This window comes from Intrasporangium oryzae NRRL B-24470 (assembly GCF_000576595.1).
GTDB classification, from domain to species: Bacteria; Actinomycetota; Actinomycetes; order Actinomycetales; family Dermatophilaceae; genus Intrasporangium_C; species Intrasporangium_C oryzae.
In genome coordinates this window covers 1-56,661 of record NZ_AWSA01000021.1, presented here as the reverse complement: position 1 = coordinate 56,661, position 56,661 = coordinate 1, and the positions used below count along the sequence as shown (strand labels likewise).

The window sequence follows — 56,661 nt, the reverse complement described above, 5'->3', positions numbered from 1 at the left end:
ACACCGTATGCCGTGTGCCCGGCGTGGAGCGTGCACCGGGCGTGGGTCCGGATCGGCCGATTTCCGTCGGTGGCGATCCCTCTGGCAGACTTGACCCTTGCGTCCGCCATCCGACGGCCCCTGCCACAGGGGGAGTCGGGTCGCCACCTCGGAGGTCTCGAGCCTCCACCGGCGATCCACGCGGCCCGGGCTGGCGCACCGAGGACAGACAAACGGGTGACCTGTGGCGCCCAGGAAAGCGAAGCATCATGCACACGTTCGACGAGATCAACGCCGCATCGCTGCGCTCGGACATCCCCGAGTTCCGCGCCGGTGACACCCTCAAGGTCCACGTCAAGGTCGTCGAGGGCAACCGCTCCCGCGTCCAGGTCTTCCAGGGCGTCGTCATCCGTCGCCACGGCGGTGGCGTCGGCGAAACCTTCACCGTCCGCAAGATCTCCTTCGGTGTCGGCGTCGAGCGCACCTTCCCGCTCCACACGCCGATCATCGACAAGATCGAGGTCGTCACCCGCGGTGACGTCCGCCGCGCCAAGCTCTACTACCTGCGCGGCCTGCGCGGCAAGGCCGCCAAGATCCGCGAGAAGCGCGACAGCATCCCGGCGAAGGCCGAGAGCGCGAAGAACTGACGCACGCGCGTCTCACGCGACCAGCCGAGGGCGCGGTGGATCCCGACCGGTGCGGCTCACCATGACGGTTGAGCCGGCACAGGAGCCGGGCCCCACCGCGCCCTCGTCCGTACCCGAGGCCACCCGGACCCGGTCCGCGCGCAGCCTCCGGTGGCTCGTCGCCCCCGCCGTCGTCCTCCTCGCCGTCCTGCTCGTCCGGGCCTTCCTGGTGACGCCGTTCGGGATCCCGAGCGGCTCGATGGAGGACACCCTCCAGGTCGGTGACCGCGTCCTCGTGAGCCGCCTGACCGGGCCGGACGAGCTGCGCCGCGGCGATGTCGTCGTGTTCGACGCGAGCCGGGCCTGGGGTGTCGGAGAGCCGGCCAGTGGTCCCTTCCAGGCCCTCGTCGGTGCGGCCCAGTCGCTCGTCGGGCAGGGACCCGACACCGACTACGTCAAGCGGGTCATCGGCCTGCCCGGGGACCACGTCCGCTGCTGCACCACGAACGGCCGCCTCGAGATCAACGGGGTCGCCGTCGACGAGCCGTACCTCAAGGCCGGCGACGCCCCGAGCCTCACCACCTTCGACGTGACCCTGCCGCCCGACCGGTTCTGGGTCATGGGCGACCACCGGAGCGCCTCCGCGGACTCGCGCGCCCACCTCGGCGGGCCGGGTGGCGGCGCCGTGCCGGGGGACGACATGATCGGCAAGGTTTGGGTGCGATACTGGCCGCTCGATCGGCTCGGATCGCTCCCAACAGGACCGCTGTCCTCCGTCCCACGAAACGGTGAGTGAATGTCGCAGAACCCCGGACGCCCCGACGACCTGACGCCGGGCCGCCCTTCCGACGACATCGACCTGTCGGAACAGGGCGGTGTCTACGTGGCGGGGGACCGCGACGGCGGCGACCTCAACGACGCCGAGTGGGAAGAAGAGGACGAGCGCCCGCGCGGGCCGCTCCAGACGATCCTTGCCGGCCTTCGCGAGCTCGTCATCGTCATCGTGCTGGCCATGGCCCTGTCCTTCGTCGTCAAGACCTGGCTGTTCCAGGCGTTCTACATCCCCTCCGGGTCGATGGAGGACACGCTCGTGCGCGACGACCGGGTCATCGTCAGCAAGCTGACGCCCGGTCCGTTCGACCTGCGCCGCGGTGACGTCATCGTCTTCGAGGACCCCGGCGTGCCGACGCCCTGGCTGAGCGGGTCCACCACGGGGGCCCGCTCGACGCTCGGCGGTCCCTTCCACGACGCGCTCGTCTACGTCGGGCTGCTCCCCGAGGACGCCGACAACCACCTCATCAAGCGCGTCATCGGCCTGCCCGGGGACCACGTCCAGGCCGACGGCTCGACCGGCAAGATCAAGGTCAACGGCGTCGCGATCACCGAGCCCTACATCAAGCCCGGCGACGCGCCGAGCGAGGGCAAGGCCTTCGACATCGTCGTCCCGGCCGGCCGCGTCTGGGTCATGGGCGACCACCGCTCCGACTCGGCCGACAGCCGCTACCACGACGACGGCACGGGCCGGACCGGCTCGGTCCCCATCGACAAGATCGTCGGGCGCGCGCTCTTCGTCGTCTGGCCCATCGAGCACGTGACCTGGCTCGGGGTCCCCGCGCGGACGTTCGAGCAGGTTCCGGCGCCGGCGAAGACCCCGTCGGTCTCGCCGTCGTCCATCCCGACCGTGCCCACCACCCACACGACGGCGGCCACGAAGGCCGCTGCAGGCTAGGACTGACGAGTCGTGTCGACCACCCCGCCCTCGCGCAAGCCGTCCCTCCGGGTCGAGCGGGCCCTCCAGCGCTCGGGTCATCGGCTCCTCGCCGGGATGGACGAGGTCGGTCGCGGAGCGCTCGCCGGCCCGGTCAGCGTCGGCATCGTCGTCATCGACGAGACCGTCCGGTCGGCGCCCGTGGGGGTCAAGGACTCCAAGCTGCTCACCGAGCGCGCCCGCACGCAGCTCGTGCCCCGGATCCAGCGCTGGGCCGTCGCCCACGCCGTCGGGCACGCGGGACCCGACGAGATCGACGAGATCGGCATCATGGCGGCCCTGCGGCTCGCCGGGATGCGCGCCCTGGCCGCCCTCGGCGTCGTGCCCGACCTTGTCATCCTCGACGGCAACCACGACTGGTTGACCGCCCCGAGCGAGGTCGGGCTGCTCGCCTTCGCCGACGGGGGCGGCCCGAGCACGCCGCCCGTGACGACGATGGTCAAGGCCGACCTCAAGTGCTCCTCCGTCGCTGCGGCCAGCGTGCTCGCGAAGGTCGAGCGCGACGAGCTCATGGTGCGGCTGGGAGCCGAGCACCCGGCATACGCGTGGGGCCTCAACAAGGGCTACGCCGCCCCGGAGCACATGGACGCGCTCGCGCGGCTCGGGCCGTGCGAGCTGCACCGTAGGTCGTGGCGCCTCCCCGGCGTGGTGGATGATGGTTCGACGCAGACATTCGCGCCCGTAGGGCAGACAGGGACGGCGATCACGTGAGTTCGGAAGACCTCGAGAAGTACGAGACCGAGATGGAGCTCCAGCTCTACAAGGAGTACCGCGACGTCGTCGGCCTCTTCACCCACGTCGTCGAGACCGAGCGCCGCTTCTACCTCGCCAACTCCGTCGACGTGAAGGTGCGCAGCGACGGGGGCGAGGTGTTCTTCGACGTGTCCATGGCCGACGCGTGGGTGTGGGACATCTACCGGCCGGCGCGGTTCGTCAAGAACGTGCGCGTCGTGACGTTCAAGGACGTCAACATCGAGGAGCTGCCCAAGCCCGACATCAAGCTGCCCGACTCGGGGGACTTCTCCTGACAGGCGTCGTCCACACCCCCTGAGGCAGGGGTATGCCGTCCACAGCCTCGCGAGCGTCCGTGTCCTCCCCGGGTCGGTGCGTCGGAGGGTGGGCGCATGGACATCCCAGCGACCCGTGCCCTCGGCGACTACGGCGAGCGCCTCGCCTGCCGCCACCTGCGTGAGCAGGGTTTCACCATCCTCGAGCGCAACTGGCGGTGCGCGAGGGGCGAGATCGACATCGTCGCCGCCGACGGCGACTGCCTCGTCGTGTGTGAGGTCAAGACCCGGTCGTCCGACGGTTTCGGCGCGCCGTTCGAGGCGGTCACGTGGCGCAAGGCGCGCCGGCTGCGCCGACTCGCCGGCCTGTGGATCGAGGCCCATCAGGAGCAGGCCGCGGGCCTGGGCGACCTGCGGATCGATGTCGTCTCCATCCTCAAGCCCCCGGCAGCTCCCGCGGCCCTCGAGCACCTCCGGGGCGTCGAGTGAGCGGCCTCGGTCGGACCCGGTCGGTGGGACTCTCGGGCGTGGCCGGGTTCCTCGTCGAGGCCGAGGCACACGTGTCAGCGGGGCTACCGTCGTTCGTCATCGGCGGGCTCGGCGACTCAGCGGTCGGACAGTCGCCGGGGCGGATCCGGGCCGCAGCGACGACGGTGGGCCTGCCGGCGAGCCAGCGCCGCATCACCGTGAACCTCTCGCCGGCCGGGGTGCGCAAGGTCGGTGCCGGGTTCGACCTCGCGGTCTTCGTCGCCATCGGGGTCGCGATGGAGGCCATCTCCCAGGAGGTGGTGGCCGACGTCGTCCACATCGGCGAGCTCGGCCTCGACGGCGCGGTCCGGGCCGTTCCCGGCGTGCTGCCGGCGGTCCTCGCGGCCGCCCGTGCGGGCGTCAGGCACGCGGTCGTCCCCGCAGGCAACGCGCTCGAGGCCCGGCTCGTGCCCGGGATCCGGATCCACCCGGTGCGCGACGTCGCCGAGCTGATCCAGCGCTACGAGCGGCTCCATGCCGGGTACCCGGTCGACGAGGTGCCGGTTCCGCCTGCGGTGCCGGCCGAGCAGGCGGTCCCGAAGGACCTGTCCGAGGTCGTCGGGCAGGCCGAGGCCAAGCTCGCCCTCGAGATCGCCGCGGCCGGGGGTCATCACCTCCTGCTCGCCGGTCCGCCCGGCGCGGGGAAGACGATGCTCGCCGAGCGGCTGCCGGGGGTCCTGCCCGAGCTCGACGAGGAGGAGTCGATGGAGGTCACCGCCATCCACTCCGTCCTCGGTGCTCTCGGCGACGACGTCCGCCTCATCACACGGCCGCCCTTCGTCGCACCCCACCACGGCGCGTCGATGGCGGCCGTCATCGGCGGCGGGAGCGGCCGCATCCGGCCCGGCGCCATCACCCAGGCGCACGCCGGCGTCCTCTTCCTCGACGAGACGCCGGAGTTCGACAAGGCGGTGCTCCAGTCCCTCCGGACCCCGCTCGAACGAGGGACCGTCTCCATCGCCCGGGCCCACGAGACGGTGACCTTCCCGGCCCGGTTCCAGCTCGTCCTCGCCGCCAACCCGTGCCCGTGCGGCAACGGCTGGGGCAAGGGTCTCGACTGCACCTGCTCACCGACGATGCGCCGCGCCTACTTCGGCAAGCTCTCGGGCCCGCTCCTCGACCGCGTCGACCTCCAGGTCCACGTCCAACCCCCGGGGCTGTCCCTCTCCGGGCACGACCCCGGCGAGGGGTCCGCCGCTGTGGCCGGCCGGGTCGCCGAGGCGCGGCGCGTCCAGCACGAGCGGTGGCGTGCGGTCCTCGGGAGCCAACGACCGGTCAACTCCGGCGTGCCTGGCTCGGTCCTCAGGTCCCGGACGTGGCGGCTCCCTCCGACCGACACCGCCACCCTCGACCGGTCGCTCGACCGGGGCGGCATCAGCCTGCGTGGCTACGACCGCAGCCTGCGGACCGCGTGGACCATCGCCGACCTGGCCGGCCTCGACCGGCCCGGCCGTGACGAGGTGGACCTCGCGCTGTCGCTGCGGCACCAGTCGGGGGTGGCCGCGTGAGCGACGTCCGACGGGCGCGGGCGGCCCTCTCTCGCCTCGTCGAGCCCGGCGACAAGGCGGTCCACGCCCTGGTCGGCGAGGTCGGTCCGGTCGAGGCGGTGGAGCGGATCTGCGCCGGCCGCGGAACGTACGCACGGTTCGGGGCGCGGGTGCGCACGCTCGACACCGGGCGTGACCTCGCCACGGCGGCCAAGGTGGGCGCCCGGCTCGTGGTGCCGGGCGACGACGAGTGGCCCGAGCGGCTCGACGACCTGCCCACACCGCCGTTCTGCCTGTGGGTGCGCGGGCCGGTGCCCCTCGGTGAGGCCCTTGGCAGGTCCGTGGCCGTCGTGGGAGCGCGCATCGCGAGCTCCTACGGCGAGCAGCTCGCGGCCGAGCTCGCCGCCGGACTCGCAACACGCGGCTGGACCGTTGTCTCCGGAGCGGCGTTCGGGATCGACGCCGCGGCACACCGCGGGGCACTCGCGGTCGACGGGGCCACGGTCGCGATGCTCGCGAGTGGCGTCGACCGGGTCTACCCCGCGGCCCACAGCCGCCTCCTCGCCCGGATCGCCGAGACGGGAGCGGTCGTGTCCGAGGTCGCGCCCGGCTGTGCGCCGATGAAGTCGCGTTTCCTCCAGCGCAACCGGCTCATCGCGGCCGCCACACGGGGCACCGTCGTCGTCGAGGCAGGCCTGCGCTCCGGCTCCCGCAACACCGTCACGCACGCCAGCGAGCTGGCTCGCCCGGTTGGGGCGGTGCCCGGACCGGTCACCTCGATGTCGTCGGCCGGGTGCCACCAGGAGATCCGTGACGGACGGGCGACTCTCGTCACGAGCGCCGACGAGGTCATCGACCTGGTCGGTGACCTCGGGCAGGATGCCTGCGAGCCCGCGCGAGGACCGGTCGCTGCGGGTGACGCGCTGCTGCCACGGGATGCCGCGGTCCTCGAGGCGCTGCCCTACCGGGGCGGTCTCGATCTCGAGCGCGTCGTCGCCTTGACGACGCTGCCGCCCCTGATCGTGCGGGCGGCCCTCACGCGGCTCGAGCTCGAGGGACTCGCCGAGACCGACGGGACGACGTGGCGCAAGCGCCGGTCGCGGACCGCACATGCGGTGGTCCAGTGAACCCCGCGGTGCCGGACTGCTCGCGCCGAGCCGGGCCCCCGAAGGCGTCTCGCTCGCGGGCGCGACCCTGCACGACGTCCCGTAACGAGATCGGCGACGTGACCGGCCACGACGCGGCCGCACGGGGGTCCTTGCCACTGGGGGACGGCTTTGTCATCGTTCCCCCATGGGAGCAGAGCGGGGCCGCAAGGACCTTGTGACGTCCGACCTGACGGCCGACGTGCTCGCCCGCCACGGTGAGCTCCTCCACGCGTTCAACCGACACCTCGGCGCGGAGAGAGGGCGCTCGGCCCACACACGGCGTGCCTACCTCGGGGACGTTCGCCACCTGCTCACCTACGCCGCGGCGCAGGGCCTCGAGGGGCCCGAGGAGCTGCGACTCGCCGACCTGCGGTCGTGGCTGGGGGAGCAGGCCGACAGCGGGGCCGCCCGCTCGACCATCGCGCGGCGCGCCGCCTCCGCACGCACCTTCCTCAAGTGGGCCGAACACACCGGCCGCATCCCGAGCGACCCGTCCCTCCGGCTCGTCGCCCCGAAGCGGAACCGGACGCTGCCGGGAGTCCTCAAGCAGGGCGAGGCGAGCCGGCTCCTCGACCTCGCGTCCGTCCGGGCGGATGACGACGACCCGATCCACGTCCGGGACCGGGCGGTCCTCGAGCTGCTGTACGCCAGCGGCATCCGCGTCGGCGAGCTCGTCGGGCTCGACGTCGACGACGTCGACCTCGGCCAGCGTGTCGTGCGAGTCATGGGAAAGGGGGCGAAGGAGCGGATCGTGCCCTTCGGCCTCCCCGCGGCCCGCGCGATCGAGGCGTGGCTGGCCGTGCGGTCCCGGCTGGTCCGGCCCGACTCGGGTCCGGCGCTCTTCCTCGGCCGGCGAGGGCGTCGGGCCGACGCCCGCCAGGTGAGGTCGGCCGTCCACGAGCTCCTCGCACACCTGCCCGACGCGCCCGACCTCGGGCCTCACGGGCTGCGCCACAGCGCGGCGACGCACCTGCTCGAAGGGGGAGCCGACCTTCGCACGGTCCAGGAGATGCTCGGCCACGCGAGCCTCGCGACGACGCAGATCTACACCCATGTGTCGGTCGACCGGCTGCGCAAGAGCTACGAGCAGGCGCACCCCCGCGCCTGACCGGACGCCAGCTCACCGCAGCGGCAGCAGGACGACCGGCGCCCGCACGACGAACTCCAACGGGTCGAGGTAGGTCCGTCCCCGGAGGACGCCCCAGTGCAGGCACGTCGCGGGTGCGCAGTGGCCCGGCGTCGGGCCCACCATCCCGATCGGAGCACCGGCGGCGACCGGCGAGCCGACCGGAGGCCCGTCGACCACGGGCTCGAAGGTGCTGCGCAGGCCGCCGGGATGGGCGACGACGACGACGCCGCGCCCGGCGAGCACGCCCGAGAAGCTGACGACGCCGGCCGTCGGGGAGAGGACGACCTGTCGCACCCCGGCGGCGAGGTCGACACCGCGATGTCCCGGAAGCCACGACGGGTCGGGCGCCGCGAACCGGGCCAGCACGTCGGGCTCCGGCGCCAGTGGCCACGCCCATTCTCCCGCCCCCGCGAGCGGGCGAGCCGTCACCGACGGCGCGCGCGCGAGATCCGAGCCGTGGGCGGCGAGATGGCCCGCCGACACCGTCGCGGCCAGGACGGTCGCGGTGACCGCGCTCACGAGTCCACCACCGAGGGTCATGGCGCCCATGCTGCCCTGACCGAGACCACCGGAGCCCGCCATCCTGATCGGGTGTGGACGACCGCCACTGCGTCCGTCGGCTGTGGACGCCGTCGCCTCACGCTGCGGGCGCTCCTGCCCTCAGCGCGCCCTCACGGCCGCGAGCCGACGGCTGGCCTCCACGAGCACCTCGTCCTTCTTGCAGAAGGCGAAGCGGATCAGCGTCCGCGCCGCCTCGGCGTCGTCGTGGAACACCGACACGGGCACACCGACGACACCGGCCAGCTCCGGCAGCCGCCGGGCGAACTCGAGCCCGTCGGTCGCTCCGAGCGGCGCCGCGTCGGCGATGACGAAGTACGTCCCTGCCGGCCGCGACACCCGCAGGCCGGCCTCCTCGAGCGCCGAGCACAGCAGGTCGCGCTTGCCCTGGAGGGACTGGGCCAGAGCGGCATACACCTCGTCGCCGAGCCCGAGCGCGAGGGCGACCGCCGGCTGGAAGGGACCCGAGGCGACGTAGGTGAGGAACTGCTTCACCGTGCGGGCCGCGGTGACGGCCTCGGCCGGCCCGGCGAGCCAGCCGACCTTCCACCCCGTCGCTGAGAACGTCTTGCCCGCGGACGAGATCGTGATCGTCCGGTCGGACATCCCCGGCAGCGTCGCCATCGGCACGTGCTGCGCGCCGTCGAACACGAGGTGCTCGTAGACCTCATCCGTCACGACCCACGCATCGTGCTCTCGGGCGAGCGAGGCGACGAGCTCGAGCTCGGCACGGGTGAAGACCTTGCCCGTCGGGTTGTGCGGCGTGTTGAGCAGGACGAGGCGGGTCCGCGAGCTGAAGGCTGCCCGCAACGAGGCGTCGTCGACCGCGAAGTCGGGGAAGCGGAGGACCGAGGTGCGGCGGGTTGCTCCCGCGAGGGCGATCGTCGCGGCATACGAGTCGTAGTAGGGCTCGAAGGTGACGACCTCGTCGCCCGGCTCGCAGAGCGCGAGGACCACCGAGGCGATCGCCTCGGTCGCGCCGGCCGTGACGAGCACCTCGGACGCGGGATCGAGCCGGAGCCCGTAGAACCGGTCCTGGTGCGCCGCGACGGCGGCGAGGAGCTCGGGAACACCCGGTCCGGGCGGGTACTGGTTGCGGCCGCCGTCGATCGCGGCCTTCGCCGCGTCGAGCATCGCGCGCGGGCCGTCGGTGTCGGGGAAGCCCTGGCCGAGGTTGATGCTCCCGGTTCGCGTCGCGAGCGCGGACATCTCGGCGAAGATCGTCGTGCCGAAGGGCTGCATGCGCGAGATCAGCGGCGAGCTCATGGCTCGCACCCTACCCACGTGACCTGCCGAGGCCGAGGCCGCTGTATGCCGCTCGGCGGGCTTCGGCATGGGCCTCCCCGGCCGTGGCCCGTCAGGGCGGTTCAATTTCTGCCGTTTGTGCGTCGCGGCACGCTGCTCAGGACTAGCGTCTTTGCCGTCGCGCCCGGCTAGCCCGGTCGGGCGCTCGGCGCCTGTGGGAGGCAGCAGTGTCCGTATCACGTGCCCACGTCCTCACCGCCCTGGCGGCGGCAGCGCTGATCGCCGGCGCGGCCGGCGCCCCGAGCGCCACGGCCCTGGCCGAGCCGCAGGCGCTCGCGGTCGCCGCGGCCAGTCCGGCGCCGCCCCCGAAGGCCGACCGGGCCCTCATGTTCGCGTCCGACGGCATGCGTCCGGACCTCATGGAGAAGTACGCCGCGCAGGGAGCCATGCCGACCTACGCGTCGATGATGGCCAAGGGGGTCAAGGGCGACAACGGCATGGTCCAGGCCTTCCCGCCCAACACCGGCGTGGGCTGGTACACCATGGCGACGGGCACCTACCCCTCCGAGCACGGGTCGACGAACAACACCTACTTCCGCTCGGGCGACGCGTTCAACAACCGGACGAGCTTCTCGGCCGGCGGCACGCTTCAGGCCGACACCCTGGCCGCCGCGGCCGAGCGCGCCGGCAAGAAGGTCGCCCAGGTGGAGTGGGTCGGTGGTGCCAACGCGGGCATCAAGGGCCCGACGGTCGACTTCGCGAACTTCTTCTCGACGCGCGGTGTCCTCGCCGCGCCGGCCAATGCCGGCGAGCAGGCCGGCGCGGCCGCCTTCGGGATCAGCTACCAGGTCGCGTCGTTCGCGCCTGCCTCCGGGTGGACCAACGTGCCGGCGGGCGACCCCGCCGCACCACCAGAGGAGAGCTCGCTGACGGTGGCCACGTCCTTCACCGCGCAGAACCCCACCCGCACCTACGACCTCTACGCCTACGACTCGGTCGTCGACGGCACACGGGCCTACGACACCGTCGTCCTGGTCCGCGCGGGGGCCGCGAAGGACGGCAGCCAGGCAGCCACAGCGCTTCGCAAGGGTGACTTCAAGGAGATCAAGCTCAAGGGTGCCGACGGCCTCATCGGCGCCCGCGCCGGCCAGACCGCAGGCTTCTACACCAAGCTCATCTCGATGGCGCCCGACCTGTCGAGCTTCAAGCTCTACTTCACCTCGGTCCAGCGGGTCATCGCGACGTGCGCCACGGCGGCGTGCAACGCGCTTCCCGCGGGCGGCGCGGGCGAAGACCGGCTCGAGAAGTACATCGCCGACAACCTGCCGACGGCCGTCGACGCCGACTTCGCGCCGCTCGAGGCCCGCATCATCGACGAGGACACCTACGTGCAGCAGGGGCGTGACCTCGAGCAGGCCTACGGCAACGCGGTTCTGCAGTACGTCCTCGGCACGCTGCAGCCCGACACCGACCTGGCCTTCGTCGGCTACCCCGTCACCGACGAGTTCAGCCACCAGTTCATGGCGCTGGTGACGCCGACCGATCCCCAGGGTGATCCCAACCCGGTCTACGACGACGCCGACTACAACGGCCAGCCCGACGGGCGGGTCGCCATCCGAGAGGGCTACATCGCCAGCGCCTACCACGCGGCCGACGTCAAGCTCGCGCTCGCCCGCCAGCTGCTCGGCGGCAGCCCGACGACGATCGCCGCGTCCGACCACGGCTTCGGTCCCCAGTGGTATGCCGTCAACGCTGCCAAGGTGCTCTCCGACGCCGGCCTCCAGGCGCCCGAGCAGCCGGCGAACTGCCGCGCGGCGGCCACCACCAACCTGGCCAAGGCCTGCTGGGCCGGCGGCACCGCGCAGATCTACATCAACCCGACCCTGCCCTCCGGCACGACGTACGAGCAGGTTCGAACTCAGGTGATCAACGCCTTCCAGAGCCTCACCGACCCCGCCCACCCCGGCAAGCCGGTCGTGCTCAAGATCCTCAAGAAGGAAGATCTGCGCAACGTCGACGGCAGCGACTCGCTCAACCCGAACCGCAGCGGCGATGTGGTCGTCGTGGCCGCTCCGCCGTACCAGTTCGACGCAGCAACCCCGGGGCAGACGATCGCCCTGTCCAACTTCTTCGGCCAGCACGGCTACCTCCCCGACCTGGTCGACCTCGCCCACAACATCAACATGCACGCGACGTTCGTCGCGGCCGGACCCGGCATCCGCCACCAGAACCCGGTTGCCGGCATCCGTGCCATCGACCTCGCGCCGACGATGGCCTTCCTCCTGCGGGTCCCCGGGCCTCAGAACGCCCGCGGCAAGATCCGCCTCGACCTCACGACGGCGCCCAACCTCAAGACGGTCACCGTCCTCGACATCAGCGACTTCCACGGTCAGCTCATCCCGATGTCGGAGGCCGCAGACACGGTCGGCCCGACCTTCGGGATCGGGGGCGCGGCCTTCCTCAAGCCATGGTTCGACTGGTACCGCAGCGCCAACGAGGCGCCCAACGGTTCGCTCCTCGTCGCGGGCGGCGACTCCGTCGGCGCGACGCCGCCGATCAGCTCGTTCTTCGGCGACACCCCGACCATCCAGACGATGAACGACATGGGCCTCTCGGCCGACGGCCTCGGCAACCACAACTTCGACAAGGGCTCGCAGTACCTGCGCTCGACCCTGATCCCCCTGGCGACGTACCCGTTCCTGTCGGCCAACGTCGTGGACGCCAACGGGAACACCCCGGCCGAATGGAAGCCGTCTGCCGTGTTCTCCTTCGACGGCGTCAAGGTCGGCGTCGTCGGGTTCACCAACGACGACGCCCCGACGCTCGTCTCCCCGACGGCCTTCGACCCCTTCCACGTCGCGAGCTCCCTCACGGCGGTCAACGCCGAGGCGGCCCGGCTCAAGGCGAGCGGCATCGGGACGATCCTCGCTCTCGGCCACCTCGGCGCGACGGACGGGACACTCACCCAGCCGACGGGACCGCTCCTCGACCTCGCCGACAACGTGACGAACGTCGACGCGGTCATCGGCGACCACACCGACTTCCAGGTCCTCAGCACCCGGAGCAACGGTGTCCTGACGACGGAGAACCGCAGCAAGGGCATTCGGTTCACCCGGGTCCGGCTCGTCGTCGACCCGACCACGAAGCAGCCGGTCTACAAGACGGCCGACTTCCACAAGCCGTGGGACATCGGCGTGACCCCCGACCCGACGATCCAGGCTCGCATCGACGACCTCAACGCGCAGCTCAAGCCGATCCTCGGAACGGTCATCGGCAACGCGACCCGCTTCATCCCTCGGGCCGATGCCTGCGGCAACGGGGCCGGCCGGACGTGCGAGTCGCTCGTCGGCAACACGGTGGCCGACTCGATGCGGCAGAAGTACGCCTCCGTGGGGGTGGAGTTCGCGATCACCAACTCTGGTGGCCTGCGCGCGGACCTCACGTGCCCCACGACCGACAACCCGAGCGACTTCTGCCCGGCCTACACGCCGCCGCCGTACCCGATCTCGCGAGGGCAGGTGCTCACCGTCCTGCCGTTCGGCAACGTCGTCGTCAGCCTCAACGTCAACGGCGCCGAGCTGAAGACGATGCTCGAGAACGGCGTGTCCCGGATGCCGGCGGTCGACGGCCGCTACCCGCAGGTCTCCGGCCTGTGCTTCACCTACGACATCTCGCGACCCGCGGGGAGTCGCGTGACGGGGGCCGTGCGGCAGGCCCAGGACGGGTCGTGCACGGGTGCGCCGGTCGACCTCACGGTGGGGAGCACGTACAAGATCGCCGAGAACGACTTCATGGCGTCCGGTGGTGACGGCTACCCGTACTTCACCCCGCGGGTCACGACACTCGACATCATGGACCAGGTCCTCGCCGACCACGTGGCGGCGAACAGCCCGCTGTCGCCGACGATCCAGGGTCGGAGCGCCTGCACCACCTCCGGCTCCACGCTGTGTCCCGTGGTCGTCCCGTGACGCCAGGGGGAGGGGGTGTGACCCGCGCGTGAGGGGAGCGCTGCGCACCCTGGGCGCGATCGCCGTGGCACTCGCCACGGCGATCGCGCTGACGACCCCGGCCGATGCACACGGGGGTGAGGAGGGGATGGTCGTCGAGCCCGCGGCCACGTCGGCGGGCGCCGTGGTCTCGGTGCGCGGCGACCTGCCGACGACGAGCAGCATCGTGCTCGTGCTCGAGTCCTCGGCGGGGAGGACCGTGACCCTCGCGCGCGTCGAGGACCCGCCGCAGGGACACTTCGACACCCAGGTCGCGGTCCCGGCGACCGTCACACCGGGGGCGTGGCACCTCCAGGCCAGGGTCGGTGACACCGTCCTCGCCGAGCGCGAGCTCCTCGTGTCCGAGGCCGCTCAGCCCCCCGCCGGGGACGACCGGGCCGAGCCCGTCGTCGTGCCGACGGGGCCGGCGAGCGCCGCGCTCAGCGCGATCCGTCCCGACGCCGGCTCCCTGTCCGCCGGGCACGCCGATCCGTCCGGGCGCTCCGAGCCGACCCCGTGGTGGCCGTATGCCGTACTCGTCCTTGCGCTGGTCGGCGCGGTCGCGTGGATGCGCAGGCGTGATGCCTGAATGCTCCGCAGGTGCCGGAACGCTCCGCAGGTGAGGGTCGTCAGCAGCCGGTGATCCGGTACAGCGTGTAGTCGCCCACGGTGCGGACCTTCTCGACGCCGGGGTTGTGGTCGAGGTCGGAGAGGCCGGACGAGCGCTCGGGCCGGTCGAGCCAGTACACGTGCGGCGAGCCGATGGCCCACCGGATGTTGTGCCGCTTCAGGGCGTCGCAGACGTCCGGACGGTTGACGAGGTCGTTGAACCCGGTGCCGATGACGATCTCGTCGCCGGTCGTCGGGATCGGGATCGACCGGTAGAGCGTGTCGGTGCCGAAGAGGGCGAACATCAGCGGCGTGCCGTTCTCGGGACGTCCGACGACGCCCTCGCCGGCCGGGATCGACGTGCTCAGCTCGCGCAGCTGAGCCTGGGCCTCGCGGCTCAGGATGACGTGGCTGGGGTCACCCGGGCGGAAGAACGTGATCAGCATCCGGTCGCGCGCGCCGTGGTCCCAGAGCACCGTGGCGGCCGGGATGACGGCGAGCGCGACGAGGGCGGCCGCGAGGGGCCGGGCCCGCAGGGCCGGGATGCGGCGGAGCAGGGCCCGGACCGCGGGCGCCGAGGCGGCGACGAGGACGACGCCCGGCACGGCCGCCAGGGCCGCGAGCCGGATCTTGTCGTTGTACCAGTAACCGGTGATGAGGGCGGTCCAGCTCCACGACGAGGAGGCGGCCATGACGTAGAGGACGACGCAGGCCAGCCACATCGCGACGACGGGGATCGCAGCCCGGGCACGCAGGAGGATCCACCCGATGCCGAGGGGCAGGAGCAGGAGCAGCCCCCAGAGGACGCTCGCGATCTGGAGGCGGCCGCCGACGACCTCGACGAGCGCGGTCCACACCGAGACCCGGCCGGTCCACACGTAGGACTGGGTGGAGGCGAGCCGGGCGGACACCAGCGGTGCCGCGAGCAGCCCGACGGCGACGAGCGCCGCGACGAGGCCGAGGTCGCGCCCGACGGCGGACCAGCTCGCGTGCCCGAGGACCCCGGCCCGGACGCGGGCCGTCACCAGCCAGACGAGGGCGAAGACGACGAGGGCGACGAGCGAGTTGGGCTGGATGAGGGCAAGCCCGGGCAGCGCGGCGACGAAGCCGAGCCACTGGCCGACCTGCCTCGACCGGGCGGCCTGGAGCATGAGGGCGAGGGCGCCGGGGGTGAGGGCCGTCCCCATGAGGTTGGGCCAGAGCACGCCCCAGCCGAGGAGGATCGTCGGGAAGGAGACGAAGGCCGCGGAGGCCAGCCCGGCGGCATACGTGACGAGGCGGGACGGGCCGAGCGCGTGGCGCACGAGAGCGACGCAGCCGATCGGCCAGACGAGCGCCGCGAGGACGAGCGTCGCGACGTTGGTGCCGGGCAGGACGTCGGCCGTCCCGGAGAGGAGCCCGGTCGCGATCCACGAGTGGAACCCGTTGGGGTAGAAGGTCGGGTTGGCGATGGAGAGGTTGCCGGTCTCGAGGAAGAGCCGGATCCGGTCGAGGTGGTAGACCGCATCCGGGGAGTCGACGAGCTCGTCGGGCCGCCCGATCGCCGGCAGGATCGTGACGAGGGCCAGCACGAACCCGATGGCGATCGCCGCGACCGCCGCGGGGCGGGGCTTGCCGAGGAGGCGACGGGCCGGGGTGAGGTCGGCCGGGTGAGCGGACCCGAGTCGCGTCCGGGCGAGCCCGTGCGCGACGAGCCACGCGATCCCGGCGGCGATCGCCGTGACGGCGAGGAGCGGGAGCCAGCCCCAGCGCACGCCGACACGCTGCAGGAGGGTCGCGGAGGCGGCGACGACGCCGACGGAGACGGCCGGGGCGACGGCGAGCGCCTCGAGGCCGCGGGCCCCGAGGGCGCGGACGACGAGCCAGCCCGGGGCGAAGAGGACGGCCGAGAGCACGAGGAAGGCAGGCACCATCCCCACCCACGAGGGGGCGTCGGTCGGCATGGGGGCTCCGTCTCTGTTCGTCTGTGGGGCGCGTCGGGTACGCCCGGCCGTCGTCCGACGGGGGCGCGCCGCCCATTGTCCCCGGTCGGTGCGATTTCCCCGCAACCCGGTCCAGGGCCTACGATGGACGGCGGTCACGTGTGCCTGTCGCACGCGACCGGAATTCGCGCGTCTTCTGCCGGCCCACGGGCCGGGCCGCACCACGGCAGTCCCGGCTCCCGAGCCTGATCGGGTAGCCCGGGTGGGGTGCGTGCAGGCGCCAGGAGTGGGACGTATGCCGCTGGGCTCGGTCGGAGTGATCCGTGCCGGAGCAGCGGGGTCGCCCGCGACCAACTGACAACAAACGAACAAGGAGAACACGGCATGGCCGTCGTCACCATGCGCCAGCTCCTCGAGAGCGGCGTCCACTTCGGGCACCAGACCCGTCGCTGGAACCCCAAGATGAAGCGCTTCATCATGACCGAGCGCAACGGCATCTACATCATCGACCTGCAGCAGTCGCTGACGTACATCAACAACGCGTACGACTTCGTCAAGGAGACCGTGGCCCACGGCGGCACGATCCTCTTCGTCGGCACGAAGAAGCAGGCCCAGGAGCCCATCGCCGAGCAGGCGACGCGCGTCGGCATGCCGTACGTCAACCACCGCTGGCTCGGTGGCATGCTCACCAACTTCCAGACGATCTCCAAGCGCCTCACGCGCCTCAAGGAGCTCGAGGAGCTGAACTTCGACGACGTGGCCGGCTCGGGCTACACGAAGAAGGAGCTGCTCATCCTCAAGCGCGAGAAGGACAAGCTCGAGAAGACCCTCGGCGGCATCCGCTCGATGGCCAAGGTCCCCTCGGCCGTCTGGATCGTCGACACGAAGAAGGAGCACCTCGCCGTCGACGAGGCGCGCAAGCTCGGCCTCCCGGTCATCGCGATCCTCGACACCAACTGCGACCCCGACGAGGTCGACTACAAGATCCCCGGCAACGACGACGCGATCCGCTCCGTCACGCTGCTGACGCGGGTCATCGCGGACGCGGTCGCCGACGGCCTGGTCCAGCGCTCGTCCGGCCGCTCCGGCGCCGACGCGACCGCTGAGGAGCCGCTGGCCGAGTGGGAGCGCGAGCTCTACGCCGAGGCTGCGACCCAGGGTGGTGCCACCGAGGCCGTCCCGGCCACGGCCGAGGCTGCCGAGGCGCTCGAGGCCGACGCCGCCGAGCAGGCCCCGCTCGAGGTTCCGGCTGCTGACGCGGCCGAGCAGGCCTGACCCCTTCAGCCACAGTCATTTCCACGGACGAAAAGAGCGATACAGAGCATGGCGAACTACACCGCCGCTGACATCAAGGCGCTCCGCGAGCAGACCGGCGCGGGCATGATGGACGTCAAGAAGGCCCTCGACGAGGCCGACGGCGACCGCGCCAAGGCCATCGAGATCCTTCGCGTCAAGGGCCTCAAGGGCGTCACGAAGCGTGAGGGCCGCTCGGCCTCCAACGGTCTCGTGACGGCCCAGGCCGGCGACGGCGTCGGCACGCTCGTCGAGGTCAACTGCGAGACGGACTTCGTCGCCAAGGGCGAGAAGTTCATCGCCCTCGCCGACCAGGTCCTCGCGCAGGCCGTCGCCTCCAAGGCGACCGACGCCGACTCGCTCCTCGCGAGCACGCTCGAGGACGGCAAGACGGTCAAGGACCTGCTCGACGAGGCCAACGCGACCATCGGCGAGAAGATCGAGGTCCGCCGCGTCGCCCGCATCGAGGGCGACAAGGTCGTCTCCTACCTCCACAAGACGAGCCCCGACCTGCCTGCGCAGATCGGTGTCCTCGTCGCGATCGAGGGTGGCGACGAGACGGTCGGTCGCGACGTCGCGATGCATATCGCCGCGTTCAGCCCGACGGTCCTGACCCGCGAGGAGGTCGACGCCGAGACGGTCGAGAACGAGCGCCGCGTCGCCGAGGCCACCGCGCGTGAGGAGGGCAAGCCCGAGGCTGCCCTGCCGAAGATCATCGAGGGTCGGGTCAACGGCTACTTCAAGGAGAACGTCCTGCTCGAGCAGCCGTTCGCCAAGGACGCCAAGAAGACCGTCGCCAAGGTGCTCGAGGAGGGCGGCGCTTCCGCGACGTCCTTCGCGCGCTTCCGCGTCGGCCAGTGAGGCCCCGCGCCTAGGCGCGTTCCCAGCCTGAACGAGACGTATGCCGCCCACCTCCCGAGGTGGGCGGCATACGTGCGTCCGGCGCCGGTCGGACGGGACGCGACGCCGTCCCGTGATCTACTACACGCTGTCGTAATAGTCACACGCCAAACCCCTTACCTTCATACCCACAGGGGTATCTCATGGAGGTATGACCACCACAACGAAGAAGTCCCTGGTGGTGCTGGGCGCGGGCACGGCCGGAACAATGGTCGCGAACAAGCTCCGCAACCGCCTCCCGAAGAGTGACTGGCACATCACGGTTGTCGACAAGACCGACATCCATGACTACCAGCCCGGCTATCTCTTCATCCCCTTCGGGATGAACACCCCCGAGCAGGTCCGCAAGACGAAGCACGCCTTCATCCACGACGGCGTCGAGCTCGTCCTCGCCGAGGTCGACAAGGTCGACCCGGAGGCCAGGTCCGTAGCCCTGACGGACGGGCGCAGCCTCGCCTACGACTACCTCGTCATCGCCTCGGGCACGAGCCCGCGTCCCGACCAGACCCCCGGCATGCTCGGTGACGAGTGGCACCGCTCGGTCGGGGAGTTCTACACCTACGACGGGTCGGTCGCGCTCCGCGACAGCCTGCGCCGTTTCCGCGGCGGGCGCCTCGTCGTGCACATCACCGAGCTGCCCTTCAAGTGCCCGGTCGCCCCGCTCGAGTTCACCTTCCTCGCGGACGACTACCTCAAGGAGCGCGGCATCCGCCACCAGACGGAGATCGTCTTCGTGACCCCGCTCGACGGCGCCTTCACCAAGCCCGTCGCGAGCAAGGAGCTCGGCCACCTGCTCGAGGAGCGCGGCGTCACCGTCGAGACCGACTTCATGGTCGAGCGCATCGACCAGGAGCGCAAGGTCCTCGTCTCCTACGACGAGCGGGAGGTCCCCTACGACCAGCTCGTGACGATCCCGCTCAACATGGGCGCGGACTTCGTGGCCCGGTCGGGCCTCGGGGACGACCTCAACTACGTCCCGGTCGACAAGCACACGATGCAGTCCACGCAGTACCCGGAGATCTTCGCCCTCGGCGACGCAAGCAACATCCCGACCTCGAAGGCCGGCTCGGTGGCGCACTTCTCCGTGGAGATCTTCGTGGAGAACTTCATGGAGCTCGTCGCGGGCCAGCCGATGACGCACTCCTTCGACGGGCACGCCAACTGCTTCGTCGAGTCGGGCGCAGGCAAGGCCCTGCTCCTCGACTTCAACTACGACACGGAGCCCCTGACGGGGACGTTCCCGATCCCCAAGGTCGGCCCGATGACCCTGCTCAAGGAGTCGCGCGCCAACCACCTCGGCAAGCTCGCGTTCCGGCACATCTACTGGAACCTGCTGCTTCCCGGCCGCCCGATGGGCCTCCCCGCACACATGTCGATGTCCGGCAAGATCCCGGCCGACGCAGCCTGAAAGGACTGATCCCCATGCCCAGCACCACGATCGCCGGCCGCCAGATCGACGTCAACGAGGAGGGCTTCCTGTCCAACCCCGACGACTGGACCGAGGAGCTCGGAGCCGAGTTCGCCCGGCTCATCGGCGTCGACATGAGCGAGGAGCACTGGAAGCTCGTGCGGTTCCTCCGCCAGGACTACAAGGCCATGGGGGAGACCCCGACCCTGCGCCGGGTGAGCACGCAGACCGGTATGCCGGTCAAGCAGCTCTTCACCCTCTTCCCGGGCAAGCCGGCCAAGAAGATGGCCTACGTCGCGGGCGTGCCGAAGCCGAAGGGGTGCGTCTGAGCCGGCGGCCCTCCGCCGAGCCCACCCCTTTCGCAAACCACCTCGACCAGACACAGGAGCACGCCATGACCGACACGAAGCCCGACATCCAGTCCGACATCCAGACCGAGACCCCGTTCGTCCCGTCGTTCGACACCCCGGCGGAGGAGGGTCGCAAGCTCGCCATCATCTGCAGCAAGGGCACGCTCGACATGGCGTACCCGGGCCTCATCCTCGGGAACGCAGCGCTGGGCGAGGGCGTCGAGACCCACCTGTTCTTCACCTTCTGGGGTTTCGACATGATCAACAAGAAGACCCAGAGCAGCCTCAAGGCGACGCTCCTCGGCAACACCGCGATGCACATGCCCCAGGGCCTGGGTGGCATCCCGGGAATGACCCACCTCGCCACGTCGCAGCTGAAGAAGGCCATCGCCGAGCTCGACATCCCCGAGGTGCCCGACTTCCTCGACCAGATCGTCGCGTCAGGTGGTCACCTGTGGGCGTGCCGACTGTCTGCGGACATGAACCACCTCACCGAGGCGGACCTCCGTGACGATGTCGAAGGCATCATCTCGGCGTCCGACTTCATCGAGATGACCGCAGGCGCCCAGCTGCTCTTCATCTGAGCAGCCGGGATCTGGACGGCCCGGGGCGTGCGCATCCGCCCCGGGCCGGTTCACGTCCGGCCCTGATCACCGGTCTTCACACGATCTCCAGATGCCGCGCCCACGGCCGCCAGACGCCCGATCCTAGGCTGCGGGGCATGAACCAGGGGAGCTCGGCGACGCCGCCGACCATGGCCGTACCGGTGACGCTGCTCGTCGTCGAGGACGATGCCACCATCAACCAGGCCCTCACGGACCGGCTCGTGGCCGAGGGCTTCCGGGTCGTCCAGGCCTTCGACGGCCCGGGGGCGGTGGTGGCTCAGGAGGTCCACGCGCCGGACCTCGTCGTGCTCGACGTCATGCTGCCGGGCTTCGACGGCCTGGAGGTGTGCCGCCGGATCCAGGCCGTCCGCCCCGTGCCGGTCCTCATGCTCACGGCGCGCACCGACGAGACCGACCTTCTCGTCGGTCTCGGGGTCGGGGCCGACGACTACGTCACCAAGCCCTTCCGGATGCGCGAGGTGGTGGCCCGGATCCGCGCGCTCCTTCGCCGGGTCGAGCGCGCCAGGGCGCTGGCCACCGAGCAGCCACCGGTGCTGGCTCTCGGCGATCTCGAGATCGACCGCGCCTCCCGACGCGTGTCGGTGGCCGCCGAACCGGTCCACCTCACGCCGCTGGAGTTCGACCTGCTCCTCGCCCTGGCGCTCGACCCGGGAGCGGTGCGCGGGCGCGACGACCTCATGCGTCAGGTGTGGGGGTGGGCCGACGCCGGTGGCACGCGAACCCTCGACAGCCACGTCAAGGCCCTGCGCGCCAAGCTCGGCCCCGACCGGGTCCGGACGGTCCACGGCGTCGGCTACGCGCTCGAGGTCGGCCGGTGAACCCGGATCGCCCGCTCGACGGCATACGGTCGATCAAGGCGAAGCTGGCCCTGCTCGTCGGGGCCAGCATCGTCGCCGCCGCGCTCGTCTGGGCGATCGGGGACCGTGCGGGGGTGCCCGCATGGCTCACCGTGCCGGTCACGGTCGTGGCCGCCCTCGGGGTGACGCAGTGGCTGGCCCGGGGGATGACGTCGCCGCTGCGGGAGATGACGGACGCGGCCGCCCGGATGGCGACCGGCGACTACTCGCGCCGCGTGACCGCGACCTCGGCGGACGAGGTCGGCACCCTGGCCGCCGCGTTCAACACCATGGCCACCGACCTCGCCACCGCCGACCACCAGCGGCGCCAGCTCGTCGCCACGGTCTCGCACGAGCTCAGGACGCCCCTCGCCGCCCAGCAGGCGCTGCTCGAGAACCTCGTGGACGGTGTCGTGCGCCCCGACGACGCCGTCCTGCGCACCGCGCTCGCCCAGGCCGAGCGGCTCGGCGCCCTCGTCGGCGACCTGCTCGACCTCAGCCGGGTCGACGGAGGCCGGGCTCCCCTCGACCTCGCGCCGGTCTCCGTGGGCGACCTCGTGGCACGCGCCGTCGCCGAGGCCCGGGTGTCGCACCGAGGCGTTCGACACGCCACGAGCGTCGAGCCGCGAGACCTCGTCGTCACCGCCGACGCAGCGCGGGTCCACCAGGTGCTCGCCAACCTGCTCGACAACGCAGCCCGGCACAGCCCGCCCGGGTCGACCGTCACCGTCGGCGCCGGCGCCGACGGTCCGGACCGCTGGTGGCTCGAGGTCTCCGACGAGGGCCCCGGCATCCCGCCCGAGGCGGCGGAGCGGGTCTTCGACCGGTTCGGCTCGGGGGACGACGCCGGCGGCGGCACCGGCATCGGGCTCGCGATCGCCAGCTGGGTCTGTGAGCTCCACGGCGGCTCGATCGCGGTGGAGCCCGCCGAGCCCGGATGCCCAGGTGCCCGGCTCCGCGCCGTACTGCCCCGACGGCCTCGCGCGGCTGTCGATCCTGCGCCCACCTCTGCACCCACCTTCCCGACATCACCCAGGAGCAAGGAGCACGCAATGGCCCATTCCCGTCCCGCGCCCGCCGGTCCGGCCCCCACCGCGGGGGCCGTGCCGGTCCCCGACCCGCAGCCGTTCGTCGACACGGTCTTCGGTGACCTGTGGCCCGAGGCGGGGTTGCGGCCCCAGATCGCGGTCCTGCTCGCCTCGCTCGCCGTCGGTTTGCTCGCCGCCGCGATCCTCCCGTTCCGCGATGTCGGGCTCGCGTTGCTCATCGTCCTGCTCGCGGGTGGCACGCTCGTGTGGCGGAGCTCGGCCCGCAGCCGAAGCCACTGGTCCGTCGTCACCACGGTCGTCTGCGTCGGGCTCGCGAGCCTCGTCGTCCTGCGCGCCGCCGAGTGGGTCTCGATGCTCGCCATCGCGACCGGCGTCCTGCTCACGACGACAGCCCTCACCGACGCGAAGAGCCTCCCGTCGTTCGCAGCCGGCATCGCCGCCTGGCCGCTCTCCGCGCTTCGCGGCCTCCCGTTGCTCGGGCGGACGATCTCGGCCACGAGCCGCGTCACGATCCTCTGGCCCATCGTGCGGACAGTGGCCGTCTCGATCGTCGCGCTGGTCGTCTTCGGCGGCCTGTTCGCCTCGGGCGACGCGATCTTCGGCTCGTGGGCGCAGGCGCTCGTACCCGACCTCGCCTGGGACAGCCTGGTCTTCCGGTCGTTCGTCGGCTTCGTCTTCGGAGGCTCGCTCCTCGCCCTGTGCTACCTGGCCCTCAACCCGCCGCGGGTCGGTCGACTCGCCCTTCCCGGAGGAAGGCCCGTCACCCACACGTGGGAGTGGGTCGTGCCGGTCTCGCTCGTGGTCGCCCTCTTCGTCGCCTTCGTCGTGGCCCAGGCGGCCGCGCTCTTCGGAGGGCACGACTACGTCCAGCGGACCACCGGCCTGACCTACGCCGAGTACGTCCACCAAGGCTTCGGCCAGCTCACGGTGGCGACCCTGCTCACCCTGGCCACCGTCGCCATCGCGGCGCGCAGGGCCCCACGGGACACCGCCCGTCACCGACTCGTGCTGCGGAGCGTCCTCGGCGCCCTGTGCCTGCTCACCCTCGTCGTGGTGGGATCCGCCCTGCACCGGATGGACCTCTACCAGCAGGCCTACGGCTTCACGGTCCTGCGGCTTCTCGTCGACGGCTTCGAGCTGTGGCTCGGCCTGCTCGTCGTCCTCGTCCTCGTGGCGGGCGTGCGCCTCTCGGGCTGGTGGCTCCCGCGCGCCGCGATGGTCAGCGCCGCCCTCTTCGTGCTCGGCGCGGGAGTCGCCAACCCCGAGGCCTGGGTCGCCCAGCGCAACATCGACCGCTACGAGGCGACCGGTCGGCTCGACGCGAGCTACCTCCACTCCCTCGGGCCCGACGCCGCTCCGACGATCGTTGCGGGCCTGCCGAGGGACCTGGCGTCCTGCATCGTCAGCGCGCACGGGCTCCCGGCAGAGGGCGACCTCCTCGAGTGGAACCTCGGTCGGGCGCGTGCCGCGTCTCTCGGAACGGGTGCCCTGTCCGATCTCGAGCAGTCCTCGTGCGCCAACCTGCTCCGCACGGGGCTGCCGCGCTGAGGCAGGATGTCCGCGTGCGCGCGGACGTGACGGAGCTCTTCGAGCTCGACCCCACCCTGACCCACCTCAACCATGGGGCCTTCGGGGCCGTGCCCCGGGCCGTCCGTGAGTCGCAGGACCGCTTCCGTGCGCACATCGAGGCGGCGCCGATGCGTGCCTTCCGCGACGAGCTGCCCCGACGCATCGCCGAGGTCCGCGAGCACGTCGGCGCCTTCCTCGGAACCGCGCCCGGGTCGACGGCCCTCGTCCGAAACGTGAGCGAGGGCGTCGGGACCGTCCTCGACTCCCTGCGCGTCGGCCCGGGGGACGAGGTCGTCGTCAGCTCGCACGGGTACCCGACGGCGGCGATGGCCGTGACCGCCCGCGGCGCCCATGTCCGCGAGGCCGAGTTCGGGGTCGACGCAGAGGTCGCCGACGTCGTCGCCGCGTTCACCGGAGCGCTGACCCCCGAGACGCGCCTCGTCGTCATCGACCACATCAGCTCACCGACGGCGCTCGTCCTCCCGGTCGCGGAGGTGGCCGCCGCGGTCGCACCGGTGCCGGTCCTCGTCGATGCAGCCCACGTTCCCGGGGCCCTGCCCGGCGTCGAGGTCGACGCGCTCGGCGCGGCGTTCTGGGTCGGCAACCTCCACAAGTGGGCCTTCACGCCGCGCTCTGCCGCCGCGCTCTGGGTCGCTCCCGCCTTCCGGGACCGGGTGCGTCCCCTCGTCACCTCCTGGAGCCACGGCGAGCCCTACCCCGCCTCGTTCGACCTCTCGGGGACCGTCGACCACTCGGCCTGGCTCGCCGTGCCCGACGGCCTCGCCGTCTGGGAGCGGATCGGCGGCTGGGACCTCGTGCGCCGCAACGCCGAGCTGCTCCCCGGTGGTGCCGACCACGTGCGGTCGGCGCTCGGGACGGCGAGCCCGCTCGGCGGCATACCCTCTGCACCCTGCATGACGCTCGTCGCCCTTCCCGAGGGCGTCGCGGACACGGCCGAGCGCGCCGAGGCGCTCTGGCAGGGGCTGTATGCCGCCGGGTTCGTCGTTCCGCCCGTGGCCTTCGCGGGGGCCGGGTACCTTCGTCTCGCGGCCCAGGCGTACAACGACGAGGACGACTACGCCCGGCTCGCCGAGACCCTCGTGGTGCTGGTGGGGCGCGTGAGGGCCTCGATGGCCTCGATGCGGCCCTGACCGGGGGGATGTGGAAAGATCGACCGACCGCCGGAACGCTGCCCACAAGGAGGCCCTCCGTCATGACTGACGCCCCCAACCCCCGTTTCAAGCGGGTCCTGCTCAAGCTGTCCGGCGAGGCCTTCGGCGGCGGCAGCGTCGGCGTCGACCCCTCCATCGTGCAGGGCTACGCCGCCCAGATCGCCGCAGCGGTCCGGGAAGGCGTCCAGGTGGCCATCGTCGTCGGCGGCGGCAACTTCTTCCGCGGCGCCGAGCTCCAGCAGCGCGGCATGGACCGCACACGTGCCGACTACATGGGCATGCTCGGCACGGTGATGAACTGCCTCGCGCTGCAGGACTTCCTCGAGAAGGAGGGCATCGAGACCCGCGTGCAGTCCGCGATCACGATGACGCAGGTCGCCGAGCCGTACATCCCGCGTCGCGCGATCCGCCACCTCGAGAAGGGGCGCGTCGTCATCTTCGGCGCCGGCGCCGGCATGCCGTTCTTCTCGACCGACACCGTGAGCGCCCAGCGCGCCCTCGAGATCAAGTGCGACGCCGTGCTCATGAGCAAGAACGGCGTCGACGGCGTCTACGACTCCGACCCGCGCAGCAACCCCGACGCGCAGAAGCTCGACCACGTGACCTTCACCGAGGCGCTCGCCGACGGCCTCAAGGTCGTCGACGCCGCCGCGTTCAGCCTCTGCCGCGACAACAAGCTGCCCATGGTCGTCTTCGCCATGGAGGGCCCGGGAAACATCACGCGAGCGCTCCTGGGTGAGAAGATCGGCACGCTGGTCACCAACGCGTGACGAGCGCCTGACGTCGCGCCCGCGCAGCAACCCCTCAACGACAGCACAACCCCCACGGGACGAGGAAGCACACCGATGATCGAAGAGACCATGTTCGAGGCCGAGGAGAAGATGGACAAGGCCGTCGAGGTCCTCAAGGAGGACTTCGCGGGCATCCGGACCGGCCGCGCCAACCCGGGCCTGTTCAACAAGCTCACGGTCGACTACTACGGTGCCCCGACCCCGCTCCAGCAGCTCGCGTCCTTCCAGAACCCCGAGCCGCGCACGATCCTCGTCATCCCGTTCGACAAGTCGGCGATGCACGAGATCGAAAAGGCCATCCGCGACTCCGACCTCGGCGTCAACCCGAGCAGCGACGGCCATCAGATCCGCTGCGTCATGCCGGAGCTGACCGAGGAGCGCCGCCGCGAGTACATCAAGCTCGCCCACCACAAGGCCGAGGAGGCGCGCGTCTCCGTGCGCAACATCCGCCGCAAGGCCAAGACCGACCTCGACAAGCTCGTCAAGGACGGCGAGGTCGGCGAGGACGACGGCACTCGCGCCGAGAAGGAGCTCGACGGCCTGACCAAGAAGCACACCGACCTCGTCGACACCCTCGTCAAGGCCAAGGAGGCGGAGCTGCTCGAGGTGTGACCTCGGCGCTCGACCCCACCACCATGACGTCCGCCCCGCCCCCCGACCCCGATTCCGACCGGCCCGAGCCGGAACCGTCGTCGGGGGAGGGCCTCCTCGACGCGATCACCCCAGTGCCCTACGACCCTGCCCTCGACCCCGTCGCCGGGATCCCGCCGGAGTCGGTGATCGAGACGAAGCCCTCCCGCGCCGGACGCGACCTCAAGGCCGCGATCGGGGTGGGCGTCGGCCTCGGCGTCCTCGTCATCGGGACCCTGCTCGTCAACAAGGTCTCCTTCCTCGTCCTCGTCATGGCTGCGGTCGCCCTCGGGGTCTGGGAGATCCGCGGTGCGCTGAGGCAGGCGGCCGTCGAGGCCCCCCTGCTGCCGCCGGTCCTCGGGACGGTGGCCATGCTCTGGGCCGCCTACGTCGGGGGCCCGGCAGCGCTCACCGTCGCCTGGGCGCTCACCGCGGCCGCAACGGTCGTCTGGCGCGCCTTCGGGAAGCCCGAGGGGGCCGCGCGCGACGTCCTCGGCGGAGTCTTCGCGGGGACCTACCCGCCCTTCCTCGCCGGCTTCGCCGCCCTCCTGCTCGCGGCCGACGACGGGGTGGCCCGCATCTTCGCCTTCCTCATCATCACCGTCTGCAGCGACGTCGGAGGGTATGCCGCCGGCGTCCTCTACGGGCGCCACCCCATGGCGCCGACGATCAGCCCGAAGAAGTCCTGGGAGGGCTTCGCCGGGTCGGTGCTGCTCTGCGTCGTCGCGGGTTCCCTGACCGTCCAGTTCTTCCTCGACCGGCCGTGGCCGATCGGCGTCGCGCTCGGCGTCGGCGTGGCCGCCGTCGGGACGGTCGGCGACCTCATGGAGTCGCTCATCAAGCGCGACCTCGGGGTCAAGGACATGTCCAACATCCTTCCCGGCCACGGCGGCATCATGGACCGCCTCGACTCGCTCATCGTCGTCGCACCCGTCGCCTGGGTCGTCCTCACGCTGCTCGCCCCCGCGACCTGAAAGGCGCCTCATGACGGCACCGGCCGGCACCCCCTTCTCCCAGCACGGCCGCGTCGCTCTCGTCACCGGAGCGGGCAGCGCGTCCGGCATCGGCTTCGCCGCGGCGCGCCTGCTCGGCCGTCTCGGGTGCGCGGTCGTCGTGGCGGCGACGACGGACCGCATCCTCGACCGCGTCGCCGAGCTGCGGGCCATCGGGATCGACGCGACCGGCTTCGTCGGCGACCTCACCGACCCCGAGCAGGCCCGCGCGCTCGTGGCGACGGCTCACACGGCATACGGCCGGCTCGACGTCCTCGTCAACAACGCCGGGATGGTGAGCGCGAGCGAGCCCGACTACCTCGAGGGCGACCTCGAGTCGACCGACCCGGTGCGCTGGCGACGGTCCATCGAGCGCAACCTCGACACGGCCTACCTCGTCACCCGTGCCGCCCTCGGCCCGCTGCGCGCCTCCGGATCCGGGCGCGTCGTCACCGTCACGAGCGTCAGCGGCGCCGCCATGGCCATGCGGGCCGACGTCGCGTATGCCGCGTCCAAGGCCGCCCTCGTCGGCCTCACCCGCGCCGTCGCCGTCGACGAGGCGCCGCACGGCATCACGGCCAACGCGGTCGCGCCCGGCTGGATCGAGACCGGCTCGCAGACGCCGTCGGAGGCCGTCGAGGGTCGGACGACCCCCGTCGGGCGCTCCGGGACACCCGACGAGGTGGCCGCTGCGATCGCGTTCCTCGCGAGCCCTGAGGCCGCGTACGTGACGGGGCAGGTCATCGTCGTCGATGGGGGCAACGTCGTCGCCGAGGAGCGCGCACCGCGCGTGGGATGACGCAGGGCGTGGGCCTGCGACAATGGGGGAGCCATGAACGAGATCCCCGCCGCCCTGCCCGAGCCGACGACCGAGCGTCCCGCCCCCGGCCAGCTGACCTTCCGGGCGCCGCGACGGGGGAAGCCGCCGCGGCACCTCGCCGACCTGACGCCCGGCGAGCGCAAGGAGGCCGTGGAGGCCCTCGGCCACCGGGCCTTCCGGGCCAAGCAGCTCTCGACCCACTACTTCGAGCGCCTCGTGGACGACCCCGACGAGATGACCGACCTGCCCAAGGGCGTGCGGTCCGACCTCGTCGCCGACCTGCTCCCGACCCTGCTGACGCCGGTCGTTCAGCGCGTCGCCGACGACGGCCAGACGCTGAAGTACGCCTGGCGCCTCCACGACGGGGCCATCGTCGAGTCGGTGCTCATGCGCTACCCCAAGCGGGTCACGATCTGCATCTCGAGCCAGGCCGGCTGCGGCATGAACTGCCCGTTCTGCGCCACCGGCCAGGCCGGCCTGACGCGCAACATGTCGACCGCCGAAATCGTCGAGCAGGTGGTCTGGGCGGCCCGTGCCCTGCGCCGGGGCGAGCTCGCCGGCGGTGGTGACGCAGACCGCGAAGCCCCGCTCCGGGTCAGCAACGTCGTCTTCATGGGGATGGGGGAGGCGCTCGCCAACTACAAGGCGGCCATCGGCGCGATCCGCCGGCTCACCGACCCGGCGCCCGACGGCCTCGGGATGTCCGCCCGCGGCATCACGATGTCGACCGTTGGGCTCGTGCCCGGCATCGACAAGCTCACCGCGGAGGGGATCCCCGTCACCCTCGCGCTCTCACTCCACGCCCCCGACGACGAGCTGCGCAACGAGCTCGTCCCGATCAACACCCGCTGGTCGGTCGACGAGGCGCTCGATGCGGCCCATCGCTACTACGAGGCGACCGGCCGCCGCGTCTCGATCGAGTACGCCCTCATCCGCGACATCAACGACCAGGGCTGGCGCGCCGACCTGCTCGGCGAGAAGCTCAACGCCCGCGGCCGCGGCTGGGTCCACGTCAACCCGATCCCGCTCAACCCGACCCCGGGGTCGAAGTGGACCGCCTCGCGCCCCGGCGTCGAGCAGAACTTCGTCGAGCGGCTGCGCGCCCACGGCATCCCGACGACGATCCGCGACACCCGCGGCCAGGACATCGACGGCGCGTGCGGGCAGCTCGCGGCCGCGACCGCCTGAGCCGACTCAGCTGCATACGACCTCGTCAGCCGCGCAGGCGGTCAAGGGCCGCGGCCGGGTCCGCGCCGACATCGGCGGCGAGGAGCACGATGAGGGACTCCGCCTCCTCGGCGCAGGCGGCGCAGGCGTGGAGGTGGACGAGCATCTCGGGCAGGTGCGTCGTGTCGGGGTGGGCGAGCAGCTCCTCCGCGAAGCGGTCGGTCAGCTCGAAGCAGTCCTCGCACGACAGCCACGGATCGGTCGGCATGATCAGCCGCTGGGCGTCGGTCGATGTGAGACGACGTGGGTCGGGGGTCATGGCGTCCCTCCTCGCGCGGTCGTGAGGTGTCCGGAGGCGGTCAGGTGGGCGCGGAGCCGGGACCTGGCGACATGGAGTGTCTTGTAGAGGGCACCGCGCGTCGTGCCGAGGCGGTCGGCCAGCACGTCGATCGGCACCTGCTCGACGAGAAGGGCCAGGGCGATCCGGCGCTGGTAGCTCGTCAGCGCCACGGCCATAGCGTGCTGCACGGCGGCCGCGAGATCGGTCGCCTCGGCGTGCTGCTCGGGCCCGGCTGAGGCGTCGGACCAGAGTGCGTCGTCGGGCAGGCACACCTCTCGCGAGGACCACGCGTGGCGGCGGACCTCGTTGGCCGCCTGGAGGATGGCGAACTTGTAGGCCCAGGTCGTGAACCGGCTCCGGCCCTCGAAGCCGCCCAGCTTGGCGAGGATGGCGACGAGCGCATCGTCCGCGGCGCACGTGGCGAGCTCGTCCACGGTGACGGCGCCCACCCCCGGAAGCTGGTCCCGCATGCGCCACACCTGGTGGCGGGCCGCCTTGAGCAGCAGCGCGTGGAGGCGCCGGAGGGCCTCCTCGTGTCGCGGGCCGGACGACGACAGGTCCGACACCCAGTCGGGCTCGCCGGGCTCGTCAGGGTCCTCGGGCTCGTGGGGCTCGGGCGAGGCGGTCTCGACGTAGGGCGTCCGCGGCTGCGGGCCCACGTCCGTCGCGCCGTCCGGACCGGCAAGCGTCACGATGCCGATCCTGCCGGTGCGAGGATCCGTGCGGCAAGGGCGGGCGGGCAGCCACGGTCGACGAGCTGCAGCAGGGCGTGGATGTCGACTCGGTGATCGGCCGCGAGCCGGGCGGCGAGGCCAGTGGCGAATCCGGCCTCGAGAAGTCTGCACCGCCGCCAGGTCGTCACGTCGACCGGAGGCCCGTCCGACCTGCACGGCCTGACGTCGTGCTGCGGGTTGATGGTCATGTCTCGTTGGTGTCGCGACCGGCCTGCGTCTTACCTGCGGGGGTGTGCGTGGGGCAGTCGGCGGGGGCGGCGGTAAGAGAGGCGCCGCTCGCGACACGAACCTGCCTGTCGGCCCCACGGCCCCACGGAGCGAGGTCGACGCCGTCACCCCGAGCTGGAAGGACCGCCGATGGAAACCGTCCGCCAACCACGTACGCATCGAGTGCTGCTGATGACCCTCGTCCTCGTCGCCCTCGTGGCAGGGTCGCTCGCCTGGGCCCTTCCGCGGGCGGGCGCCGCCACGACCCTGCGGAGCACCCCAACTGGGCAGAACGCGACGGCACGGACCCCCTCCCAGGACGCGTTCCACGACCAGATGCGCAAGCTCTGGGAGGACCACGTCACGTGGACGAGGCTCGCCATCGTGACGTTCGCCGACGGCTCGCCGGGCTTCCCGGCGACCGCCGAACGGCTGCTGTCCAACCAGGTGGACATCGGCGACGCGATCAAGCCGTTCTTCGGGGACTCAGCGGGCGACCGCCTGACCGGCCTGCTGCACGACCACATCACGATCGCCGTGGAGATCCTGCAGGCGGCCAAGGACGGCGACACGTCGGCCTTCGACCGGGCCAGCGCCCGCTGGTACGCCAACGCGAACGACATCGCCGACTTCCTGGCCGCCGCGAACCCCCGGTTCTGGCCTGACGACGTCATGCGGATGGACATGAAGACCCATCTCGACCAGACCCTCGCCGAGGCGGCGGCCGAGCTCCACGGCCAATACGCCTCGAGCGTCCTTCAGTACGAGGCCGTGCACGCACACATCCTCGCGATGGCCGACATGCTCAGCGACGGGATCATCGGCCGCTTCCGGTCCGCGTTCCACTGAGCATGCTCCGTCCAACCCACTCAGACCGCTCGGCCCACCGACCGGCATTCACACCACCACTCGATCACCAGGAGAAGCCATGTCCCGTCCCCACCCCCTCACCACCCAGTCCGGCTCGCCCCGCTCGGAGGCTCCTGAGTCGCGCACTGGCGATCCGGCCTACCAGGCGTTCCTCATCCTCCGCACGGCCTTCACGGTCGCCCCGATCGTCTTCGGAGCCGACAAGTTCACGCACCTGCTCGTGGACTGGGACCGCTACCTCGCCCCGGCCATCGCCAACCTCTCGCCGTTGAGCGTCCACCAGACGATGTACGTCGTCGGCGTGATCGAGATCATCGCCGGGATCCTCGTCGCCCTCCGGCCCCGCATCGGGTCGCTCGTTGTCGGCGCGTGGCTCGCCGGCATCATCGTCAACCTGCTGCTCATTCCCGGGTACTACGACATCGCCCTACGCGACTTCGGCCTGCTCCTCGCGGCCGTTGCCCTCAGTCGACTCGCGATTCTCTTCGACGCCCACCCGCTGCCCTGGGCGCGTCCACGTCCATGACCTCCGCGTTCGTCCTCTCCGGTGGCGGCAGCCTCGGCGCCGTCCAGGTCGGGATGCTCCAGGCCCTGCACGACCGGGGGATCCGACCCGACCTGCTGGTCGGCACGTCCGTGGGGGCGGTCAACGCGGCATACGTCGCCGGTCGGGGCCTGAGCCAGGACAGTCTCGATGACCTGGCCCGGATCTGGACCTCGATGCACCGTCGGGACGTCTTCCCGATCGAGCCTCGAAGGGCGGTCCTTGCACTCAGCGGGGGCCGCCCCTCGCTCTTCTCAGCGGACCGGTTGCGGCACCTCGTCGAGTCCCAGCTCACCTTCGATGACCTTGACACCGCAGCCATCCCGTTGAGTGTGGTCACGACCGATCTGACCAGCGGACGATCGGTGGTCCTCTCTCACGGAGACCCCGTTGGCGCGGTGCTTGCCAGTGCCGCCATCCCCGGCATCCTGCCTCCCGTCTCCCACGACGGGCGCGTGCTCGTCGACGGAGGGCTGGCAGACCACGCCGACCTCGTGCGCGAGACGGGGGAGGAGGTCGACGACATCTACCTGCTCCCCACCGGCTTCGCATGCGCTCTGCCGGCGCCGCCGCGGTCGGCGCTCGGCTCGGCCGCGCAGGCGCTGACGCTGCTGATCCAGCAGCGACTCGTCCAGGCCGTCAGCCGCTACCGGGCGCCCGCCGTCCTGCACGTGCTTCCGGCCCTGTGCCCGCTCCGCATCTCACCGGCCGACTTCCGGCACGGCGGCGAGCTGATCGACCGGGCCCACCGGGCGACTGCGGAGTGGCTGGCCTCGGGAGGGGACGACCGACCCGCACCGGAACGGTTCCTGTCCCTGCACTCCCACCTGGCGGTCGACGACGCGCCGGTTCGTCGTGCGACCGCGCGATGAGCGCCGAAGTGCGCTGTTCGAGATGACGACCACGAACCGCACGTCGTCCGAGCGCCCCCGCTCGGCCGGCCTCAGCGCAGGCGATGGCGGTCGTCATCCGGAACGGCCACGGGCCCGACTCAGGCGGACTCGGCCCGGTAGGTGCGGCGGTAGGCGAGGGGTGACAAGCCGACCGCCGCACCCAGGTGCTGGCGGAGGGAGGCCGTCGTGCCGAACCCGGCATCGTGGGCCACCCGCTCGACGGGCAGGTCGGTCGACTCGAGCAGGTGCCGGGCGCGGTCGACCCGAGCCCGGATCAGCCAGGCACCTGCGGTCTCGCCCGTCTCCTCGCGGAACCGCCGCGTGAAGGTCCGCACGCTCATCCCGGCCTGACGAGCCATGTCCGCCAACCCGATCGGCTCGGCGAGGTGGGCGAGCGCCCATGCCCGGGCCGGGCCCGTGCCCGCCTCGAGCTCCTCGGGGACGGGTCGCTCGATGAACTGGGCCTGCCCACCCGCCCGCCAGGGAGCGACGACGGCGCCGCGGGCGACCCGGTTGGCGACCTCGGTGCCGAGGTCGGACCGGAGGAGGTGGAGGAGCAGGTCGATGCCCGCGGCGTTGCCCGCCGACGTGAGCACGTCGCCGTGGTCGACGTAGAGGACATCCGGAGTGACCCGGACTGCGGGGAACAGCTCGGCGAGGCGGTCGGAGTGCATCCAGTGCGTCGTCGCCTCGCGGCCGTCGAGCATCCCCAGGGCCGCGAGGACGAACGCGCCGGTGCAGATCGAGAGCCACCGCGCCTCGGGTCGCGCCGTCGCGGCCAGCTCGACGAGCCCCGCGGGCAGCTCGCCACGCGTCACGACCGGCCCGCTCGAGATGCCGGGGACGATGATCGTGTCGGCCTCGGCGACGACGGTGTTGGGGTGCGTGGGCAGCGCGGCGAAACCCGCGGACGTGAGGACCGGACCGTCGTCGACCGTGCACATCGAGACCTCGTAGGGCTTCGGCGCGCCCGTCGGCGGCCCCGGCCAGCCCGGGTCGAGGGCGCTCGCGGCGAGGAACCGATGGGGCAGGCCGAGCTCGAAGGCGACGACGCGGCGCAGGGCGAGCACGGCGACCCGGTGTGGGCGCGTTGGGGGCGTCATGGCCAGATCATTGCACAACGTGGCCATCCGGCCACTCGCCGTCACGGTGCCCGTCGTCCAGAGTTGACCCCGTGACCACGACCGACCGCCGCCCGACCGGCCGCCCGACCGACCGACTCCGCGCACGCCGCGGCGCACGCACCGCGCCCAGGATCCACCCGGCGTGGTGGGTCGCCGCGACGACCTTCCTGACGGCCATCGGCGCCGCCGGCTTCCGCGCGACCCCCGGCGTGCTCATCCTCCCGCTCCAGGAGGAGTTCGGCTGGCCGCTCGGGCTCATCGGGACCGCGGTCTCGGTGAACCTGCTCCTCTTCGGGCTCACGGCCCCGTTCTCGGCTGCCCTCATGGAGCACTTTGGCGTCCGCCGCGTCGTCGCCGGCGCCCTCGTCCTCGTCGCGACCGGTTCGATCCTGCCGATCTGGATGTCGAGCTCGTGGCAGCTGATCCTCTGCTGGGGCATCCTCGTCGGGCTCGGGACCGGGTCGATGGCCATGTCGCTCGTCGCCACGGTGACGGGCCGATGGTTCGTCGCGCGCCGCGGCCTCGTGACGGGGGTCCTCACCGCCGCCGGCGCGACCGGGCAGCTGATCTTCCTGCCCGTGCTCGCCTGGCTGGCGCAGAACCACGGCTGGCGCGCGGCGGCCGTCGTGACCGCCTCCGCGGCACTGCTCGTGGTCCCGCTCGTCCTGTGGCGCCTCCACGACCACCCGAGCGACCTCGGCCTCACGGCCTACGGCGCGCCCGAGGGGACGCCCGTCGCCCGTCCGGTTCGGCCCGTCGTCCACCCGGCGCGGCTCGCGCTCGGGGCCCTGCGGGACGCGTCGCGCACGAGGGTCTTCTGGCTCCTGGCCGGGAGCTTCGCGGTCTGCGGCATGTCGACGAACGGTCTCGTCGGCACCCACTTCATCCCGGCGGCCCACGACCACGGCATGGCCCAGACGACCGCGGCGAGCCTGCTCGCCCTCGTCGGGGTCTTCGACATCGTCGGCACGATCTTCTCCGGCTGGCTCACCGACCGGGTCGACGCTCGGCTGCTCCTCGCGGCCTACTACACACTGCGCGGCGCCTCGCTCTTCCTGCTCCCTTCGCTCTTCAGCGACGAGATGCACGTCAACATGCTCGCCTTCATCCTCTTCTACGGGCTCGACTGGTTCGCGACGGTGCCGCCGACCATGGCCCTCTGCCGCAGCGCCTTCGGCGACCGTGCGCCGATCGTCTTCGGCTGGGTCTTCGCCTCCCACCAGGTGGGCGCGGCCATCGCTGCCGTGGGTGCGGGCCTCGTCCGCGACGAGCTCGGCACCTACGACCTCGCCTGGTATGCCGCCGGCGCCCTCTGCCTCGTCGCCGCGGTCATGTGCGTGGCGATCACCGCGCAGCGCGTGTCGCCTCCGTCACTTGCGTCGACGACCTCTGGTGCGACAGGGGCCGCGGCGGCAGAGTGAGCGCATGAGCGACGCAGGCAGCCCAGCGGCATACCGGACGGCGTACGACGCGAGCCTGAGCGACCCGGAGGCCTTCTGGGGAGCGGCGGCCTCCGCGATCGACTGGGTGACGCCGCCGACGCGCGTCCTCGACGACACCGACCCGCCCTTCTACCGGTGGTATCCCGACGGCGAGCTCAACGTCTGCGTCAACGCCGTCGACCGGCACGTCGCCGCCGGCCGGGGCGACCAGCCGGCGATCCACTACGACTCACCGGTCACGGGGACGAAGGCGACCATCACGTATGCCGCTCTGCTGGCTCGCGTGCGCGCCGTGGCCGGCGGTCTGCGCGGGCTCGGCGTCGAGAAGGGCGACCGCGTCGTCATCTACATGCCGATGGTCCCCGAGGCCGTCATCGCGATGCTCGCCTGCGCGCGCATCGGGGCCATCCACTCGGTCGTCTTCGGTGGCTTCGCGCCCCAGGAGCTCGCGGCGCGCATCGACGACGCGGCCCCGAAGGTCGTCCTCTCGGCCTCGTGCGGCGTCGAGCCGTCGCGGATCGTGCCCTACAAGCCGTTCCTCGACGAGGCGATCCGCCGCTCCGACCACAAGCCCGAGCGGTGCGTGGTCCTCCAGCGCGGGCAGCAGCGGGCCGAGCTGGGGGAGCGCGACATCGACTGGCGCGACTTCGAGTCCGGCGAGGCCGCCCTCGCGGGAGCCGACCCGGTCACCGTGGCGGCGACGGACCCGCTCTACATCCTCTACACCTCGGGGACGACGGGGAAGCCGAAGGGGATCTACCGCGACAGCGGCGGCTATGCCGTGGCGCTGCGCTGGTCGATGGAGAACATCTACGACGTCCGTCCCGGCGAGACGATGTTCACCGCGAGCGACGTCGGGTGGGTCGTCGGGCACTCGTACATCGTCTACGCGCCGCTGCTGACCGGCGCGACGACCGTCCTCTACGAAGGCAAGCCGATCGGCACGCCCGACGCGGGAGCCTTCTGGCGTGTCATCTCCGAGTACGACGCGGTCGCCCTCTTCACCGCGCCGACCGCGTTCCGTGCCATCAAGAAGGAGGACTCGACCGCCTCGAAGGTGGCCGACTACGACCTGTCGGGCTTCCGGGCGCTCTACCTCGCCGGCGAGCGCCTCGACCCCGACACCTACGAGTGGGCCTCTCGCGCGCTCGGGGTCCCCGTCATCGACAACTGGTGGCAGACCGAGACCGGCTGGCCGATCGCGGCCAACCCCAAGGGGCTGGAGCTGCTGCCGATCAAGGCCGGCTCGCCGAGCGTGGCTGTCCCGGGCTACGACGTCCGCGTCCTCGACGGCTCGGGCGAGCCGGTCCCGGCCGGCGTCGAGGGCGCCATCTGCATCAAGCTCCCGATGCCGCCCGGCACCCTGCCGACCCTGTGGCACGACGACGAGCGCTACGTCAGCTCCTACCTCTCGGCCTACCCGGGCTACTACCTCACGGGCGACGGCGGGTACATCGACGAGGACGGCTACCTGTTCGTCATGGGCCGCACCGACGACGTGCTCAACGTGGCCGGCCACCGCCTGTCGACCGGGTCGATCGAGGCGGCGCTCGCGGGGCACGAGGCCGTCGCCGAGTGTGCCGTCATCGGTGTCCGCGACGAGCTCAAGGGCCAGGTGCCCCGGGCCCTCGTTGTGCTCAAGTCGGGCATCGACGGCGACGCCGAGGGGGAGCGGATCCGCACTGAGCTCGTGGCCCGGGTGCGGGCGGAGGTCGGTGCGGTCGCCGCGCTGCACCAGGTCGACATCGTCGCCGGACTGCCCAAGACCCGCTCGGGCAAGATCCTGCGCAAGACCATGCGCGAGATGGCCGACGGCGGATCGCCCGCTGTGCCCGCGACGATCGAGGACGCCTCGGTCCTCGACGCGCTCGGCCCCGTCCTGCGCGGCTCCTGAGCGGCTCCTGAGCGGCCCGACCCTCACACCGAACGACTCGTTCGGTCAGGAAGCAGGGCTGGCGAGGAGGGGGAGGACCTCGTCGAAGGTGTCGACGAGGTGGACCGACTCGGCCATGCGCCGGCCGTGGGCGATCTGCTGCAGGGCGGGCCACACCGGGAGCGTCTCGGTCCAGTGCCTCCTGCCGACGAGGACGAGCGGCGCGAGCGGCACGTCCTCCGGCGCGTAGTAGAGCGGCGTCACGGCCTGGAAGATCTCCTGGACCGTCCCGGCCGCGCCGTGGAGCACGACGATGCCGGCATTGCTCCGCGACACGAGGCCGTCCTCGCGGATCGCGTTGGAGAAGTACTTCGCGATGACGTCGCAGAAGACGTTGGGCGGCTCGTGCCCGTAGAACCACGTCGGGATGCCCAGCGACCGGGCCGACGGGCCGAGGGTGTCGGTCGGCACCTGCGGCTCCGCCCCGACGATGGTCCGGCGCACCCGAAGCCCCAGGGAGGCCCAGGCCGTGACGTCGGGAGCGAACGCCGGCACCTCGGTGAGCGTGGCCAGGGCGTGGCGCAGCGTCGCCATGTCGGGGCAGAGCGCCCCGAGGTTGGCCGCCTCCATCGCGCCGGGCCCGCCACCGGTCGCCACGAGGTGGCCCTCCTCGGCGAGGCCGTGACCGAGCCGGGCAGCCGCGGCATACTCCGCCGACCCCCGCGGCAGTGCGTGCCCACCCATGACGCCGACGACGGAGCGGCCGTCGACGAGCTCGTCGAGCTCGTCGGTGACCGAGTCGTCGTGGATCGCGCGGATGAGCGTGCAGTAGGCGTCGGTCCGCAGGGTCGCGTCGATGAACCACGCGTAGGCCCTCGCGTCGGGGGTCGCGGCATACCCCTGCTCGAGGCCGTCGTAGAGGTCCTCGGGGAAGTAGAGGCCGCGCCACGGGTCGATGGGCGCGTCCGCGATGCCGGGGAAGACGATGGCGCCGCGGGTGAGGAGGACCTCGGCGACGTCTGGTGGCACCCTTCCGCCGAGCACGACGAGTCCGGCGAGGTCGCCGCGCTCGCGCAGCCGGTCGGCATAGCCGGTGAGGTCGAGGTCCTGCAGGCGCAGTCCCTGGACGGACTCCCCTGAGTCGAGGTGGTCGTCCAGGGCGTCGAGAGTCTCGATCTCCATGGCGTCATCCTGCCCTGTGGTTGCCCCTCGGACCGCCGGCCGACCCCTCGGTATGCCGCTCGCCCGGCCCTGCGAGGATCTGCGGGTGGTCGGGGTTCTCGAGGGTTTTGCGACGATCGCGGTGGTCGTCGCGGTCGGCTGGCTGCTCGCGCACCTACGCATCCTCGACGAGAGCGCGCAGGTCGCCCTGTCGCGGCTCGCCTTCCACGTCGCCTCGCCCGCGCTGCTCCTCACCGTCATGCAGCGCACCCCGCTCCAGGCGGTCGTGTCGGCCAACCTCGCGACCGCGCTCCTCAGCTTCGCGGTCGTCGTCGCGCTCTACCTGCTCGTCGCGCGGCTGCGGTGGGCGGGAGGGACGCTCGGGTCACGCCTCATCGGCGGGCTGTCCGCGGCATACGTCAACGCGGGGAACCTCGGGATCCCGATCGCGCTCTACGTCCTTGGCGACGTCGCGTGGGTGGCCCCGACGCTGCTCGCGCAGCTCCTCATCATCACGCCCGTCGCGATGGCGCTCTTCGACAGCGATGCGCGGGGCGAGCGACCGACGCTCGGGCGCGGCCTGCGGCGGATGCTGAGCAACCCGATCACGGTGGGCGCCATCGCGGGGCTGCTCATCGCGGTCCTCGACCTCCACCTGCCGACCGTCGTCAGCGCTCCGATCGCGCTGCTCGGCGCGATGGCGGTCCCCTCGATGCTCATCGCGTTCGGCATCTCCCTGCGTCGCGGACCGCGCCCGGCGGCCGGTCGCTCGGCCGACCACGTCTGGACGGTCGTCGCCCTCAAGGTCCTCGTCATGCCCGCCGTCGCGCTCGGGGTGGGCCTCGCGCTCGGGCTGCGCGGCCAGGCCCTCTTCGCCGTCGTCGTCACGGCCGCCCTGCCGACCGCGCAGAACATCTTCACGTATGCCGTCCGCTACCGTCGCGAGGTCACGCTCGCCCGCGACGCGATCTTCATCAGCACCTTCGCATCGGTCCCGGTCATCCTCGCCATCGCGGGCCTCTTCCACTGGCTCGCGGGCGTCTGACCGACCCTCGAGCATGACGCCTCCGGAAACCGTCCGTCCGAAGGGGGTGCACCGGGTGGCGCGCGGTGGAAGTCTGCTCCCATGAAAAGCACGATGCAGTCGACGCCGCTTCTCATCTCCACGCTCCTTCGGTACGGCACGCGGGTCCACGGGGACAGCGAGGTCGCGACGTGGACGCCGGACGGCGCGCGCCGGACGACCTACCGCGAGCTCGGGGACCTGGCGGGGCGCCTCGCCAACGCCCTGCGCTCGCTCGGCGTCACGGGCGACCAACGCGTCGCGACGTTCATGTGGAACAACACTGAACACCTCATGGCCTATCTCGCCGTCCCGTCGATGGGTGCCGTGCTGCACGCCCTCAACATCCGGCTCTTCCCCGAGCAGCTCGTCTACGTCGCCCGGCACGGTGGCAGCGAGGTCGTCATCGTCGACAACACCCTGGCCGCACCGTTCGCGCGCCTGCTCCCGCACCTTCCCGCCATGCGCCATGTCATCGTCAACGGGCCGGTCGACGACGACACCCGCGCGGCCCTGGGCGAGCCGGAGCACATCGAGCAGGTCCACGACCTCGAGACGCTCCTCGCCGCGCACGAGCCCGGGTTCGACTGGCCCGAGGATCTCGACGAGAACGACGCGACGTCGATGTGCTACACGTCGGGCACCACGGGCCACCCCAAGGGTGTGGCCTACTCGCACCGCAGCAACGTCCTCCACGCGATGGGTGTCGCGGCCTCGCTCGGCGTCCGGCAGCCCGACCGGCTGCTCATCGTCGTGCCGCTGTTCCACGCGAACGCCTGGGGCTTCCCCTACGCGGCGATGGTCACGGGCTGCTCGCTCGTCATGCCGGACCGCTTCCTCCAGGCGGAGCCGCTCACCGCGATGATCGCCGCCGAGGGGGTCACCGGCGGCGCCGGAGTCCCGACGATCTGGAACGACCTGCTCCACTACCTCGACACCCACGAGGCCGACGTGTCGAGCGTGCACATGCTCATGGTCGGCGGCTCCGCTGCGCCGCCCGCCCTGATCCGCCGGTTCCAGGAGGAGCACGACATCGAGATCGTCCACGGCTGGGGCATGACGGAGATGTCCCCGGTGGGCTCGCTCGCGATCCCGCCCGGTGCGGCCGAGCCGGCCTCCGACGCCTACTGGGCCTACCGCCAGGCTCAAGGACGGCTCCTCTGCGGCGTCGAGGGCCGGATCATCGGGCCCGACGGCTCCGAGCAGCCCTGGGACGGCCGCAGCGTCGGCGAGCTCGAGGTCCGGGGGCCGTGGATCACGGGCAGCTACTACAGCAACGGCTCCGAGTCCTCGGGCGAGATCGATGAGATGGCGGCCAAGTTCGACGACGGCTGGCTCCGGACGGGCGATGTCGGCACCCTGACCCACGACGGCTTCCTCGTGCTGACGGACCGGGCCAAGGACGTCATCAAGTCGGGCGGTGAGTGGATCAGCTCCGTCGACCTCGAGAACGCGATCATGGCGCACCCCGACGTCCTCGAGGCGTCCGTCGTCGGCGTGCCCGACGAGAAATGGGGCGAGCGGCCCCTCGCCTCGGTCGTCCTCAAGGAGGGCGCGACGACGACGGTCGAGGACCTGCGCGCCTTCCTCGAGGAGAAGGTCGCGCACTGGCAGGTGCCCGAGCGGTGGGCCCTCATCGACGAGGTGCCGAAGACGAGCGTCGGCAAGTTCGACAAGAAGGTGCTGCGGCGGCGCTACGCCGCGGGCGAGCTCGAGGTGCGCAGGGTCGAGCCCACCACGACCTGACCCGCAGATGCGGGGGACCGTAGACGGCGCGGCCCACCTCGTGGGGGCCGCGCCGGACGCTGCGGTCAGAAGCCGCCGAAGTCGCCGCCGCCGAAGTCGCCCCCGAAGTCGCCGCCGCCGAAGTCCCCGCCGCCGAAGTCGGCCCCGCTGACGTCTCCGCCGGCGAAGTCCTGCCCGGCGGCGTCGCCGCCCGTGTCGGCACCGCCACCAGATTGACCACCAGAGCCACCCGAGTCACCGGAGTCACTGGCGTCGCCGCCGTCGGCCGAGGCGACCCCCGCCTCCTGGGCCTCGGGGGAGGACTCGAAGCCGCCGAGCATCATGTCGGCCAGGGCCGAGCCCACGACGACACCGGCGATGGTGCCGAGCATGGAGCCGGCGACCATGCCGCCCATGCCCATGCCGCCTTCCATGCCGCCTCCCATGCGCCCCCCGGTCCCGAAGGCCCCCTGGAGGTAGCCGGGCCGGTTCATCTCGGCTCGCGTGGCGCTGCGGGCGAGGTCGGCCGGCTGGTCGCTGCGCGGTCGCTCGGACTCGGGGAGGTCGTCGTTGAGACGCTGGAGAACCATCTGGCGCTGCTCGGGCGAGAGCTTCCCGAAGGCCTCGGTGTGCACCCGCTCGATGTCCTCGGGCGGCGCGGTGCGCAGCAGGTAGCGGTAGCGCGCGATCGCCCGCTCGTCCTCGCTGGACGCGCCTCCGCGCGGCGGCGGGACGGTGTAGGGCTGGCCGGCGGGCGGAGCCATCGGCGGTCGCCCGGTTGCGGTGGTGTCGCGCGGCTCTCGTCCGAGCAGCTTGTCGAGGAATCCCATGTCGTCTCCTGGCGTCGGCGTCGCGCGGCAACGGCTCGTGAGGGCGGGACGCCGAGGCGCCCACCCGGGGTACCTACCCAACGACGCTGGGCCGGCCACCGTTCCAACGGCGGCCGGCCCAGCGGCATACGACGTGCGTGAGGTGCGCTCAGAGGTGGTTCTCGGCCTCCGTCAGCACCGAGCGCAGGCGCGACTCGATGTCGTCGAACTCGGCCTGGCCCATGATCAGCGGCGGCGCGAGCTGGACGACGGGGTCGCCTCGGTCGTCGGCGCGGCAGTAGATGCCCGCGTCGAAGAGTGCCTTCGAGAGGAAGCCGCGCAGGAGGCGCTCGGACTCGGCGTCGTCGAAGGTCTCGCGCGTCGCCTTGTCCTTGACGAGCTCGATGCCGTAGAAGTACCCGGCTCCGCGCACGTCCCCCACGAGCGGGAGGTCGAGCAGCTTGTCGAGCGTCGCCTTGAACGCCGGGGCGTTGTCCTTGACGCGGTCGTTGAGGCGCTCGCGCTCGAAGATGTCGAGGTTGACCATCGCGACCGCGGCCGAGACCGGGTGCCCGCCGAACGTGTAGCCGTGGGGGAAGTAGTTGGTGCCCTTCCGGAACGGCTCGAAGAGGCGGTCGCTCGCGATCATCGCCCCGATGGGGGAGTAGCCACTCGTCATGCCCTTCGCGCACGTGATCATGTCGGGCACGAAGCCGAAGTCGGAGCACGCGAACATCGAGCCGATGCGGCCGAAGGACGTGATCGTCTCGTCGGCCACGAGCAGGACGTCGTACGCGTCGCAGATCTCGCGGACCCGCTCGAAGTAGCCGGGCGGCGGCGGGAAGCAGCCGCCGGAGTTCTGGACGGGCTCGAGGAAGACTGCAGCGACCGTGTCGGGACCCTCGAACTCGATCGCCTCGGCGATCCGGTCCGCAGCCCAGCGCCCGAAGGCCTTCTCGTCGTCGCGCAGGTGCTCGGGCGCGCGGTAGAGGTTGGTGTTGGGCACCTTGAAGGCTCCCGGCACGAGCGGCTCGAACATCTCCTTCGCGCCGGGGATGCCGGTGATGGACAGGGCGCCCTGCGGGGTGCCGTGGTAGGCGACCGCGCGCGAGATGACCTTGTGCTTCGTCGGCTTGCCGGTCAGCTTGAAGTACTGCTTGGCGAGCTTCCAGGCCGTCTCGACGGCCTCGCCGCCGCCCGTGGTGAAGAAGACGCGGTTGAGGTCGCCGGGAGCGTGGCTCGCGAGCCGCTCGGCGAGCTCGATCGCCTTCGGGTGGGCATAGCTCCACAGCGGGAAGAAGGCGAGCTCGCGCGCCTGCTTGGCGGCGGCCTCGGCGAGCTCCTCACGGCCGTGGCCGACCTGGACGACGAAGAGGCCGGCGAGGCCGTCGATGTACTCGTTGCCGCGGTCGTCCCAGATCTTCCAGCCCTCACCCTTCGTGATGATCGGGACCGAGTGACCGAGTCCGCCGGCCTCCTTCTCCTCGAAGACGGAGTGGCGGGTGAAGTGCATCCACAGGTGGTCGCGGGCGGCCTCCGAGTGGAGCGTGCCCGCGGGCGTGCGATGGTCCGAGGAGGGTTCCCAGACGTCGTTCGGGTTGATGCTCATCGTGTACCCCAGTTGTAGAGCTGCTTGTTGAGTTTCAGGTAGACGAACGTCTCGGTGGCCGTGACGCCCGGGAGGCTGCGGATCCGTGTCGTGAGCAGATCGAGCAGGTGCGTGTCGTCCTCGCAGATCACCTCGGCCAGCACGTCGAAGCTGCCCGCCGTCGTGACGACGTAGGACACCTCCGGCATGGCGGTCAGGGCCTCGGCCACCGGCGACATGTCTCCGGCGACCCGCAGGCCGATCATCGCCTGGCGGGGGAAGCCCACCTGGAGCGGATCGGTGACCGCGACGATCTGCATCACCTCGGCATCGAGCAGGCGCTGGACCCGCTGACGGACCGCGGCCTCGGACAGACCCACCTCCTGGGCGATCGAGGCGTAGGACTTGCGGCCGTCGTGCTGCAGCTGCTCGATGATCGACTTGGACACGTCGTCGAGGTTGACCGAGCCCCGCCGCACGGGGGTCTCAGCCGCGTCGGCGCCGTTGCGTCTGCTCGTCATGACCCGATGGTGACGTGTGGAACACGGTGTTGGCAAGCCGTAACACAACTGATTCCGAAGGAATTTCTCGCCAACTCTTCACCAAAGCGCACATCGCGGTTAGCATTCCCGGCATGACAACTGAGGCTCGCGCACTGCGAAACTTCGTCGGCGGCCAGTACGTCGACTCAGCGGCCGAAACGGCCAACGACATCGTCAACCCCGCGACCGCCAAGGTCGTGGCCAAGGCTCCGGTGAGCCGTGATGCTGACGTCGACGCCGCCTATGCATCGGCTGCCAAGGCCTGCGAGACCTGGGGGGAGACGACCCCGAGCGAGCGCCAGCAGGCGCTGCTCAAGTTCGCCGACGCCATCGAGGCCCGCGCGGACGAGTTCGTCAAGCTCGAGGCTGAGAACACCGGCAAGCCCCACGCGTTGACCGCGAGCGAGGAGGTGCCGCCGATGCTCGACCAGCTCCGCTTCTTCGCCGGCGCCGCCCGCGTGCTCGAGGGCCGCTCGGCCGGTGAGTACATGAAGGGTCACACCTCGTGGATCCGTCGTGAGCCCATCGGCGTCGTGGGCCAGGTCACGCCCTGGAACTACCCGATGATGATGGCGATGTGGAAGATCGCCCCCGCTCTGGCGGCCGGCAACACCATCGTCCTCAAGCCGTCCGAGACGACCCCCGAGACCACGCTGCTGCTCGCCGAGGTCGCCTCCGAGTTCCTGCCGGAGGGCACCTTCAACGTCATCACCGGCGACCGTGAGACGGGCCGCATGGTCGTCGAGCACGCGACGCCCGCGATGGTCGCCATCACCGGCTCGGTCCGGGCCGGCATGCACGTGGCCGAGAGCGCCGCGAAGGACCTCAAGCGGGTCCACCTCGAGCTCGGCGGCAAGGCCCCGGTCATCGTGTTCGACGACGCCGACATCGAGGCGGCCGTCGAGGGCATCGCCACCGCCGGGTACTTCAACGCCGGCCAGGACTGCACCGCCGCGACCCGCGTGCTCGCCGGCCCGCGCATCCACGACGACTTCGTCGCCGCCCTCGCCGAGTACGCCAAGAACTCCGCCAAGGTCGGTATGCCGGACGACCCGGACGCGCTCTTCGGCCCGGTCAACAACCCCAACCAGGTCGCCCACGTCTCGGGCATGCTCGAGCGCCTGCCCGACCACGCCCGCGTGGCGGCCGGGGGCTCGCGCATCACCAGCCTCGGTGACGGCTACTTCTTCGAGCCGACCGTTCTCGCGGGCCTGCGCCAGGACGACGAGCAGATCCAGACCGAGATCTTCGGGCCGGTCATCACGGTGCAGCAGTTCTCCGACGAGGCCGAGGCGCTGCGCTGGGCCAACGATGTGCAGTACGGCCTCGCCTCGAGCGTCTGGACGCGCGATTTCGGCAAGGCGATGCGCATGAGCAAGGGCCTCGACTTCGGCTGCGTCTGGATCAACACCCACATCCCGGTCGTCGCCGAGATGCCGCACGGTGGCTACAAGCACAGCGGCTACGGCAAGGACCTCTCCATGTACGGCTTCGAGGACTACACGCGCATCAAGCACGTCATGGCCAACATCGAGTCCTGATCGAGTCCGGATCGAGTCCGGATCGACCTGATCGGTCGCCGACCATCCTGATAGAACCTGATCGACCACGGGGCGCCGCACCCACCGAGCGGCCGCGGCGCCCCACCCCCCTCGTCCACCCTCTTGCCCGCCCCCGCCTGACCCAGACCTGGAGACCGTGATGAACGACCACGACAACCTTGCTTCCCGGGCCGCCTTCGCCCGCGGTCTCATCTCGCGCCGCACCGCGATGATGAGCGCCGCCGGAGTCGGCGCCGCCGCCCTGCTCGCCGCCTGTGGCTCCTCAGGCAAGAACCCGACCGCCGGATCCGCGACGTCTGCCAAGAAGACCGCCGCGGCGGCCCAGGACATGTCCGACACCGAGAAGGTCATCAACTGGTCCAACTGGCCGTCCTACATCGACGTCGACGACAAGACGAAGGCCCGGCCGAGCCTCGACGCCTTCACGAAGCAGACCGGCATCAAGGTCAACTACACCGAGGACTACAACGACAACGACGAGTTCTACGCCAAGGTCCGGCCGCTGCTCGACGCCGGCAGCGACACGGGTCGCGACGTCTGGTGCAGCACCGACTGGATGGTGGCGCGCCTCATCCGCCTCGGCTACGTCCAGAAGCTCGACCTGGCCAACATCCCCAACCACGCCAACCTCGAGGACGCCCTGACCCAGGTCACCTTCGACCCGGGCCGCCTCTACTCCCTGCCGTGGCAGAGCGGTTTCGCCGGCATCGCCTACAACCCCAAGGCCACCGGCGGCAAGAAGGTCGAGTCGGTCGACCAGCTCCTCACCGACCCGGCGCTCAAGGGCAAGGTCACGCTCCTGACGGAGATGCGCGACACCGTCGGCCTCGTCCTCATGGCCATGGGCAAGAAGATCGAGTCCTTCACCGACGCCGACTTCGACGCCGCCATCGCCGAGCTGCAGAAGGCCAAGGAGGCCGGTCAGATCAAGGGCTTCACCGGCAACGACTACACCAAGCCCCTGGCCTCGGGTGACACGGCAGCCTGCTTCGCGTGGACCGGCGACGTCGTCCAGCTCCGCGCGGACAACCCGAACCTCGGCTACACCCTGCCGACCACGGGGTGCACGCTCTGGTCCGACAACTTCGTCATCCCGGCGCTCGCCAAGCACAAGAAGAACGCCGAGAAGCTCATCAACTACTACTACGACCCCAAGGTCATGGCGCAGGTCGTCGACTACGTCAACTACATCTCCCCGGTCAAGGGCACCAAGGCGATCCTCCAGGTGTCTGACCCCTCCGTCTCCTCCAACGAGCTGATCTTCCCCTCCGCGGACACCCTCTCCCGGGCCCACGTCTTCCGGGGGCTCACCGCCGAAGAGGAGACCAAGTACAACCGCAAGTTCCAGGCTCTGGTCACGGGCTGATGGCAGGGCACGCTTCCGGAGACCTCGTCCTCAGCGGGGTCAGCAGGGTCTACGACACGTTCACCGCGGTCGACAACATCGACCTCGTCATCCCGCAGGGCTCGTTCTTCGCCCTGCTCGGTCCCTCGGGATGCGGCAAGACCACGACGCTGCGCATGGTGGCCGGTCTCGAGCAGCCGACGGCGGGCACGATCTCCATCGGCGACCATGACATCACGGCGACGAAGCCCTACCAGCGCAACGTCAACACGGTCTTCCAGAACTACGCGCTCTTCCCGCACCTCGACATCCTCGACAACGTTGCCTTCGGGCTTCGTCAGCGCGGTGTCAAGGACTGGAAGCCGAAGGCGATGGAGGCTCTCGAGCTGGTCGAGCTGGCGCACGTGGCCAAGAAGAAGCCGACTCAGCTCTCCGGAGGCATGCAGCAGCGCGTCGCCCTGGCCCGCGCTGTCGTCAACCGCCCGGACGTGCTCCTCCTCGACGAGCCGCTCGGCGCCCTCGACCTCAAGCTGCGTCGGCAGATGCAGATCGAGCTGAAGCGGATCCAGCAGGAGGTCGGCCTCACCTTCGTGCACGTCACGCACGACCAGGAGGAGGCCATGACCATGGCCGACACCATCGCGGTCATGAACGCCGGCAAGCTCCAGCAGGTCGGCGACCCCGGCACGCTCTACGAGAAGCCGGAGTCGACGTTCGCGGCCAACTTCCTCGGCCAGTCGAACCTGCTCCGGGCCACCGTCAAGGGCGTCAGCGCCGAGATCGCGTCGCTCGACGTGCACGGCATCCCCATGACGGTGCCCGCGGCGTCCCTGCCGGGCGGCGCCTCCGAGCTCTGGCTCGGCATCCGTCCGGAGAAGGTCCGCATCATCAGCGAGGGTACGGAGGCGGCGGGCCTCAACACCCTGCGCGGCGAGGTGACCGACGTGTCCTTCCTCGGAGTGGCGACGCAGTACCTCATCGCCATGCCGTGGGGCCGTGAGCTCACGGTCGTCCAGCAGAACGACGGTATGCCGCGGGCCGCCCTCGGCTCCAACGTCTGCCTCGGCTGGGTGCCGGCCAACAGCTTCGTCCTCGATGCGTCGCAGGACGCGGACGCCGGCGCCCAGCTCGTCGAGGACGAGTGACATGGCCGTGACCACCCTCACCGGCGCCCCGGTGGCCGCGCCTCGGCGCGCCCGCCGGGGCGCGGCGGTGCCCTACCTGCTGCTCGTGCCCGGCCTGCTCTGGCTCGTGGTCTTCTTCGTCGTCCCGATGGTGTCCCTCGCGTCGCAGTCGCTGCAGACCGGGGACGTCGACAACGGCTACACGATGACGTGGAACTTCGCGACCTACGCCGACGCCCTGTCGACCTACTGGCCGCAGCTGCTGAGGTCGCTCATCTACGCCGGCATCGCGACGCTGCTGACGCTGGCCCTGGGCTACCCGCTGGCGTGGTTCATCGCCCACCGCTCGGGCAGGTACAAGAACTTCCTCCTCGTGCTCGTCATCGCCCCGTTCTTCACGTCGTTCCTGATCAGGACCCTGGCCTGGCAGACGATCCTCGGTGACAGCGGGCTGCTCGCGCAGATCGCGCTGCGGACTCACACGGACTTCCTGCTCACGGGTTTCAAGGAGGGCCTCAAGGCGGTCGGGCTGATCAACAACGACCAGCTGCTCTTCTCCCCGTTCGCGGTCATCTGCGGTCTGACCTACAACTTCCTGCCGTTCATGGTCCTGCCGCTCTACTCCAACCTCGAGCGACTCGACCACCGGCTGGTAGAGGCGGCGGGCGACCTCTATGCCTCGCCCGTCCAGGCCTTCCGCCGGGTCATCTGGCCGCTCTCGCTCCCCGGCGTCGTCGCGGGCACGCTGCTGACCTTCATCCCGGCCGCCGGTGACTACATCAACTCGGTCCTGCTCGGTAGCACGCGGACGGTCATGATCGGCCAGGTCATCGACGCGCAGTTCCTCCGCGTCCTCGACTACCCGACCGCGGCCGCGCTCAGCTTCATCCTGATGCTGATCATCGTGGCGTTCGTCATCACGTACGTCCGTCGGGCGGGAACAGAGGAGCTGGTCTGACATGGCATGGCTGCGACGCAACCTCGTCATCATCGTCGGGATCCTCGTGATGATCTACATCCTGCTCCCGAACCTCGTCGTCATCATCTTCTCGTTCAACAAGCCGCTCGGGCGCTACAACTACCAGTGGAACGAGTTCTCCTTCGACGCCTGGACCAACGTGTGCGGGGTCCCGGGCATGTGCCAGTCCGTGGGCCTCAGCCTGCAGATCGGCCTGATCGCCTCGCTCACGGCGGCGGTTCTCGGCACCATGGTGGCCTTCGCGCTCGGGCGCTACCGCTTCCGGGGCCGCTCCGGGACCAATCTGCTCATCTTCCTGCCGATGGCCACGCCTGAGGTCGTCATGGGCTCCAGCCTGCTCACCCTGTTCATCGCGATGGGGATCCCGACCGGGCGCACGACGATCCTCATCGCGCACATCATGTTCTGCCTCTCGTTCGTCGTCGTCACGGTCAAGGCCCGGGTCGCCTCCCTCGACCCTCGTCTCGAGCAGGCCGCGGCCGACCTCTACGCCAACGAGTTCCAGACCTTCCGCAAGGTGACCCTGCCGCTCGTCCTTCCGGGCATCGCGGCCGGAACCCTGCTCGCGTTCTCGCTGTCGTTCGACGACTACATCATCACCAACTTCAACGCGAGCCCCGAGTCGGTCACGTTCCCGATGTACGTGTGGGGCGCCGCCCAGCGCGGCACCCCGGTGCAGATCAACGTCATCGGGACGGTGATGTTCCTCGGCGCCCTCGCGGTCGTGGTGATCGGGCAGGTCGTGAGCAGCCGGCGCAACCGGAAGGTGGCCTGACCGGTGCGGGTCCTCATGATCGGTGCGGGCGGCGTCGGCGACGCCGCCGCCCGCATCGCCGCCGAGCGGTCCTTCTTCGAGCGGTGGGTGGTCGCCGACTACGACGTGGCACGGGCCGAGCGCACCGTGCGCGCGGTGACCGAGCGGCATACGGAGGAAGGCCGATTCGTCGCCGCCCAGGTCGACGCGTCGGACGCCGCCGCGGTGACCGCCCTCGCCAGGGAGCACGGCGCGACGCACGTCTTCAACGCCGTCGACCCGAAGTTCACGATGCCGGTCTTCACCGGCGCGAGGGCGGCCGGGGCCGACTACCTCGACATGGCGATGAGCCTGTCGCAGCGCCACCCCGAGCAGCCCTACGAGAAGGTCGGGGTGATGCTCGGCGACGAGCAGTTCGCCGTCGCCGACGCGTGGCAGGCCGACGGGCGTCTCGCCCTCGTCGGGATCGGTGTCGAGCCCGGCCTCTCCGACGTCTTCGCCCGGTATGCCGCCGACCACCTCTTCTCCGAGATCGACGAGCTCGGCACGCGCGACGGTGCCAACCTGGTCGTCCACGACGATGAGGGCAACGAGATCTTCGCCCCGAGCTTCTCGATGTGGACGACGATCGAGGAGTGCCTCAACCCTCCCGTCGTCTGGGAGAAGGACCGCGGCTGGTTCACGACGCCGCCCTTCAGCGAGCCCGAGGTCTTCGACTTCCCGGAGGGCATCGGCCCCGTCGAGTGCGTCAACGTCGAGCACGAGGAGGTCCTCCTCATGCCGCGCTGGGTCGACGCCAAGCGGGTGACGTTCAAGTACGGCCTCGGTGACGAGTTCATCACCATCCTCAAGGTCCTCAACACGCTCGGCCTCGACCGCACCGAGCCGATCACAGTCAAGGGGGTGCAGGTCTCGCCTCGCGACGTCGTCGCGGCGGCCCTGCCCGACCCCGCCACGATCGGCCCGCGGATGACCGGCAAGACCTGCGCCGGCCTCTTCGTCACCGGCGCCGGCACGGATGGGCAGCCCCGCCGCACCTACCTCTACCACGTCGTCGACAACGCCGAGACCATGGAGGCGTACGGCGCCCAGTGCGTCGTGTGGCAGACCGCTGTCAACCCCGTCGTCGCCCTCGAGCTGCTCGCGAACGGCACCTGGAAGGGAGCGGGCGTCCTCGGGCCCGAGGCCTTCGACGCCGTGCCCTTCCTCGACCTGCTCGCCGCCCCCAAGCCGCAGGGCTACGGCTCCCCCTGGGGCATGGAGGACCGCTGAGCGCGGCTGCGCTCGGACGCCTCTACCCGCCTCGACGAACCACCCACCACCCGACCGCGACGCCGCTGTTCGGCACCCCGGACGACGCTCGCACGCCGCAGGAACTAGGTTTTCAGACATGACCTCCGTGACCCAGCACCCAGTCCTCGACACCGTCCCCAAGGGCCTGCTCATCGGCGGCTCGTGGCGCGACGCGACCGGGGGAGCGACCATCCCGGTCGACGACCCGGCCACGGGTGAGGTCCTCACCCACGTCGCTGACGCGACCGTCGCCGACGGCACGGCCGCGCTCGACGCCGCCGTCGCGGCGCAGGCCGACTGGGCCCGCACGGCACCGCGCGACCGTGCGGAGCTGCTGCGAGCGGCATACGAGAAGATCACGGCTCGCGCCGACGACTTCGCGATGCTCATGACGCTCGAGATGGGCAAGACGCTCGCCGAGTCCCGCGGCGAGGTCGCCTACGGCGCCGAGTTCTTCCGCTGGTTCTCCGAGGAGGCCGTCCGCGTCAGCGGGCGCTACTCCGTCGCCCCCAACGGCGCGACGCGCCTCATGACGATGAAGCAGCCGGTCGGTCCGACGTTGATGATCACGCCGTGGAACTTCCCCCTCGCGATGGGCACCCGAAAGATCGGCCCGGCCATCGCCGCCGGCTGCACCATGGTCGTCAAGCCGGCCTCGCAGACCCCGCTGACGATGCTCGCCCTCGCCGACCTCCTCCAGGAGTGTGGCCTGCCGGCGGGTGTCCTCAACGTCATCACGACGAGCCACACCGGCGACGTCATGGAGCCCCTCATCCGTGACCCGCGCCTGCGCAAGCTGACCTTCACCGGGTCCACCCCCGTCGGGCGCAAGCTCATGGAGCAGGCCTCGCAGCAGATCCTCCGCGTCTCGATGGAGCTCGGCGGCAACGCCCCGTTCCTCGTGTTCGCCGACGCCGACGTCGACAAGGCGGTCGACGGCGCCATGCTCGCGAAGATGCGCAACATGGGTGAGGCCTGCACCGCGGCCAACCGGTTCTACGTCCACGAGTCCCTGGCCGAGGAGTTCGGCGCCAAGCTCGCGGCGCGGATGGGCGCCCTGACCCTCGGCCACGGCACCGAGGACGGCGTCGACGTCGGCCCGCTCGTCGACGAGAAGTCCCGCGACAAGGTCGCCTCGCTCGTCGACGACGCCGTCGCGAAGGGCGCGAAGGTCGTCGTCGGCGGCTCCGCGCGCGAGGGCGCCGGGTGGTTCTACCAGCCGACCGTCCTCGCCGACGTCCCCGCCGAGGCCGACCTCGCCCGCGAGGAGATCTTCGGCCCGGTCGCCCCGATCTCGACCTTCAGCACCGACGAGGAGGCGATCCGGATGGCCAACGACACCGAGTACGGCCTCGTCGCCTACCTCTTCACCCGCGACGTCTCCCGTGCCCTGCTCGTCTCCGAGGCGCTCGAGTTCGGCATGGTCGGCGTCAACCAGGGCATCGTCTCCAACCCGGCGGCGCCGTTCGGTGGCGTCAAGGCCTCGGGCGTCGGGCGCGAGGGCGGCTTCGAGGGCATCGACGAGTACCTCGAGACGAAGTACGTCGGACTGGCCCTCTGAGCCGGTCGCTCCCGGGCGCACGGCGACGGTGAACCGTCTCGGCGGGTGATCGGCCTCGGCCAAAGCCACCCCGGCGGACGCCAGCCTGTGGTCCAATCTGCGGCATGGCGACACCACCAGGACACCACGAGGCGGGCGCGCTCCGTTCGCTCGGATCCCTGCTCAGCGAGACCGACGCGGTGCTGCGCCGCGGCCAGGCCGCCGGGGCGGCGGTCTGGCCGACGCAGTTCCCGGCGCTCGACCGGATGCTGACCGGCGGCCTGCGCTCCGGGGAGCTCGTGCTCCTCGGCGGGCCGGCGGGACACGGCAAGACGACGCTCGGGCTCCAGCTGGCCCGCAACGCCGTGGCCGCTGGGGGCAGCGCGGTCGTCTTCTCGTACGAGCACGAGGCGCACACGCTCCTCGAGCGGCTCATCTCGATGGAGGCCGCCGAGGCGGTGGAGGGGGGTGTCGTCGAGGCCGCGGGCGTCCACGACGTCCGCCGGGCCCTCGAGGCGGGCTCGGGCGGCGCGCCGCTCGACGCCGTCCTCTCCTCCCTTCCGGGAGGGGCCGAGGCGTATGCCGCCCTCGTCGGCTACGGCGACCGCCTGCACATCCACGAGTCCTCCGGCGGCTCGACGACGCTGGCGGAGGTCTCGGCGGTGGTGCGGCGGGTCTCCGAGGCGACCGGGAGCGCGCCGCTCGTCCTGCTCGACTACATCCAGAAGCTCCCCGTCCCCGGCGCGGGCGAGGACGAACGCATCAGCATCGCCGCCGAGGGCCTGAAGGACATCGCCCTCGAGCTCCGGGTCCCCGTCGTCGCCGTGTCGGCCGCCGACAAGGAGAGCCTGGCCGCGGGCCACCGGATGCGCACTCACGACCTGCGCGGATCGTCGTCGCTCGCCTACGAGGCCGACGTCGTCATGATCATCAACGACAAGGTCGACATCGTCTCGCGCGAGCACCTCGTATACGACCTCGGCAACGCCCAGCGCTTCCGTGGCTGGTCGGTCCTGTCGCTCGAGAAGAACCGCCACGGTCGGGCCCACGTCGAGCTCGAGTTCGCCAAGGACTTCGAGCACGGCCGCTTCCACCGCGAGGGGCGCGAGGTCACCGAGCGGCTCATCGACGAGCGCGTCTTCGTCTCGTAGGGGTGCGCGACTGCCGCTACCGGTTGATCACGGTGACCCAGAGGTCCTCGCGCTCGTCCTCGACCTGCTCGAGGACGTCGAGGACGGTCCGGTAGGTCGCGCGGTCGCCGTCGCGCAGCGCCAGCGTGTGGTCCCACACGAGGGCGATCCCCGTCCGGCCCCGGGCCGCGTCGAGGTCGCGGAGGGCATCGAGGAGGGCGTCCCAGTTGCGCCCGAACCAGGTGGGCAGCTCGAGCCCGGTCGCGAACCCGTCGAGGACGGACTCCTTGTCGGTCCCGGCCGTGACGACGCGGACGTCGAGCCCCTGGGCGTCGAGGTCGGCGAGGTGGTCCTCTGCCTCGCTGTGCCTGCCGAGGAACGTCGTCATGATCCCTCCCGGATCCGGCTGAACGATGCGTAGTGGTCTGCGGTCCAGTACGTCTCGCCCCCGGACCCCGTGATGATGCGGCGGGGTCCGCGGTCGGGGGAGCCGGGGGTCTGCACCGTGTACTCGCGGTAGTAGCCGCGCTGCTCGCGGGGGAGCAGTCCCTCACGGTTGGCGAATGTCACCCCGTCGTTGCGGGGGTAGGGGAAGGGCCCGCCCGCCCGGATGAGCGCGAGCGTCTCGCGGGCCTCGGGCGGGAGCGCCGACTCGTCGATCCACGGCAGCCCCGACGCCGGGTCGGTCACGAGCGTCCGGACCGCCCTCGCGCCTGCCGGGCCGGCGGGGGAAGCTCCTGCACCGCCGGTGGAGGCCCCACCCTGGACGAACACGACGAGCAGCCAGACGACGGCGAGCGCCGCGACGACGAGGATCGCCCCTTGGACCTGTCGTGACCGGAGAGTCCTCACCCCGCCATGATGCGCCACCCGCTCAGGGGTCGCCGGACGACGCGGGCCGCCTCTTGACATGTGACCAAATGGTCACCTATTTTCGTGGGGTGTCAGATGACGACGCCGTCTTCAAGGCCCTCGCCGATCCGACCCGACGGTTCCTGCTCGACCGGCTCTTCGAGCGCGACGGCCGCACGCTCGCAGAGCTCGAGTCCGAGCTCGACATGACGCGCTTCGGTGTCATGAAACACCTGAAGGTCCTCGAGGAGGCAGGGCTCGTGACGGCCCGCCGGTCCGGCCGGGAGAAGCACCACTTCCTCAATCCCGTGCCCATCCGCCTGATCCACGACCGGTGGATCAGCAAGTTCGCAGAACCTCACGTGTCGGCCCTGGCCGACCTCAAGGCCGCTCTCGAGGAGCACCAGCATGACTGAGTCAACCGTCCAGACCTCACCCACCCAGACCGGCGTTCCCGCGCAGGTCTACCACGTCTTCATCAAGGCCACCCCCGAGGCGATCTGGGAGGCCATCACCTCGCCCGAGTGGAGCGAGCGCTACTTCTACGGCGCCCGGATCTCCGTGACGCCTGACGCCTACACGTCCCGAGGGCCCGACGGCGCCGACTGGGGAAGCTCCCACGTCATCGAGTTCGACCCGCCCCGACGGCTCGTCCACGGCTGGCGCTCGCTCTACCACCCGGACCTCGCCGAGGAGCCCGAGAGCCGGGTGACGTGGGAGATCACCCCCGGCGACGACGGCGTCAGCCTCCTCACCGTGACCCACGACCACCTCGAGGGCTCCTCGCGCACCGCCGAGAGCGTCGCCGGGACCGGCTGGATGCGGGTCCTCAGCGGCCTCAAGACGCTCCTCGAGACGGGCGCCCCCCTCGGCTGAGAACCCTCACACGGAGATCACCACCGACTCGCACGCTCGGGCTGCATCGACGTGCGAGTCGGCGGTGCCGTTCCCGCTGGCCGGGCCGGTCGGCGTGGAAGAGACTCCACAGGGTGCGCAGGATGATGCAACGGCTGCTCGGCGAGCAGCTCTCCAGGCGACCCATGCCTCCTGTCGAGCGCCTCCCGCTCGTCGTGCGTCACCGGGTCCTCATCGCGGCCCCGCTCGAGCTGGCCTGGCAGCGCGCGGTCGCGCCGCGGCGCGGGTCCTCGGCGGACGCCGGAGCGACCTGTGTCGCCGTGGTCCCCCTGCCGCACGTCGGACCCGCGACCGAGCCCGAGTTCGTCGGGATCTGGCGCCGGTCCGACGGTCGCGTCCGCGTCGGCATCAGCGCCGTCGTCGCCCTCGACCGGCACGTCCGCGTCGTGGCGCGGAGCGCCGACGGCCCGGCCCCGCTGACCCTCACCACGACGTTCGAGGCGGTCGACGAGGGCTGCATCGTCGAACAGCGCGACCTCTCGGCCCGCTTCGAGACCGGTGTCGTGACGACGATCGAGCCGCGGGGCACGGGCTCCCGGCTGACCGAGTCGTTCACGGGCTGGCTGCCGCACGGGGCCGGCGCGGCGTCGGGTGGCGCGCCGGTCGCGGCGCTGCTCCGGACGCGACTGGAGGCCGTCCGGCGCCTCGCCGAGGCCG

Annotated in this window: 55 protein-coding genes; 42 read left to right on the top strand and 13 right to left on the bottom strand. The window is 71.3% G+C overall.

The annotated features are described in order from the left end of the window. The first annotated feature begins 248 nt into the window (after window positions 1–248). The 9 genes from rplS (at window position 249) to N865_RS11305 (ending at window position 7,651) form a co-directional block, all read left to right on the top strand. Entirely contained in the window at window positions 249–626 is a 378-nt protein-coding gene (rplS, locus tag N865_RS11345; protein WP_034805696.1) for a 50S ribosomal protein L19, read from the top strand. A 61-nt stretch (window positions 627–687) separates the two neighbouring features. Next, the gene (gene lepB, locus N865_RS11340; RefSeq protein WP_051510484.1) at window positions 688–1,401 is read left to right on the top strand and encodes a signal peptidase I; all 714 of its coding nucleotides are present in this window, start codon (window positions 688–690) and stop codon (window positions 1,399–1,401) included. After that, window positions 1,402–2,334 carry a signal peptidase I gene (gene lepB, locus N865_RS11335; protein ID WP_034805693.1) on the top strand — a complete coding sequence of 311 codons (933 nt, stop codon included), beginning with the start codon at window positions 1,402–1,404 and terminating at the stop codon, window positions 2,332–2,334. Between the two features lie 12 nt (window positions 2,335–2,346). After that, complete coding sequence (locus N865_RS11330; protein ID WP_034805690.1) at window positions 2,347–3,084, top strand: ribonuclease HII; 738 nt, start codon at window positions 2,347–2,349, stop codon at window positions 3,082–3,084. Then, window positions 3,081–3,401, top strand: coding sequence for a DUF2469 domain-containing protein (locus N865_RS11325; protein ID WP_034805687.1), 321 nt, complete (start codon window positions 3,081–3,083; stop codon window positions 3,399–3,401). The genes N865_RS11330 and N865_RS11325 overlap by 4 nt, the downstream gene beginning before the upstream one ends. 96 nt (window positions 3,402–3,497) lie before the next feature. Beyond that, window positions 3,498–3,869, top strand: coding sequence for a YraN family protein (locus tag N865_RS11320; RefSeq protein WP_034805684.1), 372 nt, complete (start codon window positions 3,498–3,500; stop codon window positions 3,867–3,869). Between the two features lie 23 nt (window positions 3,870–3,892). After that, a complete protein-coding gene (locus N865_RS11315) occupies window positions 3,893–5,416 on the top strand; it encodes a YifB family Mg chelatase-like AAA ATPase (protein ID WP_245603733.1) in 1,524 nt (507 codons plus the stop codon). Then, the gene (dprA, locus tag N865_RS11310; protein WP_034805678.1) at window positions 5,413–6,522 is read left to right on the top strand and encodes a DNA-processing protein DprA; all 1,110 of its coding nucleotides are present in this window, start codon (window positions 5,413–5,415) and stop codon (window positions 6,520–6,522) included. The genes N865_RS11315 and dprA overlap by 4 nt, the downstream gene beginning before the upstream one ends. 166 nt (window positions 6,523–6,688) lie before the next feature. Continuing rightward, window positions 6,689–7,651, top strand: a complete 963-nt coding sequence (locus N865_RS11305; RefSeq protein ID WP_084328153.1) for a tyrosine recombinase XerC — start codon at window positions 6,689–6,691, stop codon at window positions 7,649–7,651. 12 nt (window positions 7,652–7,663) lie between these two features. On the opposite strand, the gene N865_RS11300 is transcribed toward N865_RS11305, so the two are convergent. Both N865_RS11300 and N865_RS11295 read right to left on the bottom strand, forming a co-directional pair. After that, a complete protein-coding gene (locus tag N865_RS11300) occupies window positions 7,664–8,212 on the bottom strand; it encodes a murein hydrolase activator EnvC family protein (protein WP_245603732.1) in 549 nt (182 codons plus the stop codon). A gap of 120 nt (window positions 8,213–8,332) precedes the next feature. Beyond that, a complete protein-coding gene (locus N865_RS11295) occupies window positions 8,333–9,496 on the bottom strand; it encodes a pyridoxal phosphate-dependent aminotransferase (protein WP_034805668.1) in 1,164 nt (387 codons plus the stop codon). A gap of 206 nt (window positions 9,497–9,702) precedes the next feature. Here N865_RS11295 and N865_RS11290 point away from each other — a divergent pair, with 206 nt between their 5' ends. Both N865_RS11290 and N865_RS11285 read left to right on the top strand, forming a co-directional pair. After that, window positions 9,703–13,443, top strand: a complete 3,741-nt coding sequence (locus N865_RS11290) for a 5'-nucleotidase C-terminal domain-containing protein (protein ID WP_034805666.1) — start codon at window positions 9,703–9,705, stop codon at window positions 13,441–13,443. A gap of 28 nt (window positions 13,444–13,471) precedes the next feature. Continuing rightward, on the top strand, window positions 13,472–14,050 hold the full coding sequence (locus N865_RS11285; protein WP_034805664.1) for a hypothetical protein: 579 nt from the start codon (window positions 13,472–13,474) through the stop codon (window positions 14,048–14,050). Window positions 14,051–14,090: 40 nt separating this feature from the next. Here the strand turns inward: N865_RS11285 and N865_RS11280 are convergent, their stop codons facing one another. Then, the gene (locus N865_RS11280; protein WP_034805662.1) at window positions 14,091–16,013 is read right to left on the bottom strand and encodes a DUF6541 family protein; all 1,923 of its coding nucleotides are present in this window, start codon (window positions 16,011–16,013) and stop codon (window positions 14,091–14,093) included. Window positions 16,014–16,376: 363 nt separating this feature from the next. Between N865_RS11280 and rpsB the strand changes: the two genes are divergently transcribed. The 13 genes from rpsB (at window position 16,377) to rlmN (ending at window position 29,616) form a co-directional block, all read left to right on the top strand. Then, window positions 16,377–17,267 carry a 30S ribosomal protein S2 gene (gene rpsB / locus N865_RS11275; RefSeq protein ID WP_034805660.1) on the top strand — a complete coding sequence of 297 codons (891 nt, stop codon included), beginning with the start codon at window positions 16,377–16,379 and terminating at the stop codon, window positions 17,265–17,267. A gap of 48 nt (window positions 17,268–17,315) precedes the next feature. Next, window positions 17,316–18,146 (top strand): translation elongation factor Ts, encoded by an 831-nt coding sequence (gene tsf / locus N865_RS11270; RefSeq protein WP_034805658.1) that lies wholly within the window; start codon window positions 17,316–17,318, stop codon window positions 18,144–18,146. Window positions 18,147–18,336: 190 nt separating this feature from the next. Continuing rightward, window positions 18,337–19,593, top strand: coding sequence for a type III sulfide quinone reductase, selenoprotein subtype (gene sqr, locus N865_RS11265; RefSeq protein WP_034805656.1), 1,257 nt, complete (start codon window positions 18,337–18,339; stop codon window positions 19,591–19,593). Between the two features lie 14 nt (window positions 19,594–19,607). After that, on the top strand, window positions 19,608–19,922 hold the full coding sequence (locus N865_RS11260; RefSeq protein ID WP_034805653.1) for a TusE/DsrC/DsvC family sulfur relay protein: 315 nt from the start codon (window positions 19,608–19,610) through the stop codon (window positions 19,920–19,922). Between the two features lie 65 nt (window positions 19,923–19,987). Beyond that, complete coding sequence (locus N865_RS11255) at window positions 19,988–20,527, top strand: DsrE/DsrF/DrsH-like family protein (protein ID WP_051510476.1); 540 nt, start codon at window positions 19,988–19,990, stop codon at window positions 20,525–20,527. 137 nt (window positions 20,528–20,664) lie between these two features. Continuing rightward, on the top strand, window positions 20,665–21,387 hold the full coding sequence (locus N865_RS11250) for a response regulator transcription factor (RefSeq protein ID WP_157557661.1): 723 nt from the start codon (window positions 20,665–20,667) through the stop codon (window positions 21,385–21,387). Continuing rightward, on the top strand, window positions 21,384–24,002 hold the full coding sequence (locus tag N865_RS11245; RefSeq protein ID WP_034805650.1) for a DUF4153 domain-containing protein: 2,619 nt from the start codon (window positions 21,384–21,386) through the stop codon (window positions 24,000–24,002). Before N865_RS11250 ends, N865_RS11245 begins: the two co-directional genes overlap by 4 nt. Window positions 24,003–24,016: 14 nt before the next feature. After that, window positions 24,017–25,174, top strand: a complete 1,158-nt coding sequence (locus tag N865_RS11240) for an aminotransferase class V-fold PLP-dependent enzyme (protein ID WP_034805647.1) — start codon at window positions 24,017–24,019, stop codon at window positions 25,172–25,174. Between the two features lie 62 nt (window positions 25,175–25,236). Then, window positions 25,237–25,965, top strand: coding sequence for a UMP kinase (gene pyrH, locus N865_RS11235; RefSeq protein ID WP_034805644.1), 729 nt, complete (start codon window positions 25,237–25,239; stop codon window positions 25,963–25,965). 75 nt (window positions 25,966–26,040) lie between these two features. Then, a complete protein-coding gene (gene frr / locus N865_RS11230; RefSeq protein WP_034805641.1) occupies window positions 26,041–26,598 on the top strand; it encodes a ribosome recycling factor in 558 nt (185 codons plus the stop codon). A gap of 23 nt (window positions 26,599–26,621) precedes the next feature. Further along, on the top strand, window positions 26,622–27,590 hold the full coding sequence (locus N865_RS11225; RefSeq protein ID WP_084328156.1) for a phosphatidate cytidylyltransferase: 969 nt from the start codon (window positions 26,622–26,624) through the stop codon (window positions 27,588–27,590). 10 nt (window positions 27,591–27,600) lie between these two features. Beyond that, the gene (locus N865_RS11220) at window positions 27,601–28,407 is read left to right on the top strand and encodes an SDR family NAD(P)-dependent oxidoreductase (RefSeq protein ID WP_034805638.1); all 807 of its coding nucleotides are present in this window, start codon (window positions 27,601–27,603) and stop codon (window positions 28,405–28,407) included. 33 nt (window positions 28,408–28,440) lie between these two features. Further along, window positions 28,441–29,616 (top strand): 23S rRNA (adenine(2503)-C(2))-methyltransferase RlmN, encoded by a 1,176-nt coding sequence (gene rlmN / locus N865_RS11215; RefSeq protein ID WP_034805634.1) that lies wholly within the window; start codon window positions 28,441–28,443, stop codon window positions 29,614–29,616. Between the two features lie 25 nt (window positions 29,617–29,641). On the opposite strand, the gene N865_RS11210 is transcribed toward rlmN, so the two are convergent. The 3 genes from N865_RS11210 to N865_RS11200 are packed head-to-tail and all read right to left on the bottom strand — an operon-like array spanning window position 29,642 to window position 30,857. Then, window positions 29,642–29,914 carry a hypothetical protein gene (locus N865_RS11210; RefSeq protein WP_051510475.1) on the bottom strand — a complete coding sequence of 91 codons (273 nt, stop codon included), beginning with the start codon at window positions 29,912–29,914 and terminating at the stop codon, window positions 29,642–29,644. Then, window positions 29,911–30,627, bottom strand: a complete 717-nt coding sequence (locus N865_RS11205) for an RNA polymerase sigma factor (protein ID WP_245603731.1) — start codon at window positions 30,625–30,627, stop codon at window positions 29,911–29,913. Before N865_RS11205 ends, N865_RS11210 begins: the two co-directional genes overlap by 4 nt. After that, on the bottom strand, window positions 30,624–30,857 hold the full coding sequence (locus tag N865_RS11200) for a hypothetical protein (protein ID WP_034805632.1): 234 nt from the start codon (window positions 30,855–30,857) through the stop codon (window positions 30,624–30,626). Before N865_RS11200 ends, N865_RS11205 begins: the two co-directional genes overlap by 4 nt. A gap of 211 nt (window positions 30,858–31,068) precedes the next feature. Between N865_RS11200 and N865_RS11195 the strand changes: the two genes are divergently transcribed. The 3 genes from N865_RS11195 (at window position 31,069) to N865_RS11185 (ending at window position 33,162) form a co-directional block, all read left to right on the top strand. After that, entirely contained in the window at window positions 31,069–31,725 is a 657-nt protein-coding gene (locus tag N865_RS11195; RefSeq protein ID WP_211244894.1) for a hypothetical protein, read from the top strand. A gap of 79 nt (window positions 31,726–31,804) precedes the next feature. Further along, window positions 31,805–32,272 (top strand): hypothetical protein, encoded by a 468-nt coding sequence (locus tag N865_RS11190; RefSeq protein WP_051510473.1) that lies wholly within the window; start codon window positions 31,805–31,807, stop codon window positions 32,270–32,272. After that, window positions 32,269–33,162: a patatin-like phospholipase family protein gene (locus N865_RS11185; RefSeq protein WP_034805629.1), complete on the top strand. Its 894-nt coding sequence runs from the start codon at window positions 32,269–32,271 to the stop codon at window positions 33,160–33,162. Before N865_RS11190 ends, N865_RS11185 begins: the two co-directional genes overlap by 4 nt. 119 nt (window positions 33,163–33,281) lie before the next feature. Here N865_RS11185 and N865_RS11180 read toward each other — a convergent pair whose 3' ends face one another. Further along, the gene (locus N865_RS11180; RefSeq protein WP_034805625.1) at window positions 33,282–34,286 is read right to left on the bottom strand and encodes a GlxA family transcriptional regulator; all 1,005 of its coding nucleotides are present in this window, start codon (window positions 34,284–34,286) and stop codon (window positions 33,282–33,284) included. Between the two features lie 71 nt (window positions 34,287–34,357). On the opposite strand from N865_RS11180, the gene N865_RS11175 reads away from it, so the two are divergent. Both N865_RS11175 and N865_RS11170 read left to right on the top strand, forming a co-directional pair. Beyond that, the gene (locus N865_RS11175) at window positions 34,358–35,728 is read left to right on the top strand and encodes an MFS transporter (protein WP_084328152.1); all 1,371 of its coding nucleotides are present in this window, start codon (window positions 34,358–34,360) and stop codon (window positions 35,726–35,728) included. Between the two features lie 4 nt (window positions 35,729–35,732). Next, window positions 35,733–37,643 (top strand): propionyl-CoA synthetase, encoded by a 1,911-nt coding sequence (locus tag N865_RS11170; protein ID WP_034805734.1) that lies wholly within the window; start codon window positions 35,733–35,735, stop codon window positions 37,641–37,643. 45 nt (window positions 37,644–37,688) lie between these two features. Here the strand turns inward: N865_RS11170 and N865_RS11165 are convergent, their stop codons facing one another. Continuing rightward, a complete protein-coding gene (locus N865_RS11165; protein ID WP_034805622.1) occupies window positions 37,689–38,804 on the bottom strand; it encodes an LOG family protein in 1,116 nt (371 codons plus the stop codon). A gap of 85 nt (window positions 38,805–38,889) precedes the next feature. On the opposite strand from N865_RS11165, the gene N865_RS11160 reads away from it, so the two are divergent. Next, complete coding sequence (locus N865_RS11160; RefSeq protein WP_034805619.1) at window positions 38,890–39,828, top strand: AEC family transporter; 939 nt, start codon at window positions 38,890–38,892, stop codon at window positions 39,826–39,828. A gap of 81 nt (window positions 39,829–39,909) precedes the next feature. Beyond that, window positions 39,910–41,592, top strand: coding sequence for a long-chain fatty acid--CoA ligase (locus tag N865_RS11155; RefSeq protein ID WP_034805616.1), 1,683 nt, complete (start codon window positions 39,910–39,912; stop codon window positions 41,590–41,592). Between the two features lie 65 nt (window positions 41,593–41,657). On the opposite strand, the gene N865_RS11150 is transcribed toward N865_RS11155, so the two are convergent. From N865_RS11150 to N865_RS11140, 3 genes are all read right to left on the bottom strand, one after another. After that, a complete protein-coding gene (locus N865_RS11150; RefSeq protein WP_034805613.1) occupies window positions 41,658–42,401 on the bottom strand; it encodes a hypothetical protein in 744 nt (247 codons plus the stop codon). Between the two features lie 148 nt (window positions 42,402–42,549). Next, entirely contained in the window at window positions 42,550–43,989 is a 1,440-nt protein-coding gene (locus tag N865_RS11145) for an aspartate aminotransferase family protein (RefSeq protein WP_034805610.1), read from the bottom strand. Continuing rightward, the gene (locus tag N865_RS11140; RefSeq protein WP_034805607.1) at window positions 43,986–44,489 is read right to left on the bottom strand and encodes an Lrp/AsnC family transcriptional regulator; all 504 of its coding nucleotides are present in this window, start codon (window positions 44,487–44,489) and stop codon (window positions 43,986–43,988) included. The genes N865_RS11145 and N865_RS11140 overlap by 4 nt, the downstream gene beginning before the upstream one ends. Window positions 44,490–44,602: 113 nt before the next feature. Here N865_RS11140 and N865_RS11135 point away from each other — a divergent pair, with 113 nt between their 5' ends. From N865_RS11135 to N865_RS11100, 8 genes are all read left to right on the top strand, one after another. Beyond that, on the top strand, window positions 44,603–46,051 hold the full coding sequence (locus N865_RS11135; RefSeq protein ID WP_034805604.1) for a gamma-aminobutyraldehyde dehydrogenase: 1,449 nt from the start codon (window positions 44,603–44,605) through the stop codon (window positions 46,049–46,051). A gap of 160 nt (window positions 46,052–46,211) precedes the next feature. Then, window positions 46,212–47,438: a polyamine ABC transporter substrate-binding protein gene (locus tag N865_RS11130; protein WP_034805601.1), complete on the top strand. Its 1,227-nt coding sequence runs from the start codon at window positions 46,212–46,214 to the stop codon at window positions 47,436–47,438. After that, window positions 47,438–48,562, top strand: a complete 1,125-nt coding sequence (locus N865_RS11125; RefSeq protein ID WP_034805597.1) for an ABC transporter ATP-binding protein — start codon at window positions 47,438–47,440, stop codon at window positions 48,560–48,562. Before N865_RS11130 ends, N865_RS11125 begins: the two co-directional genes overlap by 1 nt. Before the next feature lies 1 nt (window position 48,563). Continuing rightward, window positions 48,564–49,499, top strand: coding sequence for an ABC transporter permease (locus N865_RS11120; protein WP_034805594.1), 936 nt, complete (start codon window positions 48,564–48,566; stop codon window positions 49,497–49,499). A 1-nt stretch (window position 49,500) separates the two neighbouring features. Then, entirely contained in the window at window positions 49,501–50,295 is a 795-nt protein-coding gene (locus N865_RS11115) for an ABC transporter permease (protein WP_034805592.1), read from the top strand. A 3-nt stretch (window positions 50,296–50,298) separates the two neighbouring features. Beyond that, a complete protein-coding gene (locus N865_RS11110) occupies window positions 50,299–51,546 on the top strand; it encodes a saccharopine dehydrogenase family protein (protein ID WP_211244893.1) in 1,248 nt (415 codons plus the stop codon). A 118-nt stretch (window positions 51,547–51,664) separates the two neighbouring features. Further along, the gene (locus tag N865_RS11105) at window positions 51,665–53,128 is read left to right on the top strand and encodes an NAD-dependent succinate-semialdehyde dehydrogenase (protein WP_034805589.1); all 1,464 of its coding nucleotides are present in this window, start codon (window positions 51,665–51,667) and stop codon (window positions 53,126–53,128) included. Between the two features lie 104 nt (window positions 53,129–53,232). Then, the gene (locus N865_RS11100) at window positions 53,233–54,258 is read left to right on the top strand and encodes a DnaB-like helicase C-terminal domain-containing protein (RefSeq protein ID WP_034805586.1); all 1,026 of its coding nucleotides are present in this window, start codon (window positions 53,233–53,235) and stop codon (window positions 54,256–54,258) included. 16 nt (window positions 54,259–54,274) lie between these two features. On the opposite strand, the gene N865_RS11095 is transcribed toward N865_RS11100, so the two are convergent. Together N865_RS11095 and N865_RS11090 are read right to left on the bottom strand one after the other, a co-directional pair. Then, window positions 54,275–54,625, bottom strand: coding sequence for a barstar family protein (locus N865_RS11095; protein ID WP_034805583.1), 351 nt, complete (start codon window positions 54,623–54,625; stop codon window positions 54,275–54,277). Continuing rightward, complete coding sequence (locus tag N865_RS11090; protein WP_034805580.1) at window positions 54,622–55,089, bottom strand: ribonuclease domain-containing protein; 468 nt, start codon at window positions 55,087–55,089, stop codon at window positions 54,622–54,624. Before N865_RS11090 ends, N865_RS11095 begins: the two co-directional genes overlap by 4 nt. Window positions 55,090–55,178: 89 nt before the next feature. Between N865_RS11090 and N865_RS23540 the strand changes: the two genes are divergently transcribed. The 3 genes from N865_RS23540 to N865_RS11075 form a co-directional block, all read left to right on the top strand. Continuing rightward, the gene (locus N865_RS23540; RefSeq protein WP_034805577.1) at window positions 55,179–55,505 is read left to right on the top strand and encodes an ArsR/SmtB family transcription factor; all 327 of its coding nucleotides are present in this window, start codon (window positions 55,179–55,181) and stop codon (window positions 55,503–55,505) included. Beyond that, on the top strand, window positions 55,498–55,965 hold the full coding sequence (locus tag N865_RS23535; RefSeq protein WP_051510472.1) for an SRPBCC domain-containing protein: 468 nt from the start codon (window positions 55,498–55,500) through the stop codon (window positions 55,963–55,965). Before N865_RS23540 ends, N865_RS23535 begins: the two co-directional genes overlap by 8 nt. Before the next feature lie 122 nt (window positions 55,966–56,087). Next, window positions 56,088–56,661 (top strand): SRPBCC family protein (locus tag N865_RS11075; RefSeq protein ID WP_157557660.1); only part of this gene is annotated, 574 nt, incomplete at its 3' end.

Excerpts from the sequence above, each read along its gene's own strand:
- N865_RS11145 (WP_034805610.1), bottom strand. The coding sequence starts at position 43,989 with ATGAGCATCAACCCGAACGACGTCTGGGAACCCTCCTCGGACCATCGC.
- N865_RS11305 (WP_084328153.1), top strand. The coding sequence starts at position 6,689 with ATGGGAGCAGAGCGGGGCCGCAAGGACCTTGTGACGTCCGACCTGACG.
- N865_RS11260 (WP_034805653.1), top strand. The coding sequence starts at position 19,608 with ATGCCCAGCACCACGATCGCCGGCCGCCAGATCGACGTCAACGAGGAG.
- rplS (WP_034805696.1), top strand. The coding sequence starts at position 249 with ATGCACACGTTCGACGAGATCAACGCCGCATCGCTGCGCTCGGACATC.
- N865_RS11155 (WP_034805616.1), top strand. The coding sequence starts at position 39,910 with ATGAAAAGCACGATGCAGTCGACGCCGCTTCTCATCTCCACGCTCCTT.
- N865_RS23535 (WP_051510472.1), top strand. The coding sequence starts at position 55,498 with ATGACTGAGTCAACCGTCCAGACCTCACCCACCCAGACCGGCGTTCCC.
- N865_RS11280 (WP_034805662.1), bottom strand. The coding sequence starts at position 16,013 with ATGCCGACCGACGCCCCCTCGTGGGTGGGGATGGTGCCTGCCTTCCTC.
- N865_RS11125 (WP_034805597.1), top strand. The coding sequence starts at position 47,438 with ATGGCAGGGCACGCTTCCGGAGACCTCGTCCTCAGCGGGGTCAGCAGG.
- N865_RS11210 (WP_051510475.1), bottom strand. The coding sequence starts at position 29,914 with ATGACCCCCGACCCACGTCGTCTCACATCGACCGACGCCCAGCGGCTG.
- N865_RS11170 (WP_034805734.1), top strand. The coding sequence starts at position 35,733 with ATGAGCGACGCAGGCAGCCCAGCGGCATACCGGACGGCGTACGACGCG.
- lepB (WP_051510484.1), top strand. The coding sequence starts at position 688 with ATGACGGTTGAGCCGGCACAGGAGCCGGGCCCCACCGCGCCCTCGTCC.
- N865_RS11140 (WP_034805607.1), bottom strand. The coding sequence starts at position 44,489 with ATGACGAGCAGACGCAACGGCGCCGACGCGGCTGAGACCCCCGTGCGG.
- N865_RS11250 (WP_157557661.1), top strand. The coding sequence starts at position 20,665 with ATGAACCAGGGGAGCTCGGCGACGCCGCCGACCATGGCCGTACCGGTG.
- N865_RS11225 (WP_084328156.1), top strand. The coding sequence starts at position 26,622 with ATGACGTCCGCCCCGCCCCCCGACCCCGATTCCGACCGGCCCGAGCCG.
- N865_RS11300 (WP_245603732.1), bottom strand. The coding sequence starts at position 8,212 with ATGACCCTCGGTGGTGGACTCGTGAGCGCGGTCACCGCGACCGTCCTG.
- pyrH (WP_034805644.1), top strand. The coding sequence starts at position 25,237 with ATGACTGACGCCCCCAACCCCCGTTTCAAGCGGGTCCTGCTCAAGCTG.
- N865_RS11180 (WP_034805625.1), bottom strand. The coding sequence starts at position 34,286 with ATGACGCCCCCAACGCGCCCACACCGGGTCGCCGTGCTCGCCCTGCGC.
- N865_RS11200 (WP_034805632.1), bottom strand. The coding sequence starts at position 30,857 with ATGACCATCAACCCGCAGCACGACGTCAGGCCGTGCAGGTCGGACGGG.
- frr (WP_034805641.1), top strand. The coding sequence starts at position 26,041 with ATGATCGAAGAGACCATGTTCGAGGCCGAGGAGAAGATGGACAAGGCC.
- N865_RS11115 (WP_034805592.1), top strand. The coding sequence starts at position 49,501 with ATGGCATGGCTGCGACGCAACCTCGTCATCATCGTCGGGATCCTCGTG.
- N865_RS11135 (WP_034805604.1), top strand. The coding sequence starts at position 44,603 with ATGACAACTGAGGCTCGCGCACTGCGAAACTTCGTCGGCGGCCAGTAC.
- N865_RS11150 (WP_034805613.1), bottom strand. The coding sequence starts at position 42,401 with ATGGGATTCCTCGACAAGCTGCTCGGACGAGAGCCGCGCGACACCACC.
- N865_RS11105 (WP_034805589.1), top strand. The coding sequence starts at position 51,665 with ATGACCTCCGTGACCCAGCACCCAGTCCTCGACACCGTCCCCAAGGGC.
- lepB (WP_034805693.1), top strand. The coding sequence starts at position 1,402 with ATGTCGCAGAACCCCGGACGCCCCGACGACCTGACGCCGGGCCGCCCT.
- N865_RS11190 (WP_051510473.1), top strand. The coding sequence starts at position 31,805 with ATGTCCCGTCCCCACCCCCTCACCACCCAGTCCGGCTCGCCCCGCTCG.
- N865_RS11095 (WP_034805583.1), bottom strand. The coding sequence starts at position 54,625 with ATGACGACGTTCCTCGGCAGGCACAGCGAGGCAGAGGACCACCTCGCC.
- N865_RS11130 (WP_034805601.1), top strand. The coding sequence starts at position 46,212 with ATGAACGACCACGACAACCTTGCTTCCCGGGCCGCCTTCGCCCGCGGT.
- N865_RS11255 (WP_051510476.1), top strand. The coding sequence starts at position 19,988 with ATGACCGACACGAAGCCCGACATCCAGTCCGACATCCAGACCGAGACC.
- N865_RS11100 (WP_034805586.1), top strand. The coding sequence starts at position 53,233 with ATGGCGACACCACCAGGACACCACGAGGCGGGCGCGCTCCGTTCGCTC.
- rpsB (WP_034805660.1), top strand. The coding sequence starts at position 16,377 with ATGGCCGTCGTCACCATGCGCCAGCTCCTCGAGAGCGGCGTCCACTTC.
- N865_RS11165 (WP_034805622.1), bottom strand. The coding sequence starts at position 38,804 with ATGGAGATCGAGACTCTCGACGCCCTGGACGACCACCTCGACTCAGGG.
- N865_RS11185 (WP_034805629.1), top strand. The coding sequence starts at position 32,269 with ATGACCTCCGCGTTCGTCCTCTCCGGTGGCGGCAGCCTCGGCGCCGTC.
- tsf (WP_034805658.1), top strand. The coding sequence starts at position 17,316 with ATGGCGAACTACACCGCCGCTGACATCAAGGCGCTCCGCGAGCAGACC.
- rlmN (WP_034805634.1), top strand. The coding sequence starts at position 28,441 with ATGAACGAGATCCCCGCCGCCCTGCCCGAGCCGACGACCGAGCGTCCC.
- N865_RS11120 (WP_034805594.1), top strand. The coding sequence starts at position 48,564 with ATGGCCGTGACCACCCTCACCGGCGCCCCGGTGGCCGCGCCTCGGCGC.
- sqr (WP_034805656.1), top strand. The coding sequence starts at position 18,337 with ATGACCACCACAACGAAGAAGTCCCTGGTGGTGCTGGGCGCGGGCACG.
- N865_RS11220 (WP_034805638.1), top strand. The coding sequence starts at position 27,601 with ATGACGGCACCGGCCGGCACCCCCTTCTCCCAGCACGGCCGCGTCGCT.
- N865_RS11195 (WP_211244894.1), top strand. The coding sequence starts at position 31,069 with ATGACCCTCGTCCTCGTCGCCCTCGTGGCAGGGTCGCTCGCCTGGGCC.
- N865_RS11320 (WP_034805684.1), top strand. The coding sequence starts at position 3,498 with ATGGACATCCCAGCGACCCGTGCCCTCGGCGACTACGGCGAGCGCCTC.
- N865_RS11295 (WP_034805668.1), bottom strand. The coding sequence starts at position 9,496 with ATGAGCTCGCCGCTGATCTCGCGCATGCAGCCCTTCGGCACGACGATC.